The sequence below is a fragment of the Mesorhizobium sp. W050 genome, from assembly GCF_054719535.1.
On record NZ_JBTTIH010000001.1, the window covers coordinates 4,046,925 to 4,102,403 of the forward strand.

Here is a 55,479-nt window from a genome sequence, read left to right on the forward strand (position 1 = left end):
ATGAGCGTGCCGTCGCAAAGGTCGAAGAGCAGGTCGCCGATGCCATCGCTCGTGGCGCGCGCTGCCTCACCGGCGGCAAGCGGCATCAGGCCGGGCCGCTGTTCTACCAGCCGACGTTGCTGGCCGATGTCAGCGACGAAGCGCTGATCATGCGCGAGGAGACCTTTGGGCCGGTCGCCGCAGTCACGCCGTTCGACAGTGAGGACGAGGTGATCGCCCGTGCCAACGCCACAGAATATGGCCTCGTCGCCTATGTCGTTACCGAGAATGGCGCCCGCCAGCAACGTATGGGCCGCGCGCTCGACTACGGCATGGTCGCCATCAACCGCGTCAAGATCACCGGAGCGCCGATCCCCTTCGGCGGCGTCAAGCAATCCGGCATCGGCCGCGAAGGCTCGCGCCACGGGCTCGAAGCTTTCACCGATCTGAAGTACCTCTGTCTGGACGTCACATAGTCCGTCCGGCCATCTCTCAAGGAGTCAAAAAATGCTCGACCAGTCCAACGAACTCAACGCCTGGGATCGCGACCATTTCTTCCATCCTTCGACCCATATGGGCACGCATGCGCGGGGCGAGAGCCCGACCCGCATCATGGCCGGCGGTGAAGGCGTCACCGTCTGGGACAACAATGGCAAGAAGAGCATCGATGCCTTTGCCGGTCTCTATTGCGTCAATGTCGGCTATGGCCGCCAAAAGATCGCGGATGCCATCGCCACCCAGGCGAAGAACCTCGCCTATTACCACGCCTATGTCGGCCACGGCACCGAGGCTTCGATCACACTGGCCAAGATGATCATCGACCGCGCGCCGAAGGGCATGTCGAGGGTCTATTTCGGCCTCTCGGGTTCGGATGCCAACGAGACCAACATCAAGCTGATCTGGTACTACAACAACGTGCTTGGGCGGCCGGAGAAGAAGAAGATCATCTCGCGCTGGCGCGGCTATCACGGCTCGGGCGTGATGACGGGATCACTGACCGGGCTCGACCTGTTCCACAATGCGTTCGACCTGCCGCGCGCACCGGTCCTGCACACCGAGGCGCCCTATTATTTCCGCCGCGCCGACCGCTCGATGAGCGAGGAGCAGTTCTCGCAGCATTGCGCCGACAAGCTTGAGGAGATGATCCTGGCTGAAGGTCCCGAAACCGTCGCCGCTTTCATCGGCGAGCCGATTCTCGGCACTGGCGGCATCGTGCCGCCGCCGGCCGGCTACTGGGAGAAGATCCAGGCGGTGCTGAAGAAGTATGACGTGCTGCTGGTCGCCGACGAGGTGGTGACGGGCTTCGGCCGTCTGGGCACCATGTTCGGCTCCGACCATTACGGCATCAAGCCAGACCTCATCACCATCGCCAAGGGCCTGACCTCGGCCTATGCACCGCTGTCGGGCGTCATCGTTGCCGACAAGATGTGGCAGGTGCTGGTGCAGGGCTCCGACAAGCTTGGCTCGCTCGGCCATGGCTGGACCTATGCGGCGCACCCGATCTGCGTTGCCGCCGGCGTCGCCAATCTCGAACTGATCGACGAGATGGACCTGGTGACAAATGCCCGCGAGACCGGCGCCTATTTCCGCGCCGAACTCGCCAAGGCTGTCGGCGGCCACAGACATGTCGGCGACGTGCGCGGCGATGGCATGCTGGCGGCAGTCGAATTTGTCGCCGACAAGGACGACCGGGTGTTCTTCGACGCCTCGCTCAAGATCGGGCCGCAAGTGGCGACAGCACTTGCCGCCAGCGGCGTCATCGGCCGCGCCATGCCGCAGGGCGACATACTAGGCTTCGCGCCGCCGCTCTGCTTGACGCGTGAGGAAGCCGACATCGTCGTTTCGAAAACCGCCGATGCCGTCAACAGCGTGTTTTCCAATCTCTGAGATCGACCCATGAATGCCATGACCAAGACCCTCCCCGCCACCATGGCCGCCGTGCTGCTCACCGGGCATGGCGGACCGGAAAAGCTCGTCTATCGCAGCGATGTGAAAGTGCCTGTGCCTGCCGCCGGCGAGGTGCTGGTCAGGGTCAGCGCTTGCGGTATGAACAACACCGATGTCTGGGTACGCCAAGGCGCCTATGGCACGGAGGAGGACGCTGCCGCCGTGTCGACGTGGCGGCGGCAAGGCAACACGCTTACCTTCCCGCGCATCCAGGGCACCGACACGGTCGGCACCATCGCTGCCGTCGGCGAAGGCGTTTCCCCGGGCCGTATCGGCGAACGGGTAATGGTCGATTTTTCGATCTACAACCGCGACGACGATTCCCTCGCCGACATTGACTATATGGGCCACGGTCGCGACGGCGGGTACGCCGAGTACCAGGCGGTGCCGGGCGAGAATGCGCATTTCGTCGATACTGACATGAGCGACGTCGAACTCGCCACCTTCTGCTGCGCCTACCTCACCGGCGAACAGATGCTGGAGCGCGCCGGGCTGAAAGCCGGCGAACGCGTGCTGGTCACCGGCGCCTCGGGCGGCGTCGGTTCCGGCATCGTGCAGCTGGCGCGGGCGCGCGGCGCCATTCCCTATGCGGTCGTCGGCAAGGGCAAGGAGCAGGCGGTGCGCGACATCGGCGCCGAAGCGGTCATTACCCGTGGGGTTGCCGATCTTCCCGCCGCCGTGAATGAAGCCACTGGCGACCAGCCGATCGATGTGGTCGCCGATCTCGTCGGCGGCGTGATCTTCAACGACCTGCTGCGCATCCTGCGACCTGAAGGCCGCTACACCACCGCCGGCGCCATCGCCGGCCCGGTCGTGCAGCTCGATCTCAGGACCATGTATCTCAAGCAGCTGCAACTGCACGGATCGAGCCAGGGCACGCGCGCCGACTTCCGCCGCATCATTGGATACATCGAAGCGAAGAAAATCCGGCCGCTGGTCGGCGGCGTCTACAGGCTCTCCGATTTTCACAAGGCGCAGGCAGACTTTATTGTCAAGGACTTCGTCGGCAAGCTGGTGATCGTGCCGGACGCCATGTGGAACCCGAATATCCGCACATAACGCCCCTACGTCAGAGCTCGTCGTAAACGGCATCATCAACACCTTGCGGCGTGGAGTCGTCGAAACCCAGCATGCGGTTGGTGACGTAGCCGAATCCGACACCGGCGCCGGGATCGGCAAAACCGAGGGCGCCGCCCCAGCCGCCATCGCAGCGACGCGCGACTGGCATAGGCGGCGTCGTCGAGTTGAAAGCCGGCGGCGAATTGTCGGCGCTTGAGAACATAGCGCATATGAGGCGAACCGAATCATCGCAACGAATGCAAGCCACAGGCCGGCAACCAGACCCTGCATCTTGACAGACGAGGCGAAAGCCAAAAGAGTGAAACCGGTTTCACTGGAGACCACCGGTGCATTTCGACCTGTCCATTCTTCTGCCGCATCTGGGTTTTCTGGCGCGCGGCGCCGAACTCACGGCCGCGGCTTGCGCGCTGTCGCTGGTAGGAAGCGTCTTCATGGGCGCGTTGGTGGCGATCGCACGCACCTCCGCCTCGGCACTGCTTCGACGGATCGCCTTCGTCTATGTCGATCTCTTCCGCAATGTGCCGTTCATCGTCCAGCTGTTCTTCTTCTATTACGGCCTGCCCGAGCTCGGCATTTACATCGATGCCTTCACCACCGGCGTCGTGGCGCTTTCGATTGCCGGCGGCGCCTATGCCTCCGACATCATTCGCGCCGGCATCCTCGCCATCGACCAGGGCATCATCGACGCCGCTGAAGTGAGCGGCCTGTCCAGGCGCAAGATCTTCACCCGCATCGTGCTGCCGATTGCGCTGCGCACCTCCGTGCGACCGCTCGGATCCGTGCTCATCAACATGATCCTTACGTCCTCGATCCTCTCGACAATCACGCTCAACGAGCTCACCGGCTCAGCCCAGATCGTGGTCTCGCAGACCTATCGGCCCTTCGAGGTCTATATGGTGCTGCTCTGTGCCTATGCGGCCCTGACTTATCTGGTTTCGCTGGGCGTCACCCTGCTCCACCGCCATCTCAATCGGGACATGATGGAGGCGGTCGGCTGATGCGGTTCAGCGATTTCACCTCCTACGACCTGATCCTGCTGGCGCAAGGTCTCGGCACCAACGTCGCGCTGTTTCTCGTCACCTCTCTGATCGGACTGCTGATTGGCCTGAGCTGGGCGCTGGTGCGGTTCTACCGTGTGCCGGTTCTGGCCCAGGTCGTCACCTTCCTGTCGGAGCTGTTGAAGAACTCGCCGGTGTTGGTGCAGCTGTTCCTGGTGTTCTTCGGCCTGCCGGCGCTGTTGCATATAAGGGTGACGCCGGTCACCGCAGCGACCATCACTCTGTCGGCGAACACCGCGGCATTCGTCTATGTCATCGCGGTCTCGGCGATCGAGTCGATCGAACGCGAGCAGGTCGAGGCCGCGCGTGTCTTCGGCCTGACCCGGTGGCAGGTCCTGCGCCATATCGTTTCGCCCCAGGCTGCCGCCTTCGCGGTCGGCCCGCTCGTCGCGCTGCTGGTCAACCAGCTTCAGGTGACGTCGCTGATTTCTGTCATCGGCGTCGTCGACCTGACCAAGATTGGCCACATCCTCAACATGCGAACCTTGAAGCCGTTCGTGGTCTGGACCGTCGTCGGGCTGCTCTACTATGGCGCGGCAAAGCTGGTCGCCCTGCTTGGCGAGCGTCTTGAAAACCGCCTGCGGGCGCACAGCGCCTGGCGGGGGCTTTAACATGCTCAAGATCGAAAACGTGCACAAAGCGTTCGGCGAGGTCACTGTGCTGGACGGCGTCGACCTGACGATCGCGCCCGGCGAAGTGGTCTCGATCCTCGGGTCGTCGGGGTCCGGCAAGTCGACACTGATCCGTTGCATCAACGGCCTCGAAATGCTGAAGTCGGGCCGCATCACGGTCGACGATTTCGATGTCAGCAAGCCGAAGGAGCTGGCCGAGGCGCGCAAGCGCTCAGGCACCGTCTTCCAGCTGTTCAACCTCTATCCGCATATGAGCGCGCTTCAGAACATTACGCTCGCCCCGATCGAGGTGCTGAAGATGCCGCGCCCTGAGGCCGAGGCGCTGGCGCGCAAGCTGCTCGAGTCCGTCGGCCTCGCCGATCGGGCCAACGCCTACCCGGCGCAGTTGTCGGGCGGGCAGCGCCAGCGTGTCGGCATCTGCCGGGCGCTCGCCATGCAGCCGCGCTATCTGCTGCTCGATGAAGTGACCAGCGCGCTCGACCCGGAAATGACTTCCGAGGTGCTGGCCATCCTGGCAAAGCTCGCCGCGCAAGGCACGACGATGCTGTTCGTCACCCACGAGATCGAATTCGCGCGCGAGATTTCCAACCGCATCGTCTTCCTCGACAAGGGCAGGCTGGTGGTCGATCTGCCAACGGATCGTTTCTTCGCCGCGGACGGCGGCCGGGCGCAGCCGCGGGTTGCGCAGTTTCTCTCCAAGATGCGCAAGGACTAGGAATGCTGCTGTTAGCCAACAACGAAGCATGGCCGGGATTCGAAACCTCGGTGCAAATGCTGCGCGATGGCGCCGTCAGCCTGGACGCGATGGTTGCCGGCATCGGCATGGTGGAGAAAGAGGTCAAGGTTCGCAGCGTCGGTTATGGCGGCTGGCCGAACATGCTGGGCGAGATGGAGTTCGACGCCGGCGTCATGGACGGCAATACAAGAGAGGTCGGTTCAGTCGGCGCCGTGCCAAGGACCTTGGCGGTCGCTGCCCTGGCGCAGCAGGTAATGAAGCGCCTGCCGCATGTGATGCTGACCGGCGAAGGGGCGCGGCGCTTTGCCAGCGAAATCGGTTTTGCCGAAGACGAAGTCTTGTTCGAGGACAGCAAGCGCGTCTGGTGGGAGCGGCTGCAACAGGAACTCACACCGCAACAGCTGGCGAAATTCCCCGATATCGATCTGGCGCCGCTCAGCCGTACTATCACCGATCCCGAGCGGGTCCGCGACACCACCGTCTTCCTGTCGGCGGATGCGCGGCGCGGCGTCCATGCCGCGAGTTCGACCTCGGGCTGGGCGTGGAAATATCCGGGCCGGCTCGGCGATTCTCCCATTCCCGGCGCAGGCTTTTACGCCGACAGCCGCTATGGCGCGGCGGCGTGCACCCATACCGGCGAGATGACGATGCGCTGCGCCACCGCACGGACCGTCGTGCTGGCCATGAAGCTTGGCCGATCCCTGTCGGATGCGGTCGCGCTGGCGGTCGAGGAACTGGCTGAACTCGACACCGGCTTCCTGGCCGGAGTGGTCATCCACGCCGTCGACGCCGAGCAGAACCACGAGGTGGTGAATTTCAGATGCGAGGGCGAGGTCCGCTACTGGCTCTGGAAGGATTCCATGCCCGCACCCGAATTGCGGGCAGCAAAACGTGTCACTAGAAAATAAGGAGAGGAACCATGAAAACCGTACTGCGTGCCTTCGCCGCGCTGGCCATCGTGGCCGGTTCGGCTTTTCCGGCCCTTGCCGGCATGATTGACGACATCCGCTCACGCGGCACCATTCGCATCGGCGTATCGCTCGGCGGCGAGCCGATCGGCTTTCGCGATGCACAAAACAACCCTGTCGGCTACGATGTCGATGTCGCGACGCTGCTGGCGCAAAAGCTCGGGGTGCAGGTCGAGTTCGTCGACGTCTCGGGCGATGCCCGTATTTCCATGCTGGTGTCGGGACAGATCGATGTCGCGGTCGCAAACACCTCGGCAACGCTCGAGCGGGCCAAGACCGTCAACTTCACCATCCCCTACAACCGGGCCGGGCTGCGCGTCATCGTCCAGAAGGATGCCGGGATAACCGACCTCAAGGGGCTCGCCGGCAAGAAGGTTGTCGTCGGCCGCGGCACCACGGGCGAAACCTTCCTCAAGGCGGCCGTGCCGGAAGCAGAGCTCGTCTATGTCGACCAGTTCGCGCCCGACGGGGTTCTGCAGCTGCAACAGAAGCGCGTCGATGCGGCGATCGAGGATTCCTCGCTGCTCGATTACCTCGCGACCAAGACACCGAGCCTGGTGACGCTGCCTGGCCTCTATTCCAACGATCCGATCGGCATCGCGGTCGCCAAGGGCGATCCCGAATTCGTCCGCTGGCTCGACATGTTCGTGTCCGACTTCATCCAGTCGGGCACCTATGAGACGACCTACAAGAAGTGGTGGGGCCCGGACTCCAACCCGCCGGCGCTCAACCCGCTGTGGTGACACCCACTACCGTTAACCGATCGGCGCACACTCGAGGCGCCGTCGCAACGATCGCCGATGTCGCGCGGCTGGCAGGCGTGTCGCGTGCCGCGGCCAGCCGTGCGCTGTCGAGCGGACCGCGACCGGTCTCGGCGGACAAACGCGAACGTGTCGTGCAGGCCGCCGCGCAGCTCGGCTACAAACCCAATCTCCTGGCGCAAAGCCTGACCACCAAGACCGTCAATCTGGTTGCCGTCGTGGTCAACCACATTCACGACCTTTCAGATCTCGACCTGTTCGACCGGCTGCTCGACGCAATCCAGTCGATCGGCAAGCAGGTCATCCTCATCCGCATCGGCTCGGCGGAAGGGGTCGAGGATTTTCTGCGCAACGGCGTTGCCTATCATGTCGATGCCGCCGTGGTGTTCTCCGACTTTGCCGATGCAGCGACGGTGCGGCGCATGTTTCGCTCGGACCTGGTCATCATGCTGAACGGACTGCATGACGATCTGTCACCCACAATCATTCCCGATGAAGGCGTCGGCATCGTCGAGGCCGTGGCGGATGCGGCGGCCAAGCGCGCGCGCACGGCCAGCCTGCTGACCGGCCGTTCGTCCTCGCGGGTCGAACAGCTGCGCATCGGCCACTACCTCGAAGCGTTCCGGCATCATGGAATTGAACTGCTGCAGACGGTCCAGGGAGACTATTCCTACGAGTCGGGCTATGCGGCAGCCGCCGGCCTGACGGGACGCGGCTGTCCCGATGCGGTCTTTTGTACGTCCGACGCGATGGCCATGGGTGTTCTGGATGTCTGCCGGGCGGATTTCCCCGACAACCGGCCCAGCCGCTTCCGCCTCTATGGCTTCGACAATGTGTCCCTGACCAATTTCGACGCCTACCCGATATCGTCAATCGGCTACGACAAATCAGACTATGTGGGTCATATCGTCGGCGCCCTCTCCAATCCGCAGGTCTTCATGCCCGGCCAGCCGCCTGTCGTTATATTGACCCGGCTGATTTCGCGCTTGACCGCGTAACTAGCGCCGATGTTGGACTGCTTGTCCGGCGTCGATCTCCCAGAGATCGAACGGAGATCGCGCCGGACAATGTACCGGCGCCTACTGCAATTTCGCCTGCAGCGCGTTGACGTCGTCGGTTGTCATTTCACCGTCGGTCGTCACCTTGCCGTCGACGATCTTCCACAGCCGGAACGGACCGGTGATGTCGCCATATTTGTCGAAGCTGACCGGACCGATGACGCCTTCATAGCGGATCGGCTTGCCGTCCTTGATCAGGCCGAGCGCCTTGGCGAACTCGTCCTTGCCGGCATAGATCGGTGTGCCGGCAGGATCGACCGCCTTGTACATGGCATCCTTGATCTTGGCTGGATCCTCGGAGCCGGCAATGGCAATGGCGAGACCGACAATGGCGCCGGCATCATAGGAACGGTCGGCTGCCGGGTTCGACGGTTCGATGCCCGAAAACTCCTTGTAGTTTTTCAGGAAATAGTCGGTGGATGCCGTCGGGCTGGTGCCGGAAGAGGTACCATAGGCATCCTTCAGATAATCGGCGCCGACGGATTCGATGAAGTCCGGGCTGTTCATGCCGTCATTGAGCAGGAATTTCTGCACGCCGCCCTGCGATATCCAGGTGCGGGCGACCGTTGCGCCGTCGACCGGCGTGCTGACGAGGTAGAGTCCGTCCGGCTCGCCTCCCATCGCCGCCGTCACTTCCGAAGCATAGCTCGACTGCTTTTCATTATAGGGCGTGTCGGAGACGATGGTGCCGCCGAGCGCTTTGTAGGCACGCGAGAATTCGGCCACCATGTTGACGCCGAAGTCGTTGTTGACATGGATGATCGACAGTTTCTTGAAGCCCTTGTCGATGGCGTATTTGGCGGCGGCCACGCCTTGCAGCGCATCCGACGTGATGGTGCGGAAGAAGATGCCGTTGGTCTTGCCGTCGCGGCCAAGGGCGGTCAGCGTCGGCGAGGACGAAGCCGGCGACACCTGCACGATCTTGGCCGGCCCGGTGACCGAGGTCAAAATCGGGATCGACACCGAGGAGATGATGCCGCCGATGATCACCGGCACCTTCTTGACCTGTACCAGCTGGGTCGCGGCATCGACCGCGATATTGCCCTGGCTCTGGCTGTCGCGCGTGTCGGTTGCGAGATCGCAGCCGCGTACGCCACCGGCTTCATTGATGTCGCGGAAGGCCATTTCGACGGACTTCGCGCCGGCCTGGCCGTATTCGCCGGCCGGACCGGTGAGCTCCATGACCAGGCCGACGGTGATCTTGCAGTCCGCTGCGTGTGCGGCGCCGGCCATCGTCACGAGAGCCAGTGCTGTGGTGATTTGAAGTATCGTCTTCTTCATTGCCGTTCCCCTTTTCTTGTTTGAACTTTTGCCTGTTCAGCCTTCCGGCGCCTGCAGCCAGGTCTCATGCAGATGCCGCCATTCGACGCCGTTTGGTGCCGATGAACTGGTGGTGAAGACCGCACTGGACTGCCGGCGACTGTGTTTGCCGGCGCGCAGTTGCGCCTCGATGTAGAAGATGACGATCGTGTCCGCGTCCTGCCAACCCGGCCTGATGTCCTCGATCGATATGGCAAAACCGTCGTCGCAAGTGGCGCGGCTTGTCCGGACATGATCTACGACCGCGTCGCGATCGAGGATCTGGCCATTCGGCGCCACCATGGTGAGGCCTTCGCCCATGACAGCCTCGAAGCGGCCGAACTCCACAGCGTCGGCTCGCGCGGCGACAAACCAGTCGACGAAGAAGCGATGCAGGTCGATGATTTCAGCGCTGGCACGCGAAAAAAGGGAAGGCTCTCCGCTCATTTCTTCCCCGCATTGAGGTTGTAATGCATGATCGAGCCATGGCGGCCGTGACGGTCGCGCTCCAGCGTGTAGACATCGCCCGCGAGGCCGGTGCCTTGTGCGATGGCGGCAGCAATCCGCGCGCGATCGTCGGCGTCGAGCGCGACGTCCATGATTTTCGTATTGGCCAGCGCATGTGCCTGGTTGCGCGCACCGACAATGACGGCCGCGACCTGCGGCTGCTCGAGCACCCATGCCGAGGCGATGGTGGCGATGTCGACGCCGTGGCGATCGCCGACCGCTTTCAGCGCCTTGAGCAGGGACTGGAACAGCTCCCAGCCGCCGAAGTCGTCGATGATCAGCTTGTATTTGACCAGCGAGCGGTTTTCGAGCGGCGTGGAGGGCTCGGCCACGCCAAGCCATTTGTCGCTGAGGAAGCCGCCGGCCACCGAGCCGTAGCAGAGGAAGCGGACACCGTTCTTAGCGGCAAGACCCGCAAGGCTGTTTGCCGGCCGCTGGTCGAGCACTGAATATTGCAGTTGCTGGCTGACCAGCGGGATGCCCGCGGAGAGGATTTCGGCTAGCCTCGGCGTATCGAAATTGGTGGTGCCGAGATTGCGCACCTTGCCTTCCAGCCGAAGCTCGTCGAGCCAACCCATCGCCTCGACGTAACGAGGCTGGTCATAATCCCACCAGTGAAACTGCACGAGATCGATCCGCTCCGTCTTCAGCCTGCGAAGCGACTGATCGACGATGCCCCTGATGTAGTCGCGGCTGATGCTTGCCAGTCGTTCGAGGTCCGGCACCAGCTTGGTGTGCACCTTCATCCTGGCCGCAACATCGAGACCGCGATCGCGCGCCAGCCGCAGGCGCGCGGCGCCGATCAGTTCCTCGACGCCGGTGTAGATGTCGGCGCAATCATAGGTCCAGATGCCGGCATCGAAAGTGGCGATCAGGTCGGTCACCGCCTGGCTGCGGTCGACGGCGCCATGGCCACCGGCGAGCTGCCAGCCGCCGCGGATGACGCGCGAGATCGTATAGCCGGGGCTGAGTTCGATCGTCCTGGCGCTCATCTTTTGTCGGTCTCCTTCGGCAGCGGCACCGCTGTGGTTTCGGCATGGCTGAACCGCCGCTTGGCAATCCTGACAATGCGGAGCCGGCTGGCGCAATTGGGATCGGGACAGGCGATCTCGGCATCCGAGGTCATCCAGTCATTTGCATGCGTCGGGCGCTGCTTTGCCGCCAGGAGCGGCAACACGGCGGAGATCGAATAAATCGAAAAACCCTGCCCCGCCGGCAGCGACAGCATTTCGCCCTTGAGTTCGAAATAGTCGCCGGCCCTGGCGCCGCAATAGACCGGCCTGCCCTCGGGGATGACCGCTTCGACGCGCAGATCGAAGAGTTCGAAACTGTCGTCGGCCATTCAGGCCTCCACCAGGCTGAAGGTGATGTCACAGGCGCCGTTGCGGCGGATGACGCCGCAGGCGGCGGCAAACTGATCGCGCTCTCCGGCAAGCACGTGCGCGACCACGCTACCGGCCAGCCAGCCGATCGGGAACAGCAGCCGCGCCCCCTGCCCGTAGTACAGGCCGATATCGAAGATGGCATTGGGATTGCCGCCCCACACGCGTGGCGGCACATAGGACAGCACGATATCGCCGGGCTGCGGCGTCAGCGTTGCATTCTCCGGTGGCAGAGGCTGGGCATAGGCCTGGCCCTGGAGATCGGCTGACGGAACCGGGCACGAGATTTCCGGTCCTGTCCACATCGCATGGATGCCTGGGATGATGCGTGGCTGCGCCAGATACGCCAGCAGGAAGGCGGCATTCTCCGGCGCCTTTTCGGGCAATAGCAGCGCCGTCACGGAAAGCTTCGAGCGTGGTTCTGTGATGCCGATGGCGGGCTTGGTCATGTCAGTCCTTCGCCGATTGAAGTTTGTCGCGCAGGAAGGCGAAGGGGCGGCTGATGTCGGCTACCAGCGCCTCGCGCGCCGCTTGCGCATCCTGTTTGGCAAGTGCCGCGACAATTCGACGATGATAGTGGGCGGTATCAACCTCGCCTGCCTCGGAGAAGGCATAGATGGCGACGCGGATGCAGGGACCCGATTGAAGCCAGAGGCTTTCGATCATCGGGATCAGCACAGCCGAGCCGCAGCAGCGGTAGATCTCAAAATGGAAGCTCTGGTTGAGCGTCGCTTCGCGATCGATATCCTTCTTGTGCTTCAGGGCCCGCATCTCGTCCCACTCGCCCAGCATGGCTTCGATCGATGCGATCTGGCGCGGGCTCATGCGCCTGGCGGCAAGCGCGATCGCTTCGCCTTCGATGAGGGAGCGGGCACGCAGGAGGTCGTCGATGCGCTCCAGCGTGATCGGCGGCACGCGCACGGAACGGTTGGGCAGCGCCTCCAGCGCCTTTTCCGTGATCAGCCGGCCGAGCGCTTCGCGTACCGGCATGGTCGAGGTGACCAGCGCATCGGCAAGACCACGGATGGTCAGCACCTGGTTTGGCTCGAAAAGGCCACCGATCAGAGCACGGCGCAACTCGGAATAGACGCGATCCTGCACCGTCTCGCGGCCGACCGGCGTAAGCTGGGCTGCGATCGTCTCGTTGTTCTTTTCGATGGCAGCCTTCTGCATTACCGGCATTTGCCCCGTTTTCGGCTTGCGAATGAAATTAAAGCCGAATAGCGTGATCAAAGCAAGTGTGATCACAAATCAAAAATCAGGAGGCGACAACGATCGTCTTCGGCCAGAGGGTTTGATGAGCGATGCAGCGGAGCGCCAACGGCAGGAGACCCGTGCGCCAGTTCTGACGGCACGAAACGTCGTCAGGCGTTTTGGCGGCCTTGTCGCCGTCAACGATGTCTCGTTTGATGTCAAAGCGGGCGAAATCCTCGGCCTGATCGGGCCGAATGGCGCCGGCAAGACGACGATGTTCGATCTGTTGGCGGGCAGCATATTGCCAACCAGCGGCGATATCCTGCTCAATGGCACGCGCGTCTCCGGCGAAGCCGCTCATCTGCGTATCGGCCGTGGTCTTGGCCGCACCTTCCAGATCCCGCGCCCCCTGCCCAATCTGACGCTGATCGAAAACATCATGCTGGCGGCGCAGGGCCAAGCCGGCGAAAAATTGCTCGCCAACTTCGTCACGCCGTGGCGAGTGGCGGCACAGGAAAGAGCAGCCAGGGCAAAGGCACTCGAGCTGCTCGAGCTCGTCTCGCTCGCTCGGCTGGCGCACGAACCGGCGCGCGTGCTTTCCGGCGGTCAACGCAAGCTGCTCGAACTCGCCCGCGTCATGATGGCCGATCCGGCGATCATCCTGCTCGACGAACCGGCCGCCGGCGTCAACGCGACGCTGCTCGAGATCATCATCGACCGCATCCGCGACATCAACGCGCACGGCATCACCTTTCTGCTGATCGAGCACAATATCGACATGGTGACGCGGCTCTGCCATCGCGTCCTCGTCATGGCGAGCGGCCAGTTGCTCAGCGAAGGCACGGCGGAAGAGGTCGCCCGCGACCCGCGCGTCATCGAGGCCTATCTCGGAGGTGCGGCATGAGCGAAACTGTCCTCAACGTCCGCAATCTCGAGGCCGGCTATGAGCCCGGCGTGCCGATTGTGCGCGGCGCCTCGATCACCGTCGGCAAGGGGGAGATCGTCGTCGTGCTCGGCCCCAACGGCGCCGGCAAGTCGAGCTTCATCAAGGCGATCGCCGGCCTTGTCCCGATCACCGGCGGCACCGTATTTCTGGACGGCAAGGACATCACCGCCGCTCCCGCGCACACCATGGTTCGGCTCGGCCTGGCCTTCGTACCGCAGACGGAGAACATCTTCCCGCTGATGTCGGTCGAGGACAATCTGAAGGTCGCCTGCGGCATCCTCGAGCGACGCGAAATCCCTGCCCGCATCGAGGAAATGTATGCGGCCTTCCCCGACCTCGTCCGCCAGCGCCGCACCGCCGCCGGCAATCTGTCGGGCGGACAGCGGCAGATGCTCGCCGTCGCACGTGCGCTGATCGTCCATCCCAAGGTGCTGCTGCTCGACGAGCCATCGGCCGGCCTCTCGCCGAAATTCGTATCGATGGTGTTCGAGATGCTGGCCGGCATCCGCAGGTCCGGCGTCACCATCCTGCTGGTCGAACAGAACGCCAAGGCAGCGCTGGCCATCGGCGACCGCGCCTATGTGCTGGTCGAAGGCAAGGACCGGCACGAGGGTGTGGCGTCCGAATTGTGGAACGATCCTGTCGTCGCCGAACTCTATCTCGGCCAACGCCCTCACGCCGGCAAGGGAGGCGCGGCATGAGCCTGCAATTTGTCGTCGATGGGTTGCTGACCGGTTCGATGATCGGCCTCGGCGCCATTGGCGTGACGCTCACCTATTCGATCCTGCGCTTCTCGAACTTCTCCCATGGCGACTTCATGGCCTGGGGCACCTATGCGACGCTCGCCGTCGTCAGCACCATCGGCGCGATGTTCGGCAAGGTGGAGCCCATTGGACCGCTGTCCTTCGGCTGGTCGCTGCTGGTTGCGCTGGTTGTCGGCATGACTTTCACCGCCCTGCTGGCGCTGTTGCTCGACAAGGTGCTGTTTTCGCGGCTGCGCTCGCAGGGGCAAGCCATCATCGTGGTGATGGCGAGCTTCGGCGCCTCGATGGCGCTGCGCAGCCTGCTCGAATTCACCTTCAGCTCACGGCCGACCTATTTCAGCCGCGCGATCCAGATCGCCATGCCGGTCGGCTTCGGCATCCGCATCACGCCCGATCAGATCGCGCTTCTGCTGCTGACCGCCGTGCTGGTGCTCGGCGTGCATCTGTTGATGACACGCACGCAGACCGGCCGCTCCATGCAGGCGCTGAGCCAGAATGCAGCGCTGGCCCGCATCGTCGGTATCGACGTTGCCTCCGTTGTGCGTGTCACCTGGATCATCGGCGGGGCGCTGGCCTGCGTGGCCGGCGTGATGATCGGCATTCTGGTGCAGATCCGCCCGTTCATGGGCTTCGACATGCTGCTGCCGATGTTTGCAGCAGCCATCCTCGGCGGCATCGGCAGCATTCCGGGCGCTGTGCTCGGCGGCTTGATCATCGGTCTTGCCGAAGCCGGTGCGGTGCAGCTGATCGGCGCCGAATGGCGCGCCGCAATCTCCTTCATCATCCTGATGGCGGTGCTGTTCGTTCGGCCGATCGGCCTGTTTGGTGTGAGGGAACGCTGATGGACCTGCTCGGCTACGGCGCCTTCTTCCTGACCACCGCACTGATCTTTTCGCTGGTCACACTGGGGCTCAATCTGCAGTGGGGGCTGACTGGCCTTTTCAATGTCGGCCTTGCCGGATTCGTCGCCATCGGCGCCTATACATCGGCGCTGCTGACGACCCCGGACGATGCCGCGCGCTTCGGCGGCTTCGGTCTGCCGATCCTGGTCGGCTGGGCGGGCGCCATGGTCGTCGGCGGTATCGCCGCAGCACTTACCGGCATGGCCACGCTGCGTCTGCGATCCGACTACCTGGCGATCACCACCTTCGGCGTCGCCGTCGTCGTGCAGCTGGTCGCGCTCAACGCGCAGAAACTCACCGGCGGCCCGTTCGGCATCGGTTTCATCCCGCGCCCGTTCGGCGGCCTTGCCGAAACGCCGCTGCTGTTCAACCTGTCGAACCTCGCCGTCGTTTCGGCTGTGACGCTGATCGCCTATCTCGCTCTGGAGCACCTGTCGCGCAGCCCCTGGGGCCGCGTGCTCAAGGCGCTGCGCGAGGACGAGCGAGCGGCGATTTCGCTGGGCAAGAGCGCGCGCTTCTACCGCGTCCAGGCCTTCGCCGTCGGCGGCGCTATCATGGCGCTGGCCGGCGCTTTGCAGGCGCATTTCACCGGCTTCATCGCGCCCGATAACTATCTGCCGATCCTGACCTTCCAGGTCTGGGTGATGCTGATCGTCGGCGGCTCGGGCAGCAATGCCGGCGCCGTTGCCGGCAGCATCCTGGTCTGGGCGATATGGGCGGGGTCGGGCACGCTGACCAGCGTGCTGTTTGCGCCCGAGCAGCAGGCACGCGCGGCCTCACTGCAGATCGTCGCCATCGGCGTCATGCTCTGCGTCATCCTGCTGATCCGGCCTAACGGATTGTTCGGCGACCGGCCGCGCCGACCGAAGCCCGGCACACAGACAAAGGCGGCGGCCAACGAGAACGAGGCCGGATTATGAATGCCATGATCCGGCAGCAAGCGTATGGCGTTTCGCTCTGGCATGCCGTCAGCCGCAACCGCCGCGACCGGGGCGCGCTGCAAGGCGGACTCGACGTCGATCTCGCGATTGTGGGCGGCGGCTTTTCCGGCCTGTCGACGGCATTGCATGCCTCTGAGAAAGGGCTTTCGGTCGCGGTCCTCGAAGCCGAATTCATCGCTTGGGGTGCGACCGGCCGGAATGCCGGCTTCGTCGTTCCGAACTTCGCCAAGCGGGATCCAGACGACATCATCACCGAACTCGGACCCGAGCGCGGCGGGCGCCTGGTTGACTTCGCCGCCGGCAGCGCTGATCTCGTCTTCGGCCTGATCAAGAGGCACGGCATCGAATGCGACGCTGTGCAGAATGGTTGGATCCAGCCGGCGCATTCGTCCGCCGCGCTGGAAAAGACGCGATCGCGCGCCGAGCAATGGGCGGCGCGGGGCAGGCCGACCGTAACGCTCGATGCCAAGGCGGTCACGACGCTCACCGGTATCGGCGGCTACGCCGGCGGTTGGATAGATAACTCGGGCGGCGTCCTCAATCCGGTCGAGTATGCGCGCGGCCTGGCCGATGCCGCCGAAAAAGCCGGCGCGCGGATCTTCGAGCAGACGCGCGTCGCTTCCATCGACCGCGCTGCGGATGGCTGGACCTTGACGACCGCATCCGGCGCCGTGCGTGCGGGCAAGGTGGTGATCGCCACCAACGCCTATGGCGGGGCACTGAACCGGACACTGGCGCGGACCTATATCCCGCTGAAAGTCTTCCAGATCGCCACTGCGCCGCTGTCGCGGGCCATACGCTCGCGCCTGCTGCCGGGCGGCCAGGGCGTCGGCGACACCAGGCGCAATCTCTTTACCTGCCGCTTCGACGGGCAGAACCGGCTGATCAGCGGCGGCATGCATGTCGTCGGCGCCGGCGCCGAGACGCGCTTGCCGCAAACGATTTGGCGACGGCTCGCCAGGCATCTCGATTTGCCTGACCTGCCGCCGCTTGCCTACAGCTGGACAGGCGTGGCGGCGGTGGTGCCGGATTTCCTGCCGCGCCTCATCGACCTCGGCCCGGGCCTGATCGCCGGCTTCGCCTGCAACGGCCGCGGCATCGCCATGACCACGGCAATGGGCAAAGTGCTGGCGGACTGGGCGAGCGGAACGGACGCCCGATATCTGCCGCTCCCCTTCGCGCCGCCAGCGCCGATCCCGCTGCACAAGCTCGTGCGCTATGCACCGAATATGCTGCTCCCCTGGAGCATCCTGCGCGACCGGCTGGATTAGACAGCCACCACCTTCCGCAATCGATGACCGTGGCGGCCCAGGAGGATATCTTCAGATCCCCTCGCCAGCCAGCCGCATCTACTCCGCAGCCTGAACCCGATTGGCCTGGATGACCGCCCGGATCTCGGACCGGCAGGAGCCGCAATTTGTGCCGGCCTTCAGGGCGCCGCCTATGGCTTCGACTGTCGTGCACCCGGCTGCCACTGCCGCCGCGATCTGGTTGACCCCGACGCTGAAACAGGAGCAGACGGTCGCGCCCGCATCGGGCCGATCGGCGCCGGCGCGACCGGCGACGATCCTGAAGCGTTCGCGCTGGCTGGTGTGAACCTCCTGGAGTTGCTGTGCCGCCCAACCCCGCGAAACCGCCACCGGTCCCGACGCGATAAACAAGGCCCCGGCGAGGTGCTGGTCGTCGAAGGCAGCAATACGATGCTGGCCGGTATCGCGGTCGTGATAGGCGAGCGTATCGGCTACGGGAACATCGAAAAGCGAACCAGCAAAACCAGCCCAGTCGATGTCGTCGTCAGCAAAGGCAAGCTCCACCCGCCAGCCCCCCTTGCATTTGGCCACGGCCCAGTAATCTGCTGCGACCGCCACCGGCTTGCGGCGCACCACAGCGAAGCCGAAGGCTCTCGCGGCGAACTTCTCGATGCGGGCGCCGACATGTTTCAGCGCAGGCTGACCGGAAACCGGGTCGGTCAGAGGCGCGGTCAGCGCATCGAGCCGGCCCTTTGCCGAAAACTGATCGGTCCAGTGCATCGGCGCAAAAACGCTCCCCTGGCGCTGGCGTGCCGTCACCAGCGCGCGCACCAGCACATCGCCGCGCGGGCTGGAGACGCGCACTATGTCGGCGTCGCCAATGCCGTGATGCGTGGCATCCGCCGGGTGGATCTCGACGAAGGGCTCGGCCATGTGCTGGGAGAGACGTGGGCTTTTTCCAGTGCGGGTCATCGTGTGCCAATGGTCGCGAACACGGCCGGTGTTGAGGATCAGCGGATAGTCCGGGCTGGTGCGTGTCTCGACGATGGGACGAATGGCGATGAAGCGCGCCTTGCGGTCGGGATTGTAGAAATTGCCGTTGGCGAAGAAGCGGGTGCTGGAAGGGTCAAGTCCCGCTTGAACACCCCCCTCTGTCCTGCCGGACATCTCCCCCGCAAGGGGGGAGATTGGCAGCTTTGACGCCGGCATATCTTCTGCATCGTTGGTAATTGGCGAAGGCCGAGGCGACGGCTGATCTCCCCCCTTGCGGGGGAGATGGCCGGCAGGCCAGAGGGGGGTGGCTGTGCTCGGCGCCGGCCATTGGAAAGGCTCAAGCGCTGCATAGGCCTCCTTATCAACACCAGCATAAGCGCCAATATCAAAATCCCGTGCGCCGTCATTCTCGAACCCGGACAGCGCGGCGTGTCCGGCGAAGATTTCCGCTGGCGACGAATAGGAAAACGCCTCGTCAAACCCCATCCGCTTGCCCACCTCGGCGACGATCAACCAATCCGGCCGCGCCTCACCGGGCGCAGCAAGAAAGCTGCGCTGGCGCGAGATGCGGCGCTCTGAATTGGTCACGGTGCCGTCCTTCTCGCCCCATGCGGCGGCGGGCAGCCGCACATGGGCGTGGCGCATGGTGTCCGTGCTCGCCAGCACATCCGAAACCACGACGAACGGGCAAGCCTTGATCGCCGCCTCGACGGCATCGGCATCCGGCATCGAGTCGACCGGGTTGGTGGCCATGATCCACAATGCCTTGATGCGGCCGGCGGCGATCGCCTGAAACATCTCGACCGCCTTCAGACCGGGCTTTGGGGCGACGGCCGGCGCATTCCAGAAACGCTGCACGCGGTCGCGGTGCTCGGGGTTTTCGATCTCCATATGGGCGGCCAGCATATTGGCCATGCCGCCGACCTCGCGGCCGCCCATGGCGTTGGGCTGGCCGGTCACTGAAAACGGTCCTGCCCCAGGTTTGCCGATGCGGCCGGTGGCGAGATGGCAGTTGATGATGGCGTTGACCTTGTCAGTGCCCGAAGACGACTGGTTCACGCCTTGGCTGTAGACCGTCACTGTCTTTGCGGTGGTGGCAAACAGGCTATAGAAGCGGGCAAGCTCCTCTTCGCTCAAGCCGGTGGCGGCGGCAACGCCGGCAAGATCGAGTTTCGAGGCAGCGAAGAGCGCTTGCCCGAAGCCGGTCGTGTGGGCGGTGATGTAAGCGCGGTCGAGTGCGTTGTGCTGGCCGAGCCAGGCGAGCAGACCAGTGAACAAAGCAACGTCGCCATCCGGCGCGATCGCCAGGTGAATGTCGGCGATATCAGCGGTCATGGTGCGGCGCGGGTCGACCAGCACGACCTTCATCTCCGGTCGTTTTTCCCGGGCCGCCGCGATGCGCTGGAAGAGCACTGGATGGCACCAGGCGAGATTGGAGCCGACCAGCACGATCAGGTCGGCGAGCTCGAGATCCTCGTAGGTGCCGGGCACGGTGTCGGAGCCGAAGGCGCGGCGGTGGCCGGCAACCGAGGAGGCCATGCATAGCCGCGAATTGGTGTCGATGTTGGCCGAGCCGATGAAGCCCTTCATCAGCTTGTTGGCGACATAGTAGTCTTCGGTCAGCAACTGGCCGGAGACATAGAAGGCGACGGAGTCAGGACCGTGCTCGGCGATGGTTTGCGAAAAGGTCGAAGCGACGCGGTCGAGCGCCTCGTCCCAGCCGGCACGGCGACCGTGGATTTCGGGGTAGAGCAGCCTGCCGTCGAGGTCGATGGTTTCGGCCAGGGCCGAGCCCTTGGAGCAGAGCCGGCCGAAGTTCGCTGGATGGTCGGGGTCGCCGCGAACGCTGACTTCACCGTCCGCGGCGACTTTCGCCAGCACGCCGCAACCCACCCCGCAATAGGGGCAGGTGGTCCTCACCTCGCGCGCTTCGCCCAGTTCCATGCTTCAGGCCGCGCGGCTGGCCAGCGCTTTCAGCGCAATGAACAGGTGCTCGCCCTCGGTCCGCACAGGAATGGTGCGTACGGCGCCCTCGTCGGCGCCGAGCGCCTTGCCCGTCTCCAGCGAGATGACCCAATTGTGCAAGGGACAGGTGACGGCGGTGCCGTGGACGATGCCTTGGCTCAGCGGCCCACCTCTGTGCGGGCAATGATCGTCGATGGCGTAGACCTGATCGTCCTGCGTGCGGAAGACGGCGATCTTACCCTCGGGTGTGTCGACGCAGCGCGCGCCACGCCGCGGGATGTCGGAGAGTGAGCCGATCGATATCCAGTCCATTTTGATCACTCCGCCGCCTGCGCAAACCCGACAGAAGCCATTGGCCGGAACTCGTGCTTGTCCTTGCCGGAGACGCGTTCCGACCACGGGTCGACCTGGGCGAATTTCTGGCTGAAGACGAAGCGCTCGTAATAGGCCTTGCGCTTGGCGCCGTCGTCCATGATCTGGCGCTTGATCTCGGGGATGCCGATGCGCTTGGCCCATTTGTAGATGCGCTCGAGATAGCGGCCCTGCTCGCGATACATCTGCGTCAGCGCCACGACATGCTCCAGCGCCTCGTCTTCGGTCTTGACCAGGCCAAGCACTTCGGTGCCCTTGATGTCGAGGCCGGCGGCGCCGGCGAAATGGATCTCGTAGCCACTGTCGACACAGATCACGCCGACATCCTTGCAGGTCGCCTCGGCGCAGTTGCGCGGACAGCCCGACACCGCCATCTTAACCTTGGCCGGGGTCCACGAGCCCCACATGAATTTCTCGATGCGAATGCCGAGGCCGGTCGAATCCTGCGTGCCGAAGCGGCACCAGTCGGAGCCGACACAGGTCTTCACCGTGCGCAGGCCCTTGGCGTAAGCATGGCCTGAGACGAAGCCGGCCTGGCCGAGATCGGCCCACACCGCCGGCAGATCCTCCTTGCGGATGCCCAGCATGTCGATGCGCTGGCCGCCGGTGACCTTGACCATCGGTATCTCGAACTTGTCGACGACGTCGGCGATGGCGCGCAGTTCGGCGGCGTTGGTGACGCCGCCCCACATGCGCGGCACCACCGAATAGGTGCCGTCCTTCTGGATGTTGGCGTGGACGCGCTCATTGATGAAACGCGACTGGTAGTCGTCGGCATAGTCATCGGGCCAGTCGCAGACGAGGTAGTAGTTGAGCGCCGGCCGACATTTTGCGCAGCCGCAGGAGGTCGTCCATTCCAGCTCCTGCATGACGGCGGGAATGGTCTTCAGGCTCTTGGCGATGATCAGCCGGCGCACCTCGTCATGGCCGAGCGTTGTGCAGCCGCACATCGGTTGCACGGCGGCCGGGTTGTATTTGTCGCCGATGGTCAGCACCATCAGCTTCTCGACCAGCCCGGTGCACGAACCGCAGGAAGCCGATGCCTTGGTGTGGGCGCGCACGTCGTCGAGCGAAGCCAGGCCCTTGGCCGTGATCGCGCCGGTGATCTTGCCCTTGCAAACGCCGTTGCAGCCGCAGATTTCCGCATCATCCGGCAAGGCTGCAACGGCCGCCATAGGGTCCAGCGGGGCACCCCCCTGGTAGGACTGGCCGAAGATGAGCGTGTCGCGCATCTCCGATATGTCGGTCTGCTTCTTCTTGAGATCGTTGAACCAGGCCCCATCCGCCGTCTCGCCATAAAGCACGGTGCCGATGATGCGGTCGTCCTTGAGCACAAGGCGCTTGTAGACGCCGGCGGCGGCATCGCGCAGCACGATCTCCTGGCGGTCCTCGCCTTCGGCGAAGTCGCCAAGCGAGAACAGGTCGATGCCGGTGACCTTGAGCTTGGTCGGCGTGTCCATGTGGACGAAGGCCGCTGCCTCGTTGCCGGCCAACTGGCTCGCGGCAACACGCGCCATCTCGTAGAGCGGCGCGACCAGCCCGTAGACCTGGCCGTTGACCTCGGCGCATTCGCCGAGCGCGTAGATGTCGGGGTCGTTGCTGCGCATGCCGGCATCGACGACGATACCACGATTAACGGCTATGCCGGCCTCTCTGGCCAGCGCCGCATTCGGCCGGATGCCGACCGCCATCACCACCAGCGTTGCCGGGATAATAGTGCCGTCGGCAAGCTCCACCTGCCCGACCTTGCCGTTGCCGGTGATCGCCTGGGTGTTGGCCTTGGTGATGACCTTGATGCCGCGCTGTTCCACCGCGCGCTGCAGGAGATAGCCGGCGGCGGGGTCGAGCTGACGCTCCATCAATGTCGGCATGACATGCAGCACGGTGACGTCCATGCCTTGGGCGTTCAAACCTGCTGCCGCCTCCAGCCCGAGCAGGCCGCCGCCGATGACCACGGCCTTGGCGCGCGACTGGGCGGCAAGCATCATGGCCTGAACATCGTCGAGGTCGCGATAGGTCAGCACGCCCGGCAGATCGTGACCGGGCACCGGAATGATGAAAGGCACCGATCCGGTGGCGATGACGAGCTTGTCGTAAGGCTCGGTGACGCCGTGGTCGGAGGTGACGGTCTTGGCCGCCCGGTCGATGGCGACGATCTTGTGACCCTTGTAGAGGGTGATGTTGTTGGCGATGTACCAGCCGTCGCCGTGGATGATGATTTCCTCATAGGCCTTTTCGCCGGAGAGAACCGGCGACAGCATGATGCGGTCGTAGTTCACCCGCGGCTCGGCGTTGAAGATGGTCACGGTGTAGCGGCCCGGCGCCTGTTCGAGCAGATGCTCCAGCATGCGCCCGGGGGCCATGCCGTTGCCGATGATGACGAGTTTTTCGGTCATGGCGTTACTCCGCGGCTTCGACGAAGCGGTGACGTTCATAGAGGAACTTCAGCACCGCTTCGCGGCAGCGCAAAAAGGTGCGGTCGGAAGAGAGTTCGACGCGGCGACGCGGCCGCGCCAGCGGCACCGCAAGCACCTCACCGATGGTCGCCGCTGGACCGTTGGTCATCATGACGATGCGGTCGGACAACAGCACCGCCTCGTCGACATCGTGGGTGATCATGATCGTCGTCGAGCCGAGCCGGGAATGGATGTCCATAACCGCATCCTGCAGATGGGCGCGCGTCAGCGCGTCGAGTGCCCCGAACGGCTCGTCGAGCAACAGGATCTTCGGCTCCATGGCAAGCGCCCGGGCAATGCCGACGCGCTGCTTCATGCCGCCCGATATTTCGGCCGGCCGCTTGTCCTTGGCATGGGCCATCTGCACGAGATCAAGATTGCGCATGATCCAGTCATGCCGTTCGGTCCTGCTCTTGGAACGACCAAAGACTTTCGACACCGCCAGGCTGATGTTTTCGTAGACGGTGAGCCATGGCAGCAGGCTGTGGTTCTGGAACACCACGGCGCGCTCGGGTCCGGGGCTGTCGACCTCCTTGTTTTCAAGCAGCACGGCGCCGGCGGAAACCTTGGTCAGCCCGGCGATCAGATTGAGCAAGGTCGACTTGCCACAGCCGGAATGGCCGATGATGGAGACGAATTCGCCCTTGTCGATGGTCAGCCTGATGTCCTTGAGCACCTCGCTGACCTGACCGCCGCGGGCAAAGGATTTGTCGATATGGTCGAGCTTCAGATAGGCCGTCATCGCCCTCTCCTCACTTTGCCGTTGTGCCGCGGGTGACGAAAGCGCCGACCGCAGCGACCAGGCGGTCGAGGCAGAAGCCGGTGACGCCGATATAGGCGAGCGCGACGATGATGTCGGGCAGCCGCGACGAGTTCCAGGCGTCCCAGATGAAGAAGCCGATGCCGACGCCGCCGGTCAGCATTTCGGCGGCGACGATGGCGAGCCAGGACAGGCCGATGCCGATTCTGAGGCCGGTGAAGATGTAGGGTGCGGCGGCCGGAACCATGATCTTGACGAAGAATTCGAACTGGTTGAGCCGCAAGATGCGTGAGACGTTGCGGTAGTCTTCCGGAATGTTTCGCACGCCGACGGCGGTGTTGATGATGATCGGCCAGATCGAGGTGATGAAGATAACGAACAGCGCCGACGGGCTGGAATCGCGGAAAGCAGCCAGCGACAGCGGCAACCAGGCCAGCGGCGGCACGGTGCGCAGTATCTGGAACACCGGATCGAGGCCACGCATGGCCCAGATCGACTGGCCGACCAGGGCGCCGAGCGCGACGCCGACGATCGCCGCCAGGCCGAAGCCGATGGCGACGCGCTGCAGAGAGATCAGCACCCGCCACGCAAGGCCGATATCCTGCGGGCCGTTGTTGAAGAACGGATGCGCGATCAGGTCATAGGCCTCGTTCCACACCTGGCTGGGCGGCGGCAGGCTGGCGGTCGGCGACGAGCAGGCGATCTGCCACACGACCAGCATGAAGGCGATAACGATGACCGGCGGCACCAGGGCGGTGGCCAGCCTGCCGGCGATCGCGATCGGGTCGAAGCGGCGCCGCGCTTTGGCGGTGAAAGCGATGACCGCGGCAGGCTTCGCGGGGAACGCCTTCACCGTGGTTTCCTCAATGGCTTGGATGGACATGTCTGAGTATAACTCCGGGGTCGATGCGGGCGACAAGCGGCGAAGCGCCGTTGCGCTGGGGGCGACAAACGGCGCAACGCGCCGTTTGCGCCGGTCAAGCCGATGCCTTGATCTTCAGGCTGTCGAGATAGGCCGACGGGTTGGCCGGGTCGAAAATCTTGCCGTCGAAGAATGTCTCGACGCCACGCGACGACGAGGCCGGAATATCGGCTGCGGCAACGCCGAGATCCTTCGCCGCCTCGCGCCAGATATCCTCGCGATTGACCTGATCGACCAGCGTCTTGATGTCGGTGGTCGGCGCGAATTTTCCCCAACGGATGTTTTCGGCGAGGAACCAGCTGTCGTGGCTCTTGTAGGGATAGGAGACGCCACCCTTCCAGAATTTCATGTAGAGGTCAGTGCCGGTGGCCACGCGGCCATTGCCGTAGTTGATGTCGCCCTTGAGGCGGCCGATAATGTCGGCGACAGGCACGTTCATCCATTGCCGCTTGCCGATGATGGCGGCCATCTCGTCCTTGTTCTCCGTGGCCTCACACCATTGCTGGGCCTCCATGACGGCCATCACGATCGCCTTGGTGGCGTTCGGGTATTTGTCGATGAATTCGGCGCGGAGGCCGAGCGCCTTTTCGGGATGACCCTTCCACAGTTCGCCGGTGGTGGCGGCGGTGAAACCAACGCCCTGGTGGACGAGCTGTTCGTTCCACGGTTCGCCAACGCAGAACACGTCCATGTTGCCGACTTTCATGTTGGCGACCATCTGCGGCGGCGGCACGACGATGGTCGAGACGTCCTTGTCGGGATCGATGCCGCCGGCGGCCAGCCAATAGCGCAGCCACAAATCATGCGTGCCGCCCGGGAACGTCATGGCGGCCTTGATTTCCTTGCCGGCCGCCTTCTTGGCGGCGAAGGCGTCCTTCAGCTTGGAGGCGTCGAGGCCGACACCGGTGCCGGCGTATTCCTGCGCAACCGAAATGCCCTGGCAGTCGTAGTTGAGCCGCGCCACGATAGCCATCGGCATCGGCTGGTTGTTCTGCGTCACCTTGCCGGTGTGCATGAGATAGGGCAGCGGCGTCAGGATGTGAGCGCCGTCGATGCCGTTGGCTTCGCCGCCGAGCATCAGATTGTCGCGCGTCGCGCCCCAGGAGGCCTGCTTGATCACCTCGACGTCGGGCATGCCGAACTTGGCGAACAGCCCCTTCTCCTTGGCGATCATCAGCGGCGCCGCGTCGGTCAGCGCGATGAAGCCGAGCTTGGCGCCGGTGACCTCCGGAGCGGTCGTGGCGGCATAGGCGCCCGAGGGGAAGAGCTTGCGGGCCGCCACGAACAGGCCGGCCGTCATGGCGCTGCTGACAAGAAAATCGCGGCGCGTCACATCCTTGAGCGATGTTCCCGTCCCGATCCATTTCCCTATTTTTTCTTTCATCGTGATCTCCGGTTGAACGCTTCGTCGAGTGGCCCAAAACAAAAAAGCCGCCGTCCAGGTCTCGCGCGTCCGTACATCCGGGATCGCGTCGTTGACCTGAGCGGCAGCTTTGCCTGTGGCGCCCGCCATTGGACGCCTGTTCCGTGACCCGCGAAGGGTCTGGCTAATTCAAAGCAGGAACCGTGCCAGTTCTGAGTGAAACGAAAAACCTAAATGAAATCAACATTACGCGCCAGACGCCGGCACGCGAGGCGACATCGCAAGCAGGTCAAAGATTGTTCATTACAGCAATCGCACGCACATTTTTTGTGCAATGCACAAGAATGGCGCGAGAATGATCAGGCTTCCGCGCGAGCGACTTTCTGGCGCGCTATATAGCCGTCGATCTCGTCGGGGTCGAAGGTCTGACCGTCGAAGAAGCCGTCCGGCCCAAGCACCAAGCCTGCCCCAGTCGCACCGACAGCCGTGGCGACCTTAAGCGCGCCCTCGACCTTCGCATTGGCGCCGGGAAGTGCAACGCCAAGCGGCTTTAGCGCCGAGCGGTAGAGGTCCGGACGGTAGCAGTCACGGGCGATAGCAAGGTTTTCCGGCGTGTGCTCGACATGCCCCCAGCGCACCATCTGCGTATAGAACCACAGCGCATGGCTCTTCCACGGAAAGTTCGCCGCCTTGTCGAAGGGCAGGAAGAAGTCGTCGACATCCAGTTCGGCGCCGCCGCCCAGTTCAAGATGGCCGGTCAGGATCGGCATCTGGACAGCTGGTGGCAGGCCCAGGAAGCCAGCTTGAGCCATCACACCAGCCAGTTCGGCGTGGTTGTCCCGATCCTGGCACCAGCGCGCCGAATGATGCAGCGCGCGCAGCAATGCTGCCAGCGCGACCGGGTTCTCCTGCGACCAGGCCTTGCGCACGCCGATCACCTTCTCCGGACTGTTGCGCCACAGCAGCGCCTTGACGGTGACGATATGGCCGGTGCCGGCGGCGACCGAGGCGCTGTTCCAGGGCTCGCCGACGCAGTAGCCGTCGATCCGCCCGGCGACCAGCGCATCGGCCATGAAGGGCGGTGGCACGATGACGATCTCGATCTCGCGCTCCGGATCGATGCCGCACCCGGCAAGCCAGTAGCGCAGTTCGTAATTATGCCCCGAATGCGGGTGCACCACGGCAAAGCGCAGCGGATCGCCGCCAGCCCCGGCGCGGTCGCGAATGAAGGCACCGAGGGCTGCGCCCGCGCGCGCGGGCTCAAGATCGGGTATGGCGCCGTGTGCCGCCATGCCTTCCCAGACGGCGTTGGAGATGGTGATGCAATTGCCGCCAAGCCCGAGCGAAAACGGCACGATGGTCTCGGAAGCAAGCGGCGTCAGCCCGAGATTGCAGGCGAGCGGCATCGGCCCCAGCATGTGCGCCAGGTGGAAATGGCCGATGGCGATGCGGTCGCGGATGTTGGCCCAGGAGGTCTCGCGGTGCAGTGTGAGATCGATGCCCTCGCGTGCGGCAAATCCAAGCTCACCCGCCGCAACCAGCACGGCACTGTCGAAGAGCGGCATGAAGCCGGCGGTGATCTGGTGCTCGGCGCTCATGCTCATTCGTCCTCCGACGGCCCGAGCAGCCCGGCGGCAGTCACCAGGCTCTGGGCAATGTCGCCGATCTTGCGGTTCTGGTTCATCGCCGTCTTGCGCAGCAGCGTGTAGGCGGCCTCTTCGGTCAGGCCGCGCGACTTCATCAGGATGCCCTTGGCACGGTCGATCACCTTGCGGCTCTCAAGCTCCCCTCGAACCTCTTCCAGCTCGCGCGCCATGCGCGAGAAAGCGTTGAAGCGGCTGACCGCCATGTCCAGGATCGGCTTGACGCGCTCTTGCCTGAGGCCGTCGACCACATAGGCCGAAACGCCGGCATCGACCGCCGCTTCGATCGATGCCTGGTCCGATCGGTCGACGAACATGGCGATCGGCCGCTTCACCGCACGCGACAGCTGGAACATGTTTTCCAGCATGTCGCGGTTCGGGTTTTCCAGATCGATGACGATGACGTCCGGCTCGATCTCGGCGATGCGCCGCGCAATGCCGGTCACGTCGTGGATGACGGTGACCCGCTCATGGCCGGCCTCGCGCAAACCTGCCTCGATGATCGCGGCGCGGATACGGTTTTCGTCGATGACCAGGACGGCGAGTGAGCTGCGGACCATGCGTGCATTGTGGGCAAGGTCGCAAAATTGTGCAATGCGGCATGGTCACAGGCTCCCGCCGCGGAGCAACCCCCGACCGACAACGACCCGGTCTAGGTGGTCGGGACAAGGAATGCAGCGCAACGCTGGCACTGGTGATGACAGCCTTGCCGGTCGCCTGGTGCCCTACCCAACGGTCTAGGTGCGATGAGACTTGCACCGCAACATCGGCTTGTTAAAGGTGGGGGCAACGACGGACATAGCTGTCCTTGCTCGCCGATCTGACCGGAAGGTTACCGCACGATGCTGCTCATGAATCGACGATTGGGAGCCAGCAAGCTGGCGCGCCCGGCACGGCGTCTCGGAGGCCTGACGACGAAGTTTGCCCTGATTGCCGGGCCGTTCGTCCTTGGGATCGCCCTCCTGCTGGCTGGCCCGGCACAGGCGCAGTCACCGGCCGCAGTCGCGCCCGACAAGGTCAAACAGCTGTTCGAGCTTCTCGACGATCCGTCGGTGAAGGCCTGGGTGGCCGAGCAACGAAATCCGGCCGCTGGATCAACGGAAGCGCCTGCTGCGGCTGGCGCTCCGCCGGCCGACGCCGTGGCCGCACCGGGCCAGATGAATACAATGGCATCCTCGACGCTCGATCGGATCAAGCATCACATCGAGAAAATCGTGCGAACCGTGCCCACACTGCCAGGCCAGTTCGCGCGCGTCCGGGCCCAGACAATGGACGATATGTCCAGCAAGGGCCCCGTCAGCATATTGGTGCTGATTGCGATCTTTATCGCTGCCGGCCTGGCGCTCACCTGGGCAATATACAAGCTCACCCGTCCATTTCGTCTTTGGATCATCGCGCAACCCAGAGATACGCCCATCGGGCGGGCCAAGAAGATCGGCGGCCGCACGCTTTATTCCAGCATGATGATCGGCTCGTTCGCGCTGGGCAGCGCCGGTGCGTTCATGCTGTTCGACTGGCCAGCGCTCATCCGCGAGATTGTGCTGACATTTCTGATGGCTGCGGTCTTTACGTGGGCTGTGCGCCTATACGTGATGGCCACGCTCGTCCCTTCTTTCATGGAGGTCGAGCACGCCATCGAGGTTCGTGCCCTGCCGATCACCAACGGAGCTGCTGACCATTGGGCTTATTGGCTGCCCCGGATCGTCGGCGTTTTCGCCTTCTTCGCCGCCGCGTTTGTCCTCTTGCCGGGTCTCGGCATAGACCAGGACGGAATGATGGTCCTGTCGGTGGGCGCCGATTTCATCCTGCTGTTGCTCTTCCTGCTGGCCATTTGGCGTCGGCCAAGAACGCAGCGAGACGGCGCGCGCCACAGCGGTCACACGGCAGTGACATGGTTGTTGACGGCTTACTTCGTCGTTCTGTTCCTCGAACGCATTGCCGGCCTCTACACATTCTTCTGGTTTACCTTCACCGCATTCTTCCTGCCTTTGGCAATTGTGCTGACAGAGCGCGGGGTTAATTTCGTCCTGCGGCCCGGTTCGGAAGATGCCGGCCGGCCGACGATCCCGGCGGTGACGATCGCTGTCATCGATCGCGGTATCCGGATGATTTTCATCCTCGCGGCGGCTTACCTTCTCGCACGCGTACTGGGCCTGGACATGCAATCCATGCGCGGCAGCGATACGACCACCATGCTCATATTGCGCGGCTTGATCAACGTCGTGGTCATTGCCCTTGCTGCCGATTTCGGCTGGTCGATCATCAAAGCCTTGATCGAACGAAAGCTGGGCGTCGCGATACCGCAAGCGGTGGTGAGCGAAGAAGACATCCTCACCCTCGATCCGCATCAGGCGCGGCTGCACACGCTGTTGCCGATCATCCAGAACATTCTGCTAGCAGTGATCATCGTGATGGCGGTGCTGATGATGCTCGCTTCGATCGGCATCCAGATCGGCCCGCTGATCGCCGGCGCCGGCGTCGTCGGCGTCGCCGTGGGTTTTGGCGCGCAAACCATCGTCAAGGACGTGATCTCTGGCGTGTTTTATCTGCTCGACGATGCTTTCCGTGTCGGCGAATACATTTCATCGGGCAGCTACAGGGGTACGGTGGAGAGCTTTTCGCTGCGCTCGGTGAAGCTGCGCCACCATCGTGGTCCGCTGTTCACGATACCTTTCGGCGAACTCGGCGCCGTGCAGAACCAGAGCCGTGACTGGGTCACCGACAAATTCAACATCACCGTTGGCTATGACACCGATATCGACTTTGCTCGCAAACTGATCAAGCGAATTGGCCTGGAACTGGCGGAAGATCCGGAGTTCAAACACTGGGTGATCGAACCGATCAAGATGCAGGGGGTGCAGGAGTTCGGCGAGTACGGCATCGTCTTGAGGGTCAAGGTCACGACCAGACCTGGAGGCGCCTTCAGCATGAAAGGCAGGTTCTTTTTGCGCCTCCGCCAGGCCTTCAAGGAGCAGGGCATCGAACTCCCATTCCCGACCGTCCACGTCCAGGGGCTGCAAGACCCGCATGGGACAGAGAATGCGCCTTTGGAGATCACACCTGAATTACGAATGGCCGTCGCCCAGTCGCACACCAATCGGCGCAGAAAAAAAGCGAGCACAACGGAGTAGGACGCTGTGATACCGGCCGGTCGCAACACGGCTTTCCGCGCAATGCCTGGACCCACGACACCACGCTAGTCGAGCTGCCGATAGCGACGACGCGATCGCCGCCAACCAGCACCAGCGTGGCGTTCTGAGGCCAAGCTTGACGAAAAGAGCAGATATGCTGGCCTTTCCGCGAGGCTCAGAGCGCAATCCAGGCGGTCTTGAGGTCGACAAATTTCTCCAGCGCATGCAGCGACTTGTCACGGCCGAAACCGGACTGTTTGACGCCGCCAAGCGGCACGGTGATATCGGCTCCGCCATAGGTGTTGACGTGGACGACACCGGCGTTGATGGCGCGCACCATGCGATGGGCCGTGGAAAGATTGGCGGTCCACACCGCCGAGGCAAGTCCGTAGACAGTGGAGTTGGCCAGATGCACCGCCTCCTCCTCGGTCTCGAAGCGCATCACGCCGAGCACCGGTCCGAACACCTCCTCGCGCGCCAACTGCATCTCTTGCGTCACGTTCTCGAAGATCGTCGGCGCCATGTAGCTGCCGCCGGTCTCGGTCAGTATCCGTTCGCCACCGGCGACGAGACGGGCGCCTTCGGCTTGCGCCATGGCGACGAAGCCGAGGTTCTTGTCCAGCTGTTCGGCGCTCGATACCGCACCGATATCGCTGGCGAGATCGAGCGGGTCGCCGACCTTGAGCCGCGTGGTTGCCGAGACAAGTTCGTCCATGAAAAGATCATAGACCGACGACTGGACGAGCAGACGCGAGCCCGCCACGCAGACCTGGCCTGAATTGCGAAAGATGCCGTTAGCCGAGACGACCGCCGCCTGCTTCAGGTCCGGAGCGTCGGCAAAGACGATGTTGGGCGACTTGCCGCCAAGCTCGAGGAAGACCCGCTTCAAATTGGAACGGGCGGAGTATTCGAGCAGCCGCCGGCCGACCGGCCCCGATCCGGTAAAGGCGATGGCGTCGACATCCATATGGAGGCCAAGCGCTTCGCCGGCGACAGCACCATGACCGGTAACGACGTTGAACACGCCTTCGGGAAGTCCAGCCTCGCTTGCGAGTTCGGCCAGCCGCAGCAAGGTCAGCGAGGCGATCTCCGGCGGCTTGACGACGACGCTGTTGCCGGTGGCCAGTGCGGGCGCAATCTTCCAGGCACCGATCATCAGCGGGAAGTTCCACGGCACGATGACGCCGACGACACCGAGTGGCTCCCTGTGGATCAGCCCGAGCACATTGTCGGCCGTCGGCGCGATCTCGCCATAGACCTTGTCGATCGCCTCGGCGTAGTAGCGGATGGTGCCGGCCGCCGACAGCGGCTCGGCCTTGTAGGCCATGCCGATCTCGGTGCCGTTGTCGCGCACGCCAAGCACGACCAGCTCATCGACATGTTTTTCGATCAGCTCGGCAAATTTCGTCAGCACCTTCTTGCGGAAGGCAGGGGCGGCGCGCGACCATGAACCCTTCTCGAATGCTTTTCGCGCCGATCGGACCGCGCGATCGATGTCGGCCGCATTGCCGTCGGCGATGCTGGAAAAAGGGCGGCCGTCGATCGGCGAAATCACCGCCAGTGTCGCGCCGCTCGTCGCTGCGGCCTGTACGCCATCGATAAACAAGCCCCGCTCGCCGATCTCCGTCTTGCGCAGCGCGTCGATGGCATTCTGGCTGATCATTGATGGCGGACTCCCAGGGAAACATACAACGTGGTTGGCGCACGGAATTCCCAGCCGCGAAACACCGGCACCTTGCCCGGCACCAGGCTGAGATCGGGGAAGCGCAGGAGCAGCAGCCTTAACGCGAGGCACATCTGCTCGCGCGCGAAAAACCGGCCCGAACAGAAATGATGACCAAAGCCGAAGGCGGCATGATTACCTTCCCTGCGGTTGATGTCGAAGCGGTCTGGATCGGCAAAGCGGCTCTCGTCGCGGCTTGCCGAGGAGACAAGTGCAGCGACCGCGGCGCCGGCAGGGATGGTTACGCCGCCAAGCTCGACCGCCCGCGTCGTCTGCCGCGTCTGGGTTCCGATCGGCGCCACCCAGCGCAAGCCTTCATCGACAGCCCTGGGCACAAAGGTCTCGGGATCGGCGAGCACCTGCCGCAATTGTTCGGGATGCGCAAGCAGGCCGGCGAGGATCGAACCGGCACCATGTCCGGGCTCCTGCATGCCGCCAAGCAGAATGACCTTGATGCTCGGCATCAAGAAATCGATCGGCCGCGTCGTGCCTTCCGGCATGCCGTCATGCAGCATATGCGACAGCGCCGAGCCGTCGGGGGCGCGCGCCAGTCTATCCAGAGTCGGCCGGATGGCTGCGCCGACCTCGGCGCTGATCGCGTCGGCGATCTCTTGCCGTTTTGGGTCGTTCTCGAAATTGATGGCGCCCTGCGCAAGGCCATAGAACCAGCGGCGCAGCGTCGGCATGTCGATGTCGGCAAGGCCAAGCGAGCGCGCCAGGCTGAGCGTCGACACCGGCTCGAAATAATCCGCCATCAGCTCGGCGGAGCCTTGTTCGGCGATCCGGTCGAGAAAAGGTTCGGCAATCGACCGCACGAGGTCGCCGGCATAGGCGGCGACGGTGCGCGGCCGGTATTTCGGATCGACGCCTTGGCGCAGCTGTCTATGCGTTTCGCCGTCGGTGGTCAGGATGGTCGGCTTGCCGAACGAGCGTTCGACCGGAGACGTACCGACGACGGCGGAGAAGATGTCGGGTGACTTTGCGACGGTCTCGACGTCCTTCCAGCGGGTGACGAACCAGAGATTGACCGCCGGCACGAAAGCGACAGGCGCACTGCGCCGCAGTTCCGCATAGATCGGATACGGATCGGCTTCCAGCGCCTCAACGGTGATGCTCTCGGCAAAGCTCAACGCCGTTACTCCCTTGCGATGGAAAGGGGCGGCGCCGAACGCGCTACCCCTTGTCCTTTGTCCTAGTCCTTCAGCGGCACGCCGAGATTTTCGAAGGCAACCGGATCCCGGCTCTTCAACGCACCGGCAAGCAGCAGGCCGATCACCGCGGCAATCAGCACCAGCCCCGGCAGGAACACGCCAAGGAAGCCACCGGCCCCGGACAGGCTGCCGAAATTAATGACGATCAGGTAGATGATGACGACGAAAGCGATGAAGGCCAGCCCAGGCAGGATGGTGGTCTTCAGCGCATTCTCCTGCGTCGACGGGTTGGCGCGGAAGTACATCACCACGGCGAGCGAGGCCACCGCCATCATGACGATGACTCCCAGCGTCGCGACATTGGTCAGCCAGGAAAACAGCGCCAGCACCGGATCGAGGCCGAGTACCGCGAACAGTCCGATGACGATCGCGGCCAACACGCTCTGGATGACGGAAGCGACATGCGGGCTCTGGTGCACTGAATGCGTCACGCCGATCGCTTCAGGCAACAGCTTCTCGCGGCCCGAGACGTAGATGTAGCGGGCAACCGCGTTGTGGAACGCCAGCACGCCGGCAAACAGGCTCGACACGAACAGGATGCCCATGGCGTGCGACAGCATGGTTCCGGCGTAGCGGTCGGACAGGCCGAACAGGAAAGTCGTCGGATCCTGAAGCGCCTGCAGTGCGGGCAACAATTTGTCGACGCCGGCGCCGACCGCCATCAGCCAGGCCGTGACCATGTAGAAGACGCCGATCAGCAACACTGAGAAATAGGTGGCGCGCGGAATGGTCACCTTGGGGTCGCGGGCTTCCTCGGCGTAGATCGTCGTCGCCTCGAAACCAATGAAGGCGGCGAAACAGAACAGGATGGCGATGGCGGGCGAGCCGCTGACGATCTGGCTCCAGCTGAACGGCGCCGCCGAGAGACCACTGTCGCCACCGGTATTGAGGATGGCGAGGTCTAGCACCAGCACAACGATGTATTCGCACAGCACCAGCACCGTCAGGATCTTGGCCGACAGGTCGACCTGGCGGTAGCCCAACACCGCGACGATGGCGACGGCGATGAAGCTCCACACCCACCAGGGCAGGTCGATGCCCCAGCCGGCGAACAGGCCGGCGGTCGCGGCCCCCAGCAGGCCCATGACCCCGATCTGCATGGCGTTGTAGGACAGGATCGCGATGATTGCGGTTGCGCCGCCGGCAAAACCGCCGAGCCCGCGCGCGGCATAGGCATAGAAGGCGCCGGCATTGCCGACATGGCGCGACATGGCGACGTAGCCGACCGCAAACAGCAGCAGCAACACGGTCACGATAAGATAGGTTCCGGCAAAGCCCGCCCCATTGCCCATAAGCATGCCGAGCGGCGTGCCGCCGGCGACCGCGGTGAGCGGCGCCGCCGCCGAAATCACCATGAAGGTGATAGCGCCGACGCCAAGACTGTTCTTGCGCAGCCTGTTGGCGGGCGCCTGTTCCGAAACTGCTGACATTTGTCCCTCCAGTTTTACGAACCCGTGGGTTCGCGGCCGCTCGGCCTGCTCCCTGAATGCCATCGGTTCATTATTTGAACCCTTATTTTGAATATAGACTTGCAAAGAATGCGGATGCCTGTCAAGTTAATTCACACATTAAGTTTCTATCCGAGCGGGAGGCTGGATGGGTACGGTCGGCAAGGCGATTTCACTTCTGGAGCTGTTCACGGCGGACGAGCCCGAGCTCGGACTTTCCGATCTCGCGCGGCGGTGCGCCTTGGACAAGGCGACGACGCGGCGGCTGCTGACGGCGCTGGGCGGCCATGGCTTCGTCGAGCAGGATGCCGGCACGCGGCACTATCGCCTCGGCGCCGGCCTGTCGCGGCTGGCGCGTATCCGCGAAGCCTGCTTCCCGTTCCTGCCAACGGCAATTCCCGTGGCGCAGGATTTGGCGGGTTCGACAACCGAGACGGTGCATCTGTCGGAATTCGGCGTCGACAGGCTGATCACCGTCCATGTCGAGCATTCAAGCTGGGCAAACCGGGTGAACATCGATGTCGGCCAGCTTCTGCCGCTGCATTCCACCGCCTCCGGCATCGCCTATCTCGCCTTCGCCGACAACGCGACCGTGAAAGCATGCCTGACAGGTTCGCTTGAGGCCTTCACCGATCATACCCTCGTCGAGCCGGCCGCCATTTCAAAGTCGATCGGCGAGGCGCGCGACCGCGGCTATTCGATCTGCGACCAGGGCCATGAGGACGGCGTGATCGGCGTCGCGGCTGCAATCCGCGCCGCCGATGGTCTTGCGCTGGGGACAATTGCGGTGGCAGCCCCGAAGGCCAGGACGACACCGGCTACGATCGTGGAACGAGGGCTTGCGGTTGTGACCGCAGCACGGGAGATTTCGATGCGCCTCAATGGCGAAAACCTGCAAACCCTGAGGAGGCAGGCCTGATGTCTGCAGATATGGCGACGCCCCGCATCCTGGTCATCGGCACGGGCGATACCAAGACCGACGAACTGCTGTTCATGAAAGCGTGTATCGAGGCATCCAGTGGCCGCGCCGTGATGATGGATGTCAGCGTGCTGGGCGACCCCGCCTATAGTCCCGATCACGACAAGCATGCCGTTGCGCGGGCCGCTGGCGTGACGATGGCCGAAATCGTCTCGAGCGGCGATGAAAACACCGCCATGACATTGATGGCCGTCGGCGCCGTTCAGCTGGTGCGCCAGCTTCACCAGCGCGGCGAGATCGACGCCTTCATCGCCATCGGTGGTTCGATGGGAACCGATTTGGCGCTCGATGTCGCGCTGTGCCTGCCGCTCGGCGTGCCGAAATTCGTCGTCTCGACCATCGCCTACTCGCACCTCATTCCGCCCGAGCGTGTCGCGCCCGACCTGATGATGATCCTGTGGGCAGGCGGGCTCTACGGCCTCAACACCATCTGCAAGCTGGTCCTTTCCCAGGCCTGCGGCGCGGTCGTCGGTGCGGCGAGGATCGTGCTTGCATCCCGTGCTTCGGCCCCGGCGGTCGGACCGACCATCGGCATGACTTCGCTGGGCAGCAGTTGCCTGCGCTATATGAAGACGCTGAAGCCGGCGTTGGAGCAGCGCGGCTATGATGTCGCGGTCTTTCACACCACCGGGATGGGCGGCCGGGCCTTCGAATCGATCGCCAGCCAGGACCATTTCTGCGCGGTGTTCGACTTCAGCCTGCAGGAGATCACCAATCATCTTGCCGGCTCGGTCGTCAGCTCCGGCGCCGACCGGCTCGAGAATGCCGGCGCCCGCGGCATTCCGCAGATCGCAGCCCCTGGCGCCGTAGACATGGTCGATTTGCCGACCTGGCAGGCGCTGCCGACAAAGTTCGCGCAGCGGCCATTCCATGCTCATAACAGGTTGATCGGCTCGATTACCGTCGATGCCGCCGACCGCCGTGAAGTCGCCAGGACCATCGCCGCCAAGCTCGGTGCGTCGAAGGGGCGCTCCGCTTTCATCCTGCCCTCCGGCGGCATCCAGGAATGGGATGCGCAGGGCGAGCCGCTGTACGAACCCGAAGCCCTCGCGGCGTTCACCGATGAGATGCGCAAGGCCATTCCCGCCGGCGTCGAGTTCCACGAGATCGACGCCCACATTAACAGCGACGAGTTCGTCGGCAAGGCGCTCGAAATCTTCGACCGCTGGGTCGAGGAAGGCATCATCCCGCGCGGCATGCCGGCCAAGGGAGTGGCTGCGTGAGCGCTGTTCCTGCCCAGGCGCTCGTCCTCGATTTCGGCGGCGTCGTCACCCGGACCCTTTTCGAGACCCATGCCTTGACCGAACAGGCGCTCGGCCTCGCGCCGGGAACGCTGCAATGGTACGGGCCGTTCGACCCGGATTCAGATCCGCTGTGGCGCTCAATGCAGGCCGACGAGATCAGCGAGCGCGATTATTGGCGCACCCGCACCAGCGAAGTCGGCCGGCTCGTCGGCGAGGACTGGCAGGCGATGGAGACATTCGTCCAGCGCGCACGCGGAGCCGAGCCGGAAAAGATCGTGCGGCCCGAAGCCGTCCGCGCCATCCGGACCGTGCATGCGGCGGGATTTCGCCTGGCGATCCTGTCCAACGAGCTAGATCTGTTCTATGGCGCCGGCTTCCGTCAGCGGCTGCCGCTGCTCGAGCTGTTCGACACCATCGTCGACGCCACCTATACCCGCATCCTCAAGCCCGATCCGCGCGCCTATGCCTTGGTGACCGAGGCGCTTGGCCTGCCTGCCCGCGCCTGTGTGTTCGTTGACGACCAGCAGCGCAATGTCGATGGCGGCCGTGCCGCCGGCATGCGCACCGTTCATTTCGACGTCGCGCGGCCGGCACTTTCCTATGCCGAGGCCCTCGGCCATTTCGACCTCATCTCCTGAGACATTTGCGGAGCCTTGCGATGCGCGACATCAATTTCCTCACCGAGAAAAACGCCAAGCCGATCTGGCATCCGATGGCACACCCGGCCGAGATGCGGGCCAACCCGCCAAAGGTGATCATGAAAGGCGAAGGCGTGATGGTCACCGACATCGACGGCAACACCGTGCTCGATGCGGTTGGCGGACTGTGGAACGTCAATCTCGGCTACTCCTGCGACCCCATCAAGAAGGCCATCGCCGACCAGCTCAGCGCCCTGCCCTACTATTCCGGGTTTCGCGGCACGTCGACCGGCCCGTCGATCGAGCTCGCTTACGAACTCAGCGAATGGTTCGAACCGGAAGGCATGGTGCGGACCTTCTTCACCTCGGGCGGCTCGGATTCGGTCGAAACCGCACTGCGGCTCGCCCGCCAATACTGGAAGATCCGCGGCCAGGGCGACCGGACAAAATTCCTCGCGCTGAAGAAGGGCTATCACGGCACCCATTTCGGTGGCGCGTCAGTCAACGGCAACGCCAATTTCCGCCGCAACTATGAGCCGCTTATGCCCGGCGTCTTCCACATTCCCGCACCCTGGACCTTCCGCAATCCGTTCGATGAGACCGATCCGGCGCGGCTGGCCAAACTGTGCGCCAAAGCGCTGGAGGATGAGATCGCCTTCCAGGGCGGCGACACCATTGCCGCCTTCATCATGGAGCCGGTTCTCGGCGCCGGCGGCGTCATCGTTCCGCATGACAGCTTCATGCCGCTGGTGCGCGAGATATGCGACCGCCACGAAATCCTGCTGATCGCCGACGAGGTGGTCACGGGCTTCGGTCGCACCGGCGCCTGGTCGGGTTCGCGGCTATCCGGCGTGAAGCCGGATTTCATGACCATCGCCAAGGCGATCACCTCGGGCTATTTCCCGCTCGGCGCCACCTTGATCGGCGCCAAGGTCGCCGACGTCTTCGAGGCCGACAAGACCAGCTTCGGGGCGATCGGTCATGGCTATACCTATTCCGGCCATCCTGTCGGCTGCGCGGCAGGGCTGGCTGCACTTGCCGAGACCAAGCGGCTTCGCCTGGACGAGAACGCAGCCGCGCGCGGCATCGAGCTCGCGGCGACGCTGGAGGGGCTAAAAGCCAAGCACGCGATCGTCGGCGACATCAGGTACAAGGGCCTGATGGCTGCGCTAGAGCTGGTCTCCGATCGCACGACGAAAAAGCCGGTGGACAAGAAGACCATGGCCGTGGTTTCGGAAGCCACTTATGACGCCGGCGTCATGCTGCGCGTGTCCGGCAACAACATCATCCTGTCGCCGCCGCTGATCATCGGCGCCGCCGACGTGGCAAAGATCGGCGAGGCCATCGATGCAGGTCTGTCGAGAACCTGATGGACCCGCTGACGCAATGGAGTTTGGTACGCAATGACCCAATCTGAGAAGAACCCGAGCGAGGAAGCGCTCGTCAAGCGGCGTGCCCGCCTGCTCGGCGCGAAATCGCAATTGTTCTACGACGAGCCCGTGCACCTGGTGCGCGGCGAAGGCGTCTGGCTCTACGATGCCGACGGCCGCAAGTATCTCGATGCCTACAACAACGTCGCCCATGTCGGCCATTGCCACCCGCATGTGGTCGAGGCCTTGTGCCGTCAGGCAAGCCTGCTCAACACCCACACACGCTATCTGCACACCGCAATTCTCGACTATGTCGAGCGGCTGACGGCGACCTTCGATGCAAGCCTCGCCACCGCAATCCTGACCTGTACCGGCAGCGAGGCCAACGACATCGCGCTGCGCATGGCGCAGGCCGCCTCCGGCAATATGGGCATCATCGCCACCGACGCCACCTATCATGGCAACACGGCGGCGGTTTCGCAGCTCAGCACGCGCATGCCTCCGATCCGCGGCCGCGCCCCCCATGTCAGGCTGGTGCCGGCCCCCGACAGCTATCGCCATCCCGATGCGATGGCCAATGGCAAGGCCTTTGGCGACGCCGTGCGTCAAGCGATCGCTTCGCTGGCACAGGACGGCATTGGCCTGTCTGGCATCATCTTGTGTCCGCTGCTCGCCAATGAAGGTTTCCCGGCTCTGCCCACCGGATTTTTCGACGACGCCTTGGCGGCCGTGCGCGAAGCCGGTGGTCTGGTCATCGCCGACGAAGTGCAGCCCGGCTTCGGCCGCACCGGCAGCCATTTCTGGGGCCATCAGCGCGCCGGCTTCGTCCCCGACATCGTCACCATGGGCAAGCCGATGGGCAATGGCCATCCGATCGCGGCCGTGGTCACCACCAAGGAGATACTGGCGACCTTCCGCGACGCTTTCCGCTACTTCAACACCTTTGGCGGCAACCCGGTCTCCTGCGCGGTCGCCAATGCCGTCCTCGACGTCATCGAACAGGAAAACCTTGTCGCCAACGCGCAAGACGTCGGCGCCTATGCGCTTGGCCTGCTGCGCCCGCTGGCCGATCGGCATGAGTGCATCGGCGAGGTCAGGGGGGCCGGACTGTTCTTCGGCGCCGAGCTGGTCCACGACCGCGACACGCGCGAACCGGCGCCCGACATTGCCGAGCAGGTCGCCAATCGCATGCGCCATCGCGGCGTGCTGATGGGCAAGACCGGCATCCACGGCAATGTGCTCAAGATCCGCCCGCCCATGCCGTTCTCGCGTGACAATGCCGACTTCCTGATCGGCCTGCTGGACGAGGTGCTGGGCGAAGTCGGCGGAGTGCCGGCGTGAATCCTGTTTCCACCCAATCCGAGCCCGAAACGGCAGCCGATGTCACGGAGCTCGCCAGGCGTGCGCTCGAACATTGGGGCGTCCGCAACTCTGAGCCGGAACTTCTGAAGCACCGCGAGAACGCCGTCTTCCGCGTGCGGCTGCCGGATGGCCAGCCGGCAGCCATGCGCATCCACCGGCTCGGCTACCACACGGACGCCGCGCTGCGTTCGGAACTGCAATGGATGGGCTTCCTGCAATCCGCCGGCGTCGCCACGCCGTCTTGCGTCGCAACACAGGCCGGCGATCCGTTCGTGCTTGTCAGAACGGCCACCTCGGCGCAGCCCCGGCAGGCCGATTGCCTGAGCTGGCTGGAGGGCCGCGCCGTGGGCGCACGCGGCGTGCCACTGGCCCACACGGCCGACCAGTCGATCCAGATCTTCACGGCGATCGGGCGGACCATCGCCCATATGCACAATGTCACTGCCTCGTGGACGCCGCCCGCGGGCTTCGTCCGCCATGCCTGGGACTTCGACGGCTTCTTCGGTGCGAACCCGGTCTGGGGCCGGTTCGAGACCTCGCCCTTTCTCGATGGTCCTCGCCGCGCGCTGGTCTTGCAGGCGCGCGACAAGGCAGTGAAGGCGCTGTCGGAACATGAGCGCAGCGCGTGCAATTTCGGCATCATCCACGCCGATCTGGTGCGCGAAAATGTGCTCATCCATGACAGCGCGGTGCGCATCATCGATTTCGACGATTGCGGCCATGGCTGGCACATGTACGACCTTGCCGTCGCCCTCTATCAGAACCGCGAGGAGGCGATCTACCCGCTGATCGAAACCGCTTTGCTTGACGGCTACCAGCAAGAGCGTGCGCTGATCCCGCAGGACATCGCCGCATTGCCTCTATTCGCCGCGTTGCGTGCCTTCGCCTTTCTTGGCTGGGTGCAAAGCCGCGTCGAAGGCGACATCACCAGGGATGTCGGCTTGCGGATGTCGACCATCGCAGCCGATGTGGTGATTGACTACCTGCGCGGCGAACAGCCCAACTGACGAGCCGATGAGAGCCGTCAGCTCTTGGCGAAATGGATGCTGACCGTTCCCGAGCTGCCGAAGTCGGCGACGATGGTATCGCCGGGCCGCGCCTCGACCGGGCGCACAAACGATCCGGACAGCACCACCTCGCCGGCCGCGATGGACATGCCGTAGCGGGCGAGCCTGTCCGCCAGCCAGGCAATGCCCATCGCCGGATGGTTGAGCACGCCTGCGCCAAGCCCGGTCTCCTCGACCTCCGCATTGCGCGAGACGATGGCGCCGATCCAGCGCATATCGGCTTCATCGGGTCGTTGCGGCCGGCCGCCGACGACAATGCCGGCATTGGCGGCGTTGTCGGAAATCGTATCGAAGAAAGTGCGCGCCTTCTTTGTCTCGGCATTGACGCGTTCGATGCGCGTGTCGAGGATTTCGAGCGCCGGCGTGATATAATCGGTGGCGTTGAGCACGTCGAAGATGGTCACGCCTGGGCCCCTCAGCGGCGCCTTCATGACGAAGGCTATCTCGGCCTCGACGCGCGGCTGGATGAAGCGGCCGACGGGTATCGTCGCGCCGTCGTTGAAGAACATGTCGTCGAACAGCACGCCCGAATCCGGCGTGTCGATGGCGAGCGCATATTGCATCGCCTTCGATGTCAGGCCGATCTTCCAGCCCTTCGGGGTCAGCCCGGCATCGGTCTTGCGTTTCACCAGCGCTGCCTGGACGCGATAGGCATCCTCCATCGTCGCGTCGGGAAAATCGAGGCTGAGCAGACGGATCTGGCGGCGCGAACGCTCGGCTTCGAACAGCCTTGCCGCGGCATCTTCAACTTGCTCGGGGGTCACGATGCTGCCTCGTCGACGACCCCGTTGCGGAGCACGCCGATGCCGTCGGCTTCGACTTCGATCACGTCGCCCGGCTTCAGCCAGATCGGCGGGTCGAAGCGGGCGCCGGCGCCGGTCGGCGTACCGGTGACGATGATATCGCCTGGCACCAGCGTGGTGAAGGTGGAGACATAGGCGATGATCTTGCGGAACGAGAAGATCATCCGGCTGGTGCGGTCCTGCTGGCGCAATTCGCCATTGACGCGGGTGGTCAGCGCGATGTCGGCAATCTGCGCCTCGTCGGTGAACGGCACCAGCCACGGACCGAGCGAGCCGGTGCGGTCGAAATTCTTGCCCTGCGTGACGTTGAACTTGGCGTGCCGTACCCAATCGCGAATGGTGCCTTCGTTGCACAGGGATAGTGCCGCGATATGGTCAAGCGCATCCCTCTCGGCGATGCGTCGTCCACCCTTGCCGATGACGATGACGATCTCGCCCTCATAGTCCAGCTGCGGCGATTCCGGCGGCCGCACCAGCGGCGCGTCGTGGCCGACGAAGGAGCGGGGGAAGCGGATGAACAGCGACGGGTTGGAAGGCGCGGCCTGGCCGTCCTTGTACTCTTCGTTGCGGTCCGGGTAGTTGACGCCGACGCAGATGATCTTTTCCGGCGACGGCAGAGGGATTTCATAAGCGATGGCGCCGACTGGAAAATCGACGGCGTAGGCTTCGGCCTCTTCCGCCAGCCGCCGTAGCACGCCGGCCTCGATCACTTCGCGCAGCGTCGGCCACTGGCTGTGCCGCGCCGACAGGTCGACGACGCCCTTATCTGTGACCGCGCCATAGCGCGTCTTGCCGCCGACGGTGAAGGTGGCGAGCCGCCCAGGTGCAGTCATCCCGGTCTCCGTCAGGTTCGCGTCTGTGGTCACGGTGCGATGATCGGCGACGCCGTCAAATCCGGTTGGCGTGCGGCCGCGCCGGCAAAGGTGCTGCCCTCCTCGAACCAGCTTTTCGGCGCCGGCGCGCCCCACAGCGTCTGGCGCTGCGGGTCCTTGAGGTCCCACTTGATCGGCTCCAGATCCGGATCGACCGTCTGGTAGTCCGAGCAGTAGATCTCGATGCGGTGATTGTCCGGGTCTCTGACATAGAGGAAGAAGGCGTTGGAAATGCCATGCCGGCCGGGGCCGCGCTCGATATTTGCGAGGTAACCCGTCGTCGCCATCAGATCGAGCAGGTCGATGATGTTGAGCGGTGTCGGCACCCAGAAGGCGACGTGATGCAGGCGCGGACCCACACCGTTGGTGAAGGCGATGTCGTGGACGCCGCCCTTGCGGTGCGTCCAGGCCGCCCACAGCTTTCCGCTACTGGCATCCTCGGTGTATTCGGTGACGCGGAAGCCAAGCTCGTTGTAGAAGGCGACGGACTCGTCGACATTGGGCGAGAAGCAGTTGAAGTGGTCGATGCGCAGCGGCTTCACGCCCTTGTAGAGCGCATATTTCTGATGAATCGGCGGCAGCCTTTCCATTTGGGCAAAGAACTCGAGCGGAATGCCGTGCGGGTCGCGGGTGCGGAAGGTGCGCGACTGGTACGGTCGCTCGACCCACTCGACCGGCAGGCCTTTTGCCTTGAAGAAGTGCTCGGCCTTGTCGAGATCCTCATCCGAGAAAACCTTGAAGCCGAGATCGCGTGCTTCGGCGCTGCCGGCCCTCTTCAGCACGATGCAGTGGTGTCCGCGCTCTTCCAGGGCCCTTAGATAGATGGCGTCCGATGTCTCGTCGGTAACCTGCAGGCCGAGCGTGTCGACATAGAAGGCGCGGGATTTCGCAAGGTCGGTGGCCGCCAGTTCGACATGGCTGAGGCGCACGATGTTGAAGGCGGGATAGAGGTTTGGTTTGGGCAGTGGCATGCGATGTCCTCCGGTCAGCCGCCGAGTTTCTGGATCGTGTGCGCTGAAGTGGCGAAGGCGATGTTCTTCGTCTCCATGTAGAAATCGAAGGAATGGTCGCCGCCGTCGCGGCCGATGCCGGAATTCTTGACGCCGCCGAACGGCGTCGGCAAATGCCGCACATTCTCCGAATTGACCCAGATCATGCCGGCGTCCAGCGCATCGGTGAAGCGGAAGGCGCGGGTAACATCCGACGTCCAGAGATAGCCGGTCAGGCCGTATTGGGTGTCGTTGGCCAGCGCCAGCGCTTCGGCCTCGTCCTTGAAGGAAATGGCGGTCAGCACCGGCCCGAAAATCTCTTCCTGGGCAATGCGCATCCTGTTGGTGGCGCCGGTAAACAGCGTCGGGCTGACATAGCAGCCACCGCCCGGACCGGCGAACTTGCCGCCGCCGGCGGCTACCACCGCGCCTTCCGATTTGCCGATCTCGATATAGGAAAGCACCTTTTCCTCGTGCACCGGATGGATCAGCGGACCAACCACCGTTTTGGGATCGAGCGGATGGCCAACCTTGATGCGCTTTGCCTTCTCCGCAACCAGATCCGTGAATGTGTCGTAGACCGAGGCTTCGACCAGAAGCCGCGACGATGAGGTGCAGCGTTCGCCGTTGAGCGAGTAGATCATGAACACGGCCGCATCCGCCGCACGTTCGAGATCGGCGTCGGCGAAGACGATCACCGGGTTCTTCCCGCCCAGTTCGAAATGCACGCGCTTCAGCGTATCGGCGCCTTGTTTCATGATCATCGAGCCGGTGCGGCTCTCACCGACAAAACCGATCGCCTTGATGTCAGGGTGCTCGGTCAGCGCCTTGCCGGCGTGCTCGCCGAGGCCGTTGACCAGGTTCCACACGCCTTTCGGCAGGCCGGCCTCCTTCGCGATCTCGACCAGCAGGCGAGCGGTCAGCGGCGAAAATTCGGCCGGCTTGTGGACGACGGTGCAGCCTGCCGCCAGCGCCGGCGCGATCTTCCATGTCGACAGCATGAACGGCGTGTTCCACGGCGTGATGATGCCGACCGGGCCGATCGGCACGCGCGTGGTGATGTTGACCTGGCCTGTCGTGCGCAGCGTCTCGCCGTCGCGCGCTTCCGGCGCGCGGTCGGCGAAGAAGCGGAAATTCTCGGCGCCGCGCAGCGCGGCCTTGGCCATGAATTTCAGCGCCTGGCCGGTGTCCATGCACTCGACGAAGGCGATCTCCTCGGCGCGCGCTTCGATCGCATCGGCTATCTTGTGCAGCAGCTTCTTGCGCCCGTCGCCCGGCATGGCGGCCCAGGCCGGGAACGCCGCCTTTGCCGCCTTGGCGGCGCGGTCGATATCGGCGGCGCTGCCACGCGCGACCTTGGCCAGCGGCTTGAGATCGACCGGCGACATGGCCTCGAAGGTCGAGCCATCCACCGCCGGCACCGCTTCGCCGCCGATCTGGTTCAGCACGCCGTCGCGCTTGAAACGGGCCAGATAGGCCTCGGCCTTTTTCAGATTGCCTTCGAGGTCGGACATATCAGCTTCCGTCACTTGCCGCGCAGTCGCGGGTGGATTGCATTTTTCTTCCAGCTCAGGACCGGATCGATTTCCCTGATCTCCAGGGAAAGAGCGAAATGCGGGGTCTCGAACAGGGGGGCGAGGTATTCGCTCACGGCGGAGAAGACCGCCTCCCCGGTTCGTCTCTTGTCCTCGGCACTGCGGCCGGTTCCAATGCGAAACGACATGTCGAGAAAGGCGTTTTCCGGTAAGCTGTCGGCGATCGCATAGGCCTCCGCGCGGAAGGCCCGCACCCGCACCGCGCCGGTTTCAAACAGCCCGGTGCCGAGCACGGTGCGCAACACCAGCGCGCACAATTCGCTCATGTCGACCTTGGCATCGAGGTTGGCCGAATACTCGATGGAAAAGTGAGGCACCGCGTCTCGCTCCCCGTATTGTTCCACTGCTGTAGTTAACGCGTTAATTACATGCAGCATCACTGAAGTCAAGCCTTGCATCCAAGTTGAGGCGACGATACGGGATGGAAAGGTCAAGTTTTGGCGTGCGGTCCCGCCGACCGCCCGCATCATTGGGGACGCTGCTTCTTGCTGCCTGAAAACACCCGTCGTTCTCTGCCGATGGCGCTGCTCCATGCCCGCGAAGTGGTGATGGCGCGGTTTCGTCCAATGCTGGCGGCGCATGATGTGACCGAACAGCAATGGCGCGTGCTGCGCGTTCTGAGCGAGGCCGGCGCTGTCGAGGCGACGGAACTTGCCGATCGCGCTTCGGTGCTGCCGCCCAGCCTGACACGCATCATCAAGACGCTCGAGGGCCGAAAATTCATCACCCGCAACAAGGCGGAAGGCGATGGCCGCCGTGTCGTGCTGACGATCGCCCCGGCGGGTTCCGCCCTGATCGATGCCTTGTCGCCGGAACGCCTCGTCATCTACCGCGACATCGAACAGCGCTTCGGACATGAGAGGCTCGAGCAATTGCTCGATCTGCTGGAGAGCCTGATCGCCGGCGAGAGCTGATTGCTGCGGCTCAGCCGCCAAAGCTGCCAAGCCGCGTCGGCTGCGTGTAATTGCGGTCGACATAGAGCAAGGCCGAGCCGCCGCTGCCGTGCCTGACGTCGATAACGCGGCCGATCATGACATTATGCGTGCCGACGATGTGCACATCCTCGATCTCGCAATCGAAATTGACGATCGCATCGGACAGCGCTGGCGTCCCCGAGGTCAGCGTTTGCCAGCGCGCCGCCGAATAGCGTGCCTCCATGTCCCTGGTCGCGCCGGCGAACTTGCCGGCCAGGTGCATATGGTCATGCGTCAGCACGTTGACGCAGAAGCGCCGGTTGGCGAGAAACATGGCCGCCTGCGTCGAGCGGCCGTTCATGCACACCAGCAGTGTCGGAGGTTCGTCCGACACACTGCACATGGCGGTGGCGGTGAAGCCGCCGCGCCCGGCCGGGCCATCTGTCGTGACGATGTTGACCGGCGCGCAGACCCTTGCCATGGCGTCGCGGAAATCGGCCTTCGAAATCTGCGTGGCCATCTGACATCACCCCGCCGATGAAGCGAGCGGATTGAGCCAGGTATCTCCCGTCCAGCCATTCTCGTCATAGTCGGCCATGCAGGTATCGACCAGTTCTTCCATGGCCTTCAGCCGGCCGCCGCGTTCGGCGCCCTTCAGCACCTGCAGCCGCACCTCTTCCGGCGCACCGGCATAGTTGAGTTCGTAGAGCGCGTGGCGGCCGCCGAACTCGGTGCCGGTCGCGTCCCACAACAGTTTCATGATCTTGATGCGCTCGACATGGCCCATGTCGTTGGAACCGCGCACATACTGCGCGAGGTATTTGTCGATCTCGGGATTGTTGAAGTCGCGCACCGATGACGGCAGGTAGATCAAGCCGGAGGCGATCACCCGGCGCACCGTGTCGATGACGCGCGGATAGGCTTCCGACATGAAAGTCCGGTAGGCAAGGGCTGCTTCCAGGTTGGGCAGGACAGCGCCATTCGCCCAGGGGATCGGATTGTAGGCCATGGCGTTGGAAAAGCTCCAGAACATGTGCCTGAGCGCGATGACCTCGCCCAGCGCCGCCTGGTTGCCGCGGAAGGCATCGCCGCCGGTGGCGCGCAGCGCCTTTGCCAGCAGGCCGGCGAGGAAGTCGAGCTTGACGGCAAAGCGTGTGCAGCCCTGGAAGCAATAGCCATGCATGAAGCCCGAAGCCGGATGGAAGGACAGGATTTTCTGCGCCTCGCGCAGCACCAGCACGTCCTCCCAGGGGATGAAGACATTGTCGAGCACCAGGATGGCATCGTTCTCGTCGAAGCGCGACGACAACGGATAGTCGAACGGAGCCGCCGCCGTGTTGGCCGTCTGCTCATAGGAGACGCGGCAGAACATCTTTACCCCCGGCGCATTCATCGGCACGATGAACATGACCGACAGCGACGGATCTTCGGTGACCGTCGCCGAACTCTGCGCCAGGAAATTGTAGTGGGTCAGCGCCGAGGACGTCGCCACCACCTTGGCGCCGGAGACATAGATGCCGGCGTCGGTCTCCTTGGTGATGTGGACGAAGACATCCTTCACCTGTTCGGCCGGCTTGTGGCGGTCGATCGGCGGGTTGACGATGGCGTGGTTCATGAACAGCACGGCTTCCTGCGCACGCTTGTGCCAGGCGAGCGCATTGTCCTTGAACGGGCCGTACCAGTCGGCATTGGCGCCGAGCGTGTTCATCAGTGCCGCCTTGTAATCGGGCGTGCGGCCCATCCAGCCATAGGACATGCGTGACCACTCGGCGATCGCGGTCTGCTGGGCCGCGAGTTCGCCGGAGGATTTGGCGACGCGGAAATATTTGTGGGTGTAGCCGCCCGAACCGGTATCGGTAGGCGAGGTCAGCGTGCCCTGCCGCTTGGGATCGTGCAGCGCATCATAGAGGCGCGCCAGCGACCGCGCCGAATTGCGCATCGCCGGATGGGTGGTGACATCGGCGATGCGCTCGCCGTTGATGTAGACCTCGCGGCCGTCGCGCAAGCTCCCCATATACTCGGCCCCGGTGAACGGGCGCCCATTGTCGGCACGAAAGTCTTCCGATCGCATGATGTTCCTCCACTTATGGCATCAACTCTAGCGCTCCTGGCAAGGATCGGTTAGGACGTAACGGCAAAACCGATTGGACTTTTTCCGGCGCTATGAGCCTCAATTCCATTCCTGATTTCTTTGTCTATGGCGAGCCGGTGCGGCCGCTCGATGTCGGCTTCCTGCATGTCGAGACGGTGCTTGCGCGCGGCAATATTCATCTCGGCCAGGTTGCCGCGCACAAGCATCCGCAAATGGGCCAGATCACCTACTGGACCAGCGGCTCCGGCACCTACCGCATCGAAGACCAATCCTGGGACTTTTCGGCACCGGCCGTCAGCTTCGTGCCGAGCACCATCGTGCATGGCTTCTCGATCGGGCCCGGCACCGACGCCATCGTCGTTTCGGTCGCCGATGATGCGCTTGCGGCAATAGCCGCTCACAGCCTGCTGCCATTGGACCGGCCGGTCTTTGCCGATAGCCTTCCTCAGCACGTCGCGTGGAAAAGGCTTGCGGCGGTGCTGGAGATGATCGCCACGGAATATGCCGAGGCGCAGGCCGGGAGTGACAAGACCCTGCCGGCGCTGATTGCCGTCGCGCTCTCGCACATCGCGCGCCTTGGTCCCGAGGTAATGGATGCCACTGGCTCTTCCGATGCTGCATTGGCGCGCGGCTTGCGCCGCCTGGTCGATGCGCATTTCCGCGACAACTGGCCCGTCGACCGCTACGCCGGGGCGCTGGCCACGACACCGCATCTTCTCGACAAGGCCGCCCATACGGTGCTTGGCAGCGGCGTCAAGCGACTCATGGGGGAGCGACGGTTGCTGGAGGCCAAGCGCTTGCTGCTGTTCACCGTGCGCACCGTCGAGGACATCGCCTACGAAATCGGCTTCGAAGATCCGGCCTATTTCTCACGCTTCTTCCGGGAGCGGGTTGGCCAGGCGCCCGCCGCCTGGCGCCGCGCGCAGCTGGGGCAGAGTTGAAGCTTCCGCGCCGGCCAGGATCAGGCGTTTGGGCCGACACGCCGGCTAGGCGCAGCGCCGCCGAGTTGATCCACCTGTTGATAGGTGTTGCCGCGCAGCATTACCCCGCGCACGGCGCGGCGCATCGAGATTGATGTCGCCGCGAAACTTGCTGGTGTTTTTTGTCGCTTCCAAACGGTTCGTTATTTGAACCACCGTTTGATGTGCTATGAGCGGACTGCAAGGTGGATTGGCTTTCGTCCCATGCGAAGTATCTTGAGGATGCACGATGAGCACAGTCGGCAAAGCGATATCGCTGCTGGAGCAGTTCACGCTCGGCGAACCGGAGATCGGCCTGTCCGAGCTCGCCCGCAAAACCGGCCTCGACAAGGCGACGGCGCGGCGCCTGCTGATGGCGCTGGCCGACCACCGCCTGATCGAACAAGAGCCGGCAAGCCGCCGCTACCGGCTCGGCGCCGGCCTGTCGCGGCTGGCCCGCTTTCGCGACGCGCATTTTCCCTTCGTGCGCGTGGCAGCACCTGTGGTTCGCGAGCTGGCGCTGGAAACCGGCGAGACGGTGCATCTGTCGGAATTCAGCGCCGGCGCACTGCTGACGGTCCATGTCGAGCTGTCGGCAAAGGCCAACCGGGTCAATGTCGATGTCGGCCAGGTGCTGCCCTTGCACGGCACCGCCTCCGGCATCGCCTTTCTCGCCGCTTCGCCTCGGGAAGCGGCCGAGGCCTATGTCGACAAGCCGTTGCCGACCTTCACGCCACACACGGTGACGCAGCCCGACAGGCTGATGAAGGCGATCCGGCTTGCCGCCAAGCGCGGCTATTCCTCGAGCTCCCAAGGCTATGAAGAAGGCGTCCACAGCATAGCCGCGGCAATCCTCGGCTCCGATGGCCGTCCTTTAGGCACTCTGGCGGTGGCCTCGCCTGTGTCACGCGCCGATGACAGCATGGCGGCCAGCCAGGGCGAAGCGGTGATCAAGGCGGCGCGGCTGATTTCAGCGCGCCTGGCCGGCGAAGCCTGACATCTCTACCGTCGCAGGGGAGATGATTAGCGGGTTAAGTTCCCAGCGGCGCACCGGCCTTGCCGCGAGACCGGAACGCTTCGTCTGGGACAGGCGGCTGGAGCGCAGCAAGGAAGAATTGTTGTCGCCCGCCCGAGCGTCGCCCACGATCTCGGAAATCGCCTTTGCTTGGGGGTTCAATTCGAGTGCGCATTTTTCGCGCGCGTTCGAGAGCCGGTACGATGTGGCCCGCGGAAGTTGCGCCAGAGGCTGAGGGCGGGTGCATTGAGGGGTGGGCCGTTTGCCGGATCTCGGAGAGCGCCCTAGCTCGCCGAAAGCCGGCATCCGGCAGCAAGTTCTACATATTGGCAGCGGTTGGCCGTACGATCACTTCGTTGACGTCCACGCCATCGGGTTGATCAAGCGCAAAACGGATCGCCCGTGCAATGGCGTCCGGTGTGAGCGACTTCTGCCGCCATTCTTTCAGAGCCGTGGCGACCTGAGGATCGCTGATATCGTCGCCCAGTTCGGTTGCGGTCACTCCGGGGGAGATGATCGTGGCGCGGATGTCGTCATGCTCCTGCCGCAGCCCCTCGGTGATTGCCCAGACGGCATATTTCGTGCCGCAATAGACCGCCGCGGTGGGCAGCACGATATGCGCACCGACCGAGGCGACATTGACGATATGCCCATTCTTCTGGGCGACGAAGCGCGGCAGCACCGCGGCGATCCCGTTCAGCACGCCGCCGATGTTGACATTGATCATGCGAGACCACTCATCGCGCTTCAGCGCGGCAAGCGGCGACAGCGGCATGACGCCGGCATTGTTGACCAGCACATCGATCTGCCCGAATTCGGCATGAGCGGCATCGGCAAAGGCGTCGAAATTCGCCGCGTCAGTCACGTCGAGTTCGCGCCACGCGACGCCTTTGCCTATTTCTGCGGCCAGCGCCTTGAGCCGCTCGGTGCGGCGGGCCCCGATGAACAGTCTGGCGCCGGCACCGGCAAGTTCCCGAACCGTCGCTTCGCCGATGCCGCTGGAGGCGCCGGTGATGAGTACAACCTTGTCTTTAAGTCCCGTCATGATCGTTTCCTTTCGCTGCGGTGTCGGGGAGATAGATGGCGGCGAACCGGCAAAGGGCGGTAGCGTGATCGTCCAAAGAGTTTGCACGATCCTCCAAATGAACTCAAAATGCCTTGCAACATTTCGCGCCATGAAGATTTATGCGGCATGGAGAAAATCAATGAACTCGCCGAGCTGATCACCCGCTTTGCGCCGAAATCTGGCATGGCCGGCACTGCGGTGCCGCGGCTGTCGCTCATTCGCGCCAACCAGCCCAGTGCACCCGTGCCTGCGGTCTACGAGGCGTCGCTTTGCATAATCGCCCAAGGATCGAAGCGCGTCTCGCTGGCCGACCAGAGCGTGGTCTATGACGCATCGAGCTACCTGCTCGTCTCGGTCGACCTGCCGCTGGTCGGGCATGTGTTGGAGGCGAGCCCGGCGGCGCCCTACCTCTGTTGCAAGATAGATTTTGATTCCACCGCGCTGGCCGAACTGCTTGTGAAAGAAGGACGTGCATCCCCCAGCAGGGATCTGCCGGTGTTAGCTGCCTATCCAAGTGACCCCGACCTGATTGATGCCGCCTGTCGGCTTGTAAGGCTGCTCGATCGCCCCGAGAGCATCACCGTGCTGGCGCCGCTGATCGAACGCGAAATCCTTTACCGGCTCCTCACCGGACCGCACGGTGACACGCTTCGCCAGATGGCGTCGGTGGACAGCCACCTGAACCAGGTCAGCCGCGCCATCGCCACGATCCGCAATCATTTCCAGGCACAACTGCGCATCGAAGACATTGCGGCGGCATCAGGCATGAGCGCGTCGTCCCTTCATGCCCATTTCAAGGCGATTACGCGCATGACCCCGCTCGAATACCAGAAGCAGCTGCGCCTGCAGGAGGCGCGAAGGATTATGCTTGCCGGCTGCGCAAACGCAGGCACGGCCGGGTTCGCGGTGGGCTATGACAGCCCTTCGCAGTTCAGCCGAGAATATCGTCGCCTGTTCGGTGCGCCGCCCCGGAAAGATATTGACCGCCTTCAGGCGACACCCAGTTCGGCTGCGGCTTATTGAGTTTTCCGAGCGGCATGCGCCAGCCATGGCTGGTCAGGAGCCAGCCGCCTCCAGGTGGCGAAGCGTCCGATCATGATCGGTAGAACTCCCGGTACCATTCGACAAAGCGCGGAACCCCTATTTCGATCGGGATTTTGGGCTTGAAGCCGGTCGCCTCCTCGAGCGAGCTGACATTGGCGAAAGTTGCCGGAACGTCGCCTGGCTGAAGTGGCCTGAGGTTGCGGTTTGCCTTGCGTCCCAGCGCGTCTTCGAGCACCTCGATCAATCGGTTCAGTTGAACGGGCGAATTGCCGCCGATGTTGTGAATCCTGAACGGTGCGTTGCTGGTCGCTGGGTCTGGCGCGACACTTTTCCACTCAGGATTGGCTGTCGCGGGTTGCTGCATGACGCGGATAATACCTTCGACAATGTCGTCGATATAGGTGAAATCCCGCTGCATGTTGCCATAGTTGAAGACCTCGATCGGCTCGCCGGCGAGGATAGCCTTGGCGAAGATGAACAGCGCCATGTCCGGCCGCCCCCACGGACCATAGACGGTGAAAAAACGCAGCCCGGTGGTCGGCAGTCGAAACAGATGGCTGTATGTGTGCGCCATCAGCTCGTTCGCCTTCTTGCTTGCGGCGTAAAGGCTGAGCGGATGGTCCGCCGGATCGTGCACGGAAAACGGCATGCGGGTGCTGCCGCCATAAATCGAACTCGACGATGCATAGACCAGATGGCCGACGGAGGCCTGCCGGCATCCTTCCAGGATGTTGACAAAGCCGCTGAGGTTGCTTTCCACATAGGCGTGCGGATTGCTGATCGAATAACGTACGCCGGCTTGCGCCGCGAGATTGACGACAACCTCCGGCGCGGCCGAGAGGAAGAGCTCCGAAATACGGTCCCGCTCCGTGAGATCGGCATGCTCGAAACAAAAATTCGAAAACGCTTTCAGCCGCTCGAGACGAGCCTGCTTCAGGCTGACGTCATAATACTCGTTCATGGAGTCGAGGCCGATAACCTGGCGTCCTTCGGCAAGCAGCCTCAGGCAAAGATGAAACCCTATGAACCCGGCTGCACCGGTGATCAGTATCGGCCTGCTTGATGTCACTGCATATCCTAGCGTTAATTTCAGGCGAGCTTTACAAGCTCCAGTATTTTATGTTGTCGGGAACTTCATTGGGCTTGATGGCCGACTTGACATCGAACAGTGTCCCCCCCGGCCTGATCATTTGAAAAAGACGCGCTCTTTCGTTGGTGAGATATTGCCTGTGAGGCACCGCCAGAACAAGCGCCTGCAAATCGTTTATCTCATCGAGCGGCAGGATTGTTTCGCCGTGATCACGCCGAGCGGTTTCGACATCGGCAAGGGGATCATGGACTTTGGGGACAATTCCGAACTGCCTTAGTTCCTTGACCATGTCGAAAACGCGGCTGTTGCGCAAATCCGGCACGTCCTCCTTGAATGTCAGCCCGAGAATGCCGACAGAAGCCCCTTTGACGGGCGTGTCAGAACCAATCAGCCGTTTGACAACCTGCTGGGCGACGAAGGCCCCCATGCCGTCATTGATGCGACGTCCGGCGAGGATGATCTGCGGATGGTAACCTTCGGCCTCGGCCTTGGCGGTCAAATAATATGGATCGACGCTGATGCAGTGGCCGCCGACGAACCCCGGTTTGAAGGGAAGGAAGTTCCATTTCGTCGACGCAGCATCAAGAACATCCTGCGTCCGGATATCGAGCCGCTCGAAGATCATTGCCAGTTCGTTCATCAGCGCGATGTTCAGATCGCGCTGGGTGTTCTCGATAACCTTCGCTGCCTCGGCCACCTTGATCGACGGGGCGCGGTAGACGCCGGCATCGATGATACGGCCATAAACGTTCGCGACGCGCTCCAGCGTCTCGCTATTCTCGCCGGAGACGACTTTGACGATCTTTTGCAGCGAGTGTTCCCGATCGCCGGGGTTGGCGCGTTCGGGCGAATAGCCGAGGGCAAAGTCGCGGGGATGTCGCAGGCCGGAAACCTGCTCGATGATCGGCCCACAGAAATCTTCGGTCACACCTGGATAGACTGTCGACTCAAAAACGACGACGGCGCCTTTGCTCACCGCCTCGCCGACG

54 protein-coding genes (2 of these 54 running past the window's edge) are annotated in these 55,479 nt (G+C 63.6%); 26 read left to right on the forward strand and 28 right to left on the reverse strand.

From position 1 onward, the window contains the following. The 3 genes in view from ACYG9Y_RS19705 to ACYG9Y_RS19715 are tightly spaced (at most 31 nt apart) and all read left to right on the forward strand, a layout consistent with a single transcriptional unit that may run on beyond the window. On the forward strand, positions 1-455 hold the final stretch of the coding sequence (locus ACYG9Y_RS19705; RefSeq protein WP_023738375.1) for an NAD-dependent succinate-semialdehyde dehydrogenase. 1,039 nt of this gene lie to the left of the window's left edge; the window shows 455 of its 1,494 coding nt (coding positions 1,040-1,494); its start codon lies off the left edge, out of view; its stop codon occupies positions 453-455. 31 nt (positions 456-486) lie between these two features. Further along, the gene (locus ACYG9Y_RS19710) at positions 487-1,866 is read left to right on the forward strand and encodes an aspartate aminotransferase family protein (RefSeq protein ID WP_023738374.1); all 1,380 of its coding nucleotides are present in this window, start codon (positions 487-489) and stop codon (positions 1,864-1,866) included. Between the two features lie 9 nt (positions 1,867-1,875). Beyond that, positions 1,876-2,985 carry an alcohol dehydrogenase family protein gene (locus ACYG9Y_RS19715; RefSeq protein ID WP_023738373.1) on the forward strand — a complete coding sequence of 370 codons (1,110 nt, stop codon included), beginning with the start codon at positions 1,876-1,878 and terminating at the stop codon, positions 2,983-2,985. A 10-nt stretch (positions 2,986-2,995) separates the two neighbouring features. Here ACYG9Y_RS19715 and ACYG9Y_RS19720 read toward each other — a convergent pair whose 3' ends face one another. Beyond that, complete coding sequence (locus ACYG9Y_RS19720) at positions 2,996-3,154, reverse strand: hypothetical protein (protein WP_245260392.1); 159 nt, start codon at positions 3,152-3,154, stop codon at positions 2,996-2,998. Positions 3,155-3,332: 178 nt separating this feature from the next. Between ACYG9Y_RS19720 and ACYG9Y_RS19725 the strand changes: the two genes are divergently transcribed. Genes ACYG9Y_RS19725 through ACYG9Y_RS19750 form a run of 6 tightly spaced genes read left to right on the forward strand, consistent with a single transcriptional unit; the run spans position 3,333 to position 8,159 of the window. Continuing rightward, entirely contained in the window at positions 3,333-4,004 is a 672-nt protein-coding gene (locus ACYG9Y_RS19725; protein WP_023738371.1) for an amino acid ABC transporter permease, read from the forward strand. Further along, the gene (locus tag ACYG9Y_RS19730; RefSeq protein ID WP_023704757.1) at positions 4,004-4,675 is read left to right on the forward strand and encodes an amino acid ABC transporter permease; all 672 of its coding nucleotides are present in this window, start codon (positions 4,004-4,006) and stop codon (positions 4,673-4,675) included. The genes ACYG9Y_RS19725 and ACYG9Y_RS19730 overlap by 1 nt, the downstream gene beginning before the upstream one ends. Before the next feature lies 1 nt (position 4,676). Then, positions 4,677-5,411 carry an amino acid ABC transporter ATP-binding protein gene (locus ACYG9Y_RS19735; protein WP_023738370.1) on the forward strand — a complete coding sequence of 245 codons (735 nt, stop codon included), beginning with the start codon at positions 4,677-4,679 and terminating at the stop codon, positions 5,409-5,411. Between the two features lie 2 nt (positions 5,412-5,413). Then, positions 5,414-6,340, forward strand: coding sequence for an isoaspartyl peptidase/L-asparaginase (locus ACYG9Y_RS19740; RefSeq protein ID WP_023667864.1), 927 nt, complete (start codon positions 5,414-5,416; stop codon positions 6,338-6,340). Between the two features lie 11 nt (positions 6,341-6,351). Beyond that, positions 6,352-7,143 carry a transporter substrate-binding domain-containing protein gene (locus tag ACYG9Y_RS19745; protein ID WP_023738369.1) on the forward strand — a complete coding sequence of 264 codons (792 nt, stop codon included), beginning with the start codon at positions 6,352-6,354 and terminating at the stop codon, positions 7,141-7,143. Further along, a complete protein-coding gene (locus ACYG9Y_RS19750; protein WP_031253319.1) occupies positions 7,140-8,159 on the forward strand; it encodes a LacI family DNA-binding transcriptional regulator in 1,020 nt (339 codons plus the stop codon). Before ACYG9Y_RS19745 ends, ACYG9Y_RS19750 begins: the two co-directional genes overlap by 4 nt. Positions 8,160-8,240: 81 nt before the next feature. On the opposite strand, the gene ACYG9Y_RS19755 is transcribed toward ACYG9Y_RS19750, so the two are convergent. Genes ACYG9Y_RS19755 through ACYG9Y_RS19780 form a run of 6 tightly spaced genes read right to left on the reverse strand, consistent with a single transcriptional unit; the run spans position 8,241 to position 12,580 of the window. Continuing rightward, complete coding sequence (locus ACYG9Y_RS19755; RefSeq protein WP_023692246.1) at positions 8,241-9,500, reverse strand: ABC transporter substrate-binding protein; 1,260 nt, start codon at positions 9,498-9,500, stop codon at positions 8,241-8,243. Between the two features lie 36 nt (positions 9,501-9,536). Further along, positions 9,537-9,965: a hypothetical protein gene (locus ACYG9Y_RS19760; protein WP_023667860.1), complete on the reverse strand. Its 429-nt coding sequence runs from the start codon at positions 9,963-9,965 to the stop codon at positions 9,537-9,539. Beyond that, complete coding sequence (locus tag ACYG9Y_RS19765) at positions 9,962-11,017, reverse strand: aldo/keto reductase (protein WP_023738367.1); 1,056 nt, start codon at positions 11,015-11,017, stop codon at positions 9,962-9,964. The genes ACYG9Y_RS19760 and ACYG9Y_RS19765 overlap by 4 nt, the downstream gene beginning before the upstream one ends. Further along, the gene (locus ACYG9Y_RS19770) at positions 11,014-11,367 is read right to left on the reverse strand and encodes a TIGR04076 family protein (protein ID WP_023738366.1); all 354 of its coding nucleotides are present in this window, start codon (positions 11,365-11,367) and stop codon (positions 11,014-11,016) included. The genes ACYG9Y_RS19765 and ACYG9Y_RS19770 overlap by 4 nt, the downstream gene beginning before the upstream one ends. Further along, complete coding sequence (locus ACYG9Y_RS19775) at positions 11,368-11,856, reverse strand: DUF3830 family protein (RefSeq protein WP_023738365.1); 489 nt, start codon at positions 11,854-11,856, stop codon at positions 11,368-11,370. A 1-nt stretch (position 11,857) separates the two neighbouring features. Beyond that, positions 11,858-12,580, reverse strand: coding sequence for a GntR family transcriptional regulator (locus ACYG9Y_RS19780; RefSeq protein WP_023686960.1), 723 nt, complete (start codon positions 12,578-12,580; stop codon positions 11,858-11,860). A 124-nt stretch (positions 12,581-12,704) separates the two neighbouring features. Between ACYG9Y_RS19780 and ACYG9Y_RS19785 the strand changes: the two genes are divergently transcribed. The 5 genes from ACYG9Y_RS19785 to ACYG9Y_RS19805 are packed head-to-tail and all read left to right on the forward strand — an operon-like array spanning position 12,705 to position 17,425. Next, positions 12,705-13,505, forward strand: a complete 801-nt coding sequence (locus ACYG9Y_RS19785) for an ABC transporter ATP-binding protein (protein WP_023686959.1) — start codon at positions 12,705-12,707, stop codon at positions 13,503-13,505. After that, on the forward strand, positions 13,502-14,248 hold the full coding sequence (locus ACYG9Y_RS19790) for an ABC transporter ATP-binding protein (protein WP_023686958.1): 747 nt from the start codon (positions 13,502-13,504) through the stop codon (positions 14,246-14,248). Before ACYG9Y_RS19785 ends, ACYG9Y_RS19790 begins: the two co-directional genes overlap by 4 nt. Next, positions 14,245-15,153 carry a branched-chain amino acid ABC transporter permease gene (locus tag ACYG9Y_RS19795; protein WP_023682690.1) on the forward strand — a complete coding sequence of 303 codons (909 nt, stop codon included), beginning with the start codon at positions 14,245-14,247 and terminating at the stop codon, positions 15,151-15,153. The genes ACYG9Y_RS19790 and ACYG9Y_RS19795 overlap by 4 nt, the downstream gene beginning before the upstream one ends. Continuing rightward, positions 15,150-16,133, forward strand: coding sequence for a branched-chain amino acid ABC transporter permease (locus ACYG9Y_RS19800; protein WP_023738364.1), 984 nt, complete (start codon positions 15,150-15,152; stop codon positions 16,131-16,133). The genes ACYG9Y_RS19795 and ACYG9Y_RS19800 overlap by 4 nt, the downstream gene beginning before the upstream one ends. Beyond that, the gene (locus ACYG9Y_RS19805) at positions 16,130-17,425 is read left to right on the forward strand and encodes an NAD(P)/FAD-dependent oxidoreductase (protein ID WP_023738363.1); all 1,296 of its coding nucleotides are present in this window, start codon (positions 16,130-16,132) and stop codon (positions 17,423-17,425) included. The genes ACYG9Y_RS19800 and ACYG9Y_RS19805 overlap by 4 nt, the downstream gene beginning before the upstream one ends. Before the next feature lie 78 nt (positions 17,426-17,503). Here the strand turns inward: ACYG9Y_RS19805 and ACYG9Y_RS19810 are convergent, their stop codons facing one another. The 8 genes from ACYG9Y_RS19810 to ACYG9Y_RS19845 all read right to left on the reverse strand — a co-directional run bounded on the left by ACYG9Y_RS19810 (position 17,504) and on the right by ACYG9Y_RS19845 (position 28,438). Next, positions 17,504-20,341: a nitrate reductase gene (locus ACYG9Y_RS19810; protein ID WP_023738362.1), complete on the reverse strand. Its 2,838-nt coding sequence runs from the start codon at positions 20,339-20,341 to the stop codon at positions 17,504-17,506. Between the two features lie 3 nt (positions 20,342-20,344). Continuing rightward, complete coding sequence (gene nirD / locus ACYG9Y_RS19815; protein WP_023682694.1) at positions 20,345-20,674, reverse strand: nitrite reductase small subunit NirD; 330 nt, start codon at positions 20,672-20,674, stop codon at positions 20,345-20,347. 5 nt (positions 20,675-20,679) lie between these two features. After that, the gene (nirB, locus tag ACYG9Y_RS19820; protein WP_023738361.1) at positions 20,680-23,130 is read right to left on the reverse strand and encodes a nitrite reductase large subunit NirB; all 2,451 of its coding nucleotides are present in this window, start codon (positions 23,128-23,130) and stop codon (positions 20,680-20,682) included. Positions 23,131-23,134: 4 nt separating this feature from the next. Next, positions 23,135-23,932 (reverse strand): ABC transporter ATP-binding protein, encoded by a 798-nt coding sequence (locus tag ACYG9Y_RS19825; RefSeq protein WP_023682696.1) that lies wholly within the window; start codon positions 23,930-23,932, stop codon positions 23,135-23,137. 10 nt (positions 23,933-23,942) lie between these two features. Beyond that, the gene (gene ntrB / locus ACYG9Y_RS19830; protein ID WP_023682697.1) at positions 23,943-24,833 is read right to left on the reverse strand and encodes a nitrate ABC transporter permease; all 891 of its coding nucleotides are present in this window, start codon (positions 24,831-24,833) and stop codon (positions 23,943-23,945) included. A gap of 94 nt (positions 24,834-24,927) precedes the next feature. Next, a complete protein-coding gene (locus tag ACYG9Y_RS19835; protein WP_023667844.1) occupies positions 24,928-26,256 on the reverse strand; it encodes a CmpA/NrtA family ABC transporter substrate-binding protein in 1,329 nt (442 codons plus the stop codon). Positions 26,257-26,594: 338 nt separating this feature from the next. Further along, positions 26,595-27,833, reverse strand: coding sequence for a CmpA/NrtA family ABC transporter substrate-binding protein (locus ACYG9Y_RS19840; protein ID WP_031253320.1), 1,239 nt, complete (start codon positions 27,831-27,833; stop codon positions 26,595-26,597). A 2-nt stretch (positions 27,834-27,835) separates the two neighbouring features. Further along, complete coding sequence (locus ACYG9Y_RS19845) at positions 27,836-28,438, reverse strand: ANTAR domain-containing response regulator (protein ID WP_023667842.1); 603 nt, start codon at positions 28,436-28,438, stop codon at positions 27,836-27,838. Positions 28,439-28,720: 282 nt separating this feature from the next. Between ACYG9Y_RS19845 and ACYG9Y_RS19850 the strand changes: the two genes are divergently transcribed. Continuing rightward, positions 28,721-31,009, forward strand: coding sequence for a mechanosensitive ion channel family protein (locus tag ACYG9Y_RS19850; protein ID WP_023738358.1), 2,289 nt, complete (start codon positions 28,721-28,723; stop codon positions 31,007-31,009). 175 nt (positions 31,010-31,184) lie between these two features. Here ACYG9Y_RS19850 and ACYG9Y_RS19855 read toward each other — a convergent pair whose 3' ends face one another. The 3 genes from ACYG9Y_RS19855 to ACYG9Y_RS19865 form a co-directional block, all read right to left on the reverse strand. Further along, positions 31,185-32,672, reverse strand: coding sequence for an aldehyde dehydrogenase (locus tag ACYG9Y_RS19855; protein ID WP_023738357.1), 1,488 nt, complete (start codon positions 32,670-32,672; stop codon positions 31,185-31,187). After that, on the reverse strand, positions 32,669-33,862 hold the full coding sequence (locus tag ACYG9Y_RS19860; RefSeq protein WP_023738356.1) for a cytochrome P450: 1,194 nt from the start codon (positions 33,860-33,862) through the stop codon (positions 32,669-32,671). The genes ACYG9Y_RS19855 and ACYG9Y_RS19860 overlap by 4 nt, the downstream gene beginning before the upstream one ends. Before the next feature lie 62 nt (positions 33,863-33,924). Then, positions 33,925-35,373 carry an APC family permease gene (locus ACYG9Y_RS19865; protein ID WP_023738355.1) on the reverse strand — a complete coding sequence of 483 codons (1,449 nt, stop codon included), beginning with the start codon at positions 35,371-35,373 and terminating at the stop codon, positions 33,925-33,927. A 166-nt stretch (positions 35,374-35,539) separates the two neighbouring features. Here ACYG9Y_RS19865 and ACYG9Y_RS19870 point away from each other — a divergent pair, with 166 nt between their 5' ends. The 6 genes from ACYG9Y_RS19870 to ACYG9Y_RS19895 are packed head-to-tail and all read left to right on the forward strand — an operon-like array spanning position 35,540 to position 41,991. Beyond that, positions 35,540-36,310 carry an IclR family transcriptional regulator gene (locus ACYG9Y_RS19870; RefSeq protein WP_023738354.1) on the forward strand — a complete coding sequence of 257 codons (771 nt, stop codon included), beginning with the start codon at positions 35,540-35,542 and terminating at the stop codon, positions 36,308-36,310. Further along, positions 36,310-37,593 (forward strand): Tm-1-like ATP-binding domain-containing protein, encoded by a 1,284-nt coding sequence (locus ACYG9Y_RS19875; RefSeq protein WP_023738353.1) that lies wholly within the window; start codon positions 36,310-36,312, stop codon positions 37,591-37,593. The genes ACYG9Y_RS19870 and ACYG9Y_RS19875 overlap by 1 nt, the downstream gene beginning before the upstream one ends. Then, the gene (locus tag ACYG9Y_RS19880; protein ID WP_023738352.1) at positions 37,590-38,252 is read left to right on the forward strand and encodes an HAD family hydrolase; all 663 of its coding nucleotides are present in this window, start codon (positions 37,590-37,592) and stop codon (positions 38,250-38,252) included. The genes ACYG9Y_RS19875 and ACYG9Y_RS19880 overlap by 4 nt, the downstream gene beginning before the upstream one ends. Positions 38,253-38,272: 20 nt before the next feature. Next, positions 38,273-39,622, forward strand: coding sequence for an aminotransferase class III-fold pyridoxal phosphate-dependent enzyme (locus ACYG9Y_RS19885; protein ID WP_023738351.1), 1,350 nt, complete (start codon positions 38,273-38,275; stop codon positions 39,620-39,622). 33 nt (positions 39,623-39,655) lie between these two features. Next, on the forward strand, positions 39,656-40,963 hold the full coding sequence (locus tag ACYG9Y_RS19890; protein WP_023738350.1) for an aminotransferase class III-fold pyridoxal phosphate-dependent enzyme: 1,308 nt from the start codon (positions 39,656-39,658) through the stop codon (positions 40,961-40,963). Further along, positions 40,960-41,991 carry a phosphotransferase enzyme family protein gene (locus ACYG9Y_RS19895; protein ID WP_023738349.1) on the forward strand — a complete coding sequence of 344 codons (1,032 nt, stop codon included), beginning with the start codon at positions 40,960-40,962 and terminating at the stop codon, positions 41,989-41,991. The genes ACYG9Y_RS19890 and ACYG9Y_RS19895 overlap by 4 nt, the downstream gene beginning before the upstream one ends. 17 nt (positions 41,992-42,008) lie before the next feature. Here the strand turns inward: ACYG9Y_RS19895 and hpaH are convergent, their stop codons facing one another. The 5 genes from hpaH to ACYG9Y_RS19920 are packed head-to-tail and all read right to left on the reverse strand — an operon-like array spanning position 42,009 to position 46,627. After that, positions 42,009-42,818 (reverse strand): 2-oxo-hept-4-ene-1,7-dioate hydratase, encoded by an 810-nt coding sequence (hpaH, locus tag ACYG9Y_RS19900; protein ID WP_023749145.1) that lies wholly within the window; start codon positions 42,816-42,818, stop codon positions 42,009-42,011. Beyond that, a complete protein-coding gene (locus ACYG9Y_RS19905) occupies positions 42,812-43,687 on the reverse strand; it encodes a fumarylacetoacetate hydrolase family protein (RefSeq protein ID WP_023738348.1) in 876 nt (291 codons plus the stop codon). The genes hpaH and ACYG9Y_RS19905 overlap by 7 nt, the downstream gene beginning before the upstream one ends. A 29-nt stretch (positions 43,688-43,716) precedes the next feature. Then, positions 43,717-44,697 carry a 3,4-dihydroxyphenylacetate 2,3-dioxygenase gene (gene hpaD, locus ACYG9Y_RS19910; protein ID WP_023704725.1) on the reverse strand — a complete coding sequence of 327 codons (981 nt, stop codon included), beginning with the start codon at positions 44,695-44,697 and terminating at the stop codon, positions 43,717-43,719. A 14-nt stretch (positions 44,698-44,711) separates the two neighbouring features. Then, entirely contained in the window at positions 44,712-46,229 is a 1,518-nt protein-coding gene (hpaE, locus tag ACYG9Y_RS19915) for a 5-carboxymethyl-2-hydroxymuconate semialdehyde dehydrogenase (protein WP_023704724.1), read from the reverse strand. Positions 46,230-46,240: 11 nt separating this feature from the next. Beyond that, positions 46,241-46,627, reverse strand: coding sequence for a 5-carboxymethyl-2-hydroxymuconate Delta-isomerase (locus tag ACYG9Y_RS19920; RefSeq protein WP_023695203.1), 387 nt, complete (start codon positions 46,625-46,627; stop codon positions 46,241-46,243). A 201-nt stretch (positions 46,628-46,828) separates the two neighbouring features. Between ACYG9Y_RS19920 and hpaR the strand changes: the two genes are divergently transcribed. Next, the gene (hpaR, locus tag ACYG9Y_RS19925) at positions 46,829-47,224 is read left to right on the forward strand and encodes a homoprotocatechuate degradation operon regulator HpaR (RefSeq protein ID WP_023667826.1); all 396 of its coding nucleotides are present in this window, start codon (positions 46,829-46,831) and stop codon (positions 47,222-47,224) included. 10 nt (positions 47,225-47,234) lie between these two features. Here the strand turns inward: hpaR and ACYG9Y_RS19930 are convergent, their stop codons facing one another. After that, a complete protein-coding gene (locus tag ACYG9Y_RS19930; protein WP_023667825.1) occupies positions 47,235-47,744 on the reverse strand; it encodes a flavin reductase in 510 nt (169 codons plus the stop codon). Positions 47,745-47,750: 6 nt separating this feature from the next. Continuing rightward, positions 47,751-49,295 carry a 4-hydroxyphenylacetate 3-hydroxylase N-terminal domain-containing protein gene (locus ACYG9Y_RS19935; RefSeq protein ID WP_023738346.1) on the reverse strand — a complete coding sequence of 515 codons (1,545 nt, stop codon included), beginning with the start codon at positions 49,293-49,295 and terminating at the stop codon, positions 47,751-47,753. A gap of 92 nt (positions 49,296-49,387) precedes the next feature. On the opposite strand from ACYG9Y_RS19935, the gene ACYG9Y_RS19940 reads away from it, so the two are divergent. The 3 genes from ACYG9Y_RS19940 (at position 49,388) to ACYG9Y_RS19950 (ending at position 51,525) form a co-directional block, all read left to right on the forward strand. Then, a complete protein-coding gene (locus ACYG9Y_RS19940) occupies positions 49,388-50,257 on the forward strand; it encodes a helix-turn-helix domain-containing protein (protein WP_023738345.1) in 870 nt (289 codons plus the stop codon). A gap of 268 nt (positions 50,258-50,525) precedes the next feature. Then, positions 50,526-51,272, forward strand: coding sequence for an IclR family transcriptional regulator (locus tag ACYG9Y_RS19945; protein WP_023738344.1), 747 nt, complete (start codon positions 50,526-50,528; stop codon positions 51,270-51,272). A 22-nt stretch (positions 51,273-51,294) separates the two neighbouring features. Then, complete coding sequence (locus ACYG9Y_RS19950) at positions 51,295-51,525, forward strand: helix-turn-helix domain-containing protein (protein ID WP_084014283.1); 231 nt, start codon at positions 51,295-51,297, stop codon at positions 51,523-51,525. A gap of 84 nt (positions 51,526-51,609) precedes the next feature. Here ACYG9Y_RS19950 and ACYG9Y_RS19955 read toward each other — a convergent pair whose 3' ends face one another. Then, a complete protein-coding gene (locus ACYG9Y_RS19955) occupies positions 51,610-52,335 on the reverse strand; it encodes an SDR family oxidoreductase (protein WP_023682721.1) in 726 nt (241 codons plus the stop codon). 147 nt (positions 52,336-52,482) lie between these two features. Between ACYG9Y_RS19955 and ACYG9Y_RS19960 the strand changes: the two genes are divergently transcribed. After that, positions 52,483-53,379 (forward strand): AraC family transcriptional regulator, encoded by an 897-nt coding sequence (locus ACYG9Y_RS19960; RefSeq protein WP_023738343.1) that lies wholly within the window; start codon positions 52,483-52,485, stop codon positions 53,377-53,379. A gap of 70 nt (positions 53,380-53,449) precedes the next feature. Here ACYG9Y_RS19960 and ACYG9Y_RS19965 read toward each other — a convergent pair whose 3' ends face one another. Further along, a complete protein-coding gene (locus tag ACYG9Y_RS19965) occupies positions 53,450-54,469 on the reverse strand; it encodes an NAD-dependent epimerase (protein ID WP_032923735.1) in 1,020 nt (339 codons plus the stop codon). Positions 54,470-54,500: 31 nt separating this feature from the next. Beyond that, positions 54,501-55,479, reverse strand: partial view of a nucleotide sugar dehydrogenase gene (locus tag ACYG9Y_RS19970; protein WP_023738341.1) — the 3' portion only. It continues 302 nt past the right edge of the window; 979 of the gene's 1,281 nt are visible here — the last part of the coding sequence; its start codon lies beyond the right edge, outside the window — the gene reads right to left on this strand; it ends in the stop codon at positions 54,501-54,503.

Coding starts and splice junctions, on each gene's coding strand:
- ACYG9Y_RS19710 (WP_023738374.1), top strand. CDS start 487: ATGCTCGACCAGTCCAACGAACTCAACGCCTGGGATCGCGACCATTTC.
- ACYG9Y_RS19715 (WP_023738373.1), top strand. CDS start 1,876: ATGAATGCCATGACCAAGACCCTCCCCGCCACCATGGCCGCCGTGCTG.
- ACYG9Y_RS19720 (WP_245260392.1), bottom strand. CDS start 3,154: ATGCCAGTCGCGCGTCGCTGCGATGGCGGCTGGGGCGGCGCCCTCGGT.
- ACYG9Y_RS19730 (WP_023704757.1), top strand. CDS start 4,004: ATGCGGTTCAGCGATTTCACCTCCTACGACCTGATCCTGCTGGCGCAA.
- ACYG9Y_RS19735 (WP_023738370.1), top strand. CDS start 4,677: ATGCTCAAGATCGAAAACGTGCACAAAGCGTTCGGCGAGGTCACTGTG.
- ACYG9Y_RS19740 (WP_023667864.1), top strand. CDS start 5,414: ATGCTGCTGTTAGCCAACAACGAAGCATGGCCGGGATTCGAAACCTCG.
- ACYG9Y_RS19745 (WP_023738369.1), top strand. CDS start 6,352: ATGAAAACCGTACTGCGTGCCTTCGCCGCGCTGGCCATCGTGGCCGGT.
- ACYG9Y_RS19755 (WP_023692246.1), bottom strand. CDS start 9,500: ATGAAGAAGACGATACTTCAAATCACCACAGCACTGGCTCTCGTGACG.
- ACYG9Y_RS19760 (WP_023667860.1), bottom strand. CDS start 9,965: ATGAGCGGAGAGCCTTCCCTTTTTTCGCGTGCCAGCGCTGAAATCATC.
- ACYG9Y_RS19765 (WP_023738367.1), bottom strand. CDS start 11,017: ATGAGCGCCAGGACGATCGAACTCAGCCCCGGCTATACGATCTCGCGC.
- ACYG9Y_RS19770 (WP_023738366.1), bottom strand. CDS start 11,367: ATGGCCGACGACAGTTTCGAACTCTTCGATCTGCGCGTCGAAGCGGTC.
- ACYG9Y_RS19775 (WP_023738365.1), bottom strand. CDS start 11,856: ATGACCAAGCCCGCCATCGGCATCACAGAACCACGCTCGAAGCTTTCC.
- ACYG9Y_RS19780 (WP_023686960.1), bottom strand. CDS start 12,580: ATGCAGAAGGCTGCCATCGAAAAGAACAACGAGACGATCGCAGCCCAG.
- ACYG9Y_RS19785 (WP_023686959.1), top strand. CDS start 12,705: ATGAGCGATGCAGCGGAGCGCCAACGGCAGGAGACCCGTGCGCCAGTT.
- ACYG9Y_RS19790 (WP_023686958.1), top strand. CDS start 13,502: ATGAGCGAAACTGTCCTCAACGTCCGCAATCTCGAGGCCGGCTATGAG.
- ACYG9Y_RS19795 (WP_023682690.1), top strand. CDS start 14,245: ATGAGCCTGCAATTTGTCGTCGATGGGTTGCTGACCGGTTCGATGATC.
- ACYG9Y_RS19805 (WP_023738363.1), top strand. CDS start 16,130: ATGAATGCCATGATCCGGCAGCAAGCGTATGGCGTTTCGCTCTGGCAT.
- ACYG9Y_RS19810 (WP_023738362.1), bottom strand. CDS start 20,341: ATGGAACTGGGCGAAGCGCGCGAGGTGAGGACCACCTGCCCCTATTGC.
- nirD (WP_023682694.1), bottom strand. CDS start 20,674: ATGGACTGGATATCGATCGGCTCACTCTCCGACATCCCGCGGCGTGGC.
- nirB (WP_023738361.1), bottom strand. CDS start 23,130: ATGACCGAAAAACTCGTCATCATCGGCAACGGCATGGCCCCCGGGCGC.
- ACYG9Y_RS19825 (WP_023682696.1), bottom strand. CDS start 23,932: ATGACGGCCTATCTGAAGCTCGACCATATCGACAAATCCTTTGCCCGC.
- ntrB (WP_023682697.1), bottom strand. CDS start 24,833: ATGTCCATCCAAGCCATTGAGGAAACCACGGTGAAGGCGTTCCCCGCG.
- ACYG9Y_RS19835 (WP_023667844.1), bottom strand. CDS start 26,256: ATGAAAGAAAAAATAGGGAAATGGATCGGGACGGGAACATCGCTCAAG.
- ACYG9Y_RS19840 (WP_031253320.1), bottom strand. CDS start 27,833: ATGAGCGCCGAGCACCAGATCACCGCCGGCTTCATGCCGCTCTTCGAC.
- ACYG9Y_RS19845 (WP_023667842.1), bottom strand. CDS start 28,438: ATGGTCCGCAGCTCACTCGCCGTCCTGGTCATCGACGAAAACCGTATC.
- ACYG9Y_RS19850 (WP_023738358.1), top strand. CDS start 28,721: ATGCTGCTCATGAATCGACGATTGGGAGCCAGCAAGCTGGCGCGCCCG.
- ACYG9Y_RS19855 (WP_023738357.1), bottom strand. CDS start 32,672: ATGATCAGCCAGAATGCCATCGACGCGCTGCGCAAGACGGAGATCGGC.
- ACYG9Y_RS19865 (WP_023738355.1), bottom strand. CDS start 35,373: ATGTCAGCAGTTTCGGAACAGGCGCCCGCCAACAGGCTGCGCAAGAAC.
- ACYG9Y_RS19870 (WP_023738354.1), top strand. CDS start 35,540: ATGGGTACGGTCGGCAAGGCGATTTCACTTCTGGAGCTGTTCACGGCG.
- ACYG9Y_RS19875 (WP_023738353.1), top strand. CDS start 36,310: ATGTCTGCAGATATGGCGACGCCCCGCATCCTGGTCATCGGCACGGGC.
- ACYG9Y_RS19885 (WP_023738351.1), top strand. CDS start 38,273: ATGCGCGACATCAATTTCCTCACCGAGAAAAACGCCAAGCCGATCTGG.
- ACYG9Y_RS19890 (WP_023738350.1), top strand. CDS start 39,656: ATGACCCAATCTGAGAAGAACCCGAGCGAGGAAGCGCTCGTCAAGCGG.
- ACYG9Y_RS19905 (WP_023738348.1), bottom strand. CDS start 43,687: ATGACTGCACCTGGGCGGCTCGCCACCTTCACCGTCGGCGGCAAGACG.
- hpaD (WP_023704725.1), bottom strand. CDS start 44,697: ATGCCACTGCCCAAACCAAACCTCTATCCCGCCTTCAACATCGTGCGC.
- hpaE (WP_023704724.1), bottom strand. CDS start 46,229: ATGTCCGACCTCGAAGGCAATCTGAAAAAGGCCGAGGCCTATCTGGCC.
- hpaR (WP_023667826.1), top strand. CDS start 46,829: ATGGCGCTGCTCCATGCCCGCGAAGTGGTGATGGCGCGGTTTCGTCCA.
- ACYG9Y_RS19930 (WP_023667825.1), bottom strand. CDS start 47,744: ATGGCCACGCAGATTTCGAAGGCCGATTTCCGCGACGCCATGGCAAGG.
- ACYG9Y_RS19935 (WP_023738346.1), bottom strand. CDS start 49,295: ATGCGATCGGAAGACTTTCGTGCCGACAATGGGCGCCCGTTCACCGGG.
- ACYG9Y_RS19940 (WP_023738345.1), top strand. CDS start 49,388: ATGAGCCTCAATTCCATTCCTGATTTCTTTGTCTATGGCGAGCCGGTG.
- ACYG9Y_RS19945 (WP_023738344.1), top strand. CDS start 50,526: ATGAGCACAGTCGGCAAAGCGATATCGCTGCTGGAGCAGTTCACGCTC.
- ACYG9Y_RS19950 (WP_084014283.1), top strand. CDS start 51,295: ATGATTAGCGGGTTAAGTTCCCAGCGGCGCACCGGCCTTGCCGCGAGA.
- ACYG9Y_RS19955 (WP_023682721.1), bottom strand. CDS start 52,335: ATGACGGGACTTAAAGACAAGGTTGTACTCATCACCGGCGCCTCCAGC.
- ACYG9Y_RS19960 (WP_023738343.1), top strand. CDS start 52,483: ATGGAGAAAATCAATGAACTCGCCGAGCTGATCACCCGCTTTGCGCCG.